The organism is Hominiventricola filiformis (assembly GCF_020686965.1).
GTDB lineage: Bacteria > Bacillota > Clostridia > Lachnospirales > Lachnospiraceae > Hominiventricola > Hominiventricola filiformis.
In genome coordinates this window covers 57,672-110,527 of the sequence record NZ_JAJEPS010000011.1, presented here as the reverse complement: position 1 = coordinate 110,527, position 52,856 = coordinate 57,672, and the positions used below count along the sequence as shown (strand labels likewise).

The 52,856-nt window shown below is 45.9% G+C and carries 49 protein-coding genes (1 of these 49 only partly in view); 7 read left to right on the top strand and 42 right to left on the bottom strand.

Going from position 1 to position 52,856, the window contains the following annotated elements; genetic code table 11:
- Positions 1-403 precede the first annotated feature (403 nt).
- The 24 genes from LKD36_RS11795 to hemZ all read right to left on the bottom strand — a co-directional run bounded on the left by LKD36_RS11795 (position 404) and on the right by hemZ (position 26,728).
- Positions 404-1,576: an amidohydrolase family protein gene (locus tag LKD36_RS11795; RefSeq protein WP_308459712.1), complete on the bottom strand. Its 1,173-nt coding sequence runs from the start codon at positions 1,574-1,576 to the stop codon at positions 404-406.
- Positions 1,573-3,060 carry a tripartite tricarboxylate transporter permease gene (locus LKD36_RS11790; RefSeq protein WP_308459711.1) on the bottom strand — a complete coding sequence of 496 codons (1,488 nt, stop codon included), beginning with the start codon at positions 3,058-3,060 and terminating at the stop codon, positions 1,573-1,575. Before LKD36_RS11790 ends, LKD36_RS11795 begins: the two co-directional genes overlap by 4 nt.
- 13 nt (positions 3,061-3,073) lie before the next feature.
- A complete protein-coding gene (locus LKD36_RS11785; RefSeq protein ID WP_308459710.1) occupies positions 3,074-3,520 on the bottom strand; it encodes a tripartite tricarboxylate transporter TctB family protein in 447 nt (148 codons plus the stop codon).
- A 66-nt stretch (positions 3,521-3,586) separates the two neighbouring features.
- A complete protein-coding gene (locus LKD36_RS11780; protein ID WP_308459709.1) occupies positions 3,587-4,645 on the bottom strand; it encodes a tripartite tricarboxylate transporter substrate binding protein in 1,059 nt (352 codons plus the stop codon).
- A 44-nt stretch (positions 4,646-4,689) separates the two neighbouring features.
- Entirely contained in the window at positions 4,690-6,057 is a 1,368-nt protein-coding gene (locus LKD36_RS11775) for a homoserine dehydrogenase (protein WP_308459708.1), read from the bottom strand.
- Between the two features lie 225 nt (positions 6,058-6,282).
- Positions 6,283-7,113, bottom strand: coding sequence for a DUF4392 domain-containing protein (locus LKD36_RS11770; RefSeq protein ID WP_308459707.1), 831 nt, complete (start codon positions 7,111-7,113; stop codon positions 6,283-6,285).
- Entirely contained in the window at positions 7,113-7,892 is a 780-nt protein-coding gene (locus LKD36_RS11765; protein WP_308459706.1) for a LamB/YcsF family protein, read from the bottom strand. Before LKD36_RS11765 ends, LKD36_RS11770 begins: the two co-directional genes overlap by 1 nt.
- 16 nt (positions 7,893-7,908) lie before the next feature.
- Positions 7,909-8,694, bottom strand: coding sequence for a putative hydro-lyase (locus LKD36_RS11760; protein WP_308459705.1), 786 nt, complete (start codon positions 8,692-8,694; stop codon positions 7,909-7,911).
- A complete protein-coding gene (locus LKD36_RS11755) occupies positions 8,694-9,617 on the bottom strand; it encodes a 5-oxoprolinase subunit C family protein (RefSeq protein WP_308459704.1) in 924 nt (307 codons plus the stop codon). The genes LKD36_RS11760 and LKD36_RS11755 overlap by 1 nt, the downstream gene beginning before the upstream one ends.
- A gap of 14 nt (positions 9,618-9,631) precedes the next feature.
- Positions 9,632-10,345: a 5-oxoprolinase subunit PxpB gene (gene pxpB, locus LKD36_RS11750; RefSeq protein WP_118770782.1), complete on the bottom strand. Its 714-nt coding sequence runs from the start codon at positions 10,343-10,345 to the stop codon at positions 9,632-9,634.
- Positions 10,346-10,375: 30 nt separating this feature from the next.
- On the bottom strand, positions 10,376-11,218 hold the full coding sequence (locus LKD36_RS11745; RefSeq protein WP_308459703.1) for an aminotransferase class IV: 843 nt from the start codon (positions 11,216-11,218) through the stop codon (positions 10,376-10,378).
- 146 nt (positions 11,219-11,364) lie between these two features.
- Positions 11,365-12,858, bottom strand: a complete 1,494-nt coding sequence (gene malQ / locus LKD36_RS11740; RefSeq protein WP_308459702.1) for a 4-alpha-glucanotransferase — start codon at positions 12,856-12,858, stop codon at positions 11,365-11,367.
- Between the two features lie 28 nt (positions 12,859-12,886).
- Entirely contained in the window at positions 12,887-13,984 is a 1,098-nt protein-coding gene (locus LKD36_RS11735; protein ID WP_118770784.1) for an ABC transporter ATP-binding protein, read from the bottom strand.
- A gap of 22 nt (positions 13,985-14,006) precedes the next feature.
- Positions 14,007-15,023, bottom strand: coding sequence for a LacI family DNA-binding transcriptional regulator (locus tag LKD36_RS11730; protein WP_118770785.1), 1,017 nt, complete (start codon positions 15,021-15,023; stop codon positions 14,007-14,009).
- A 10-nt stretch (positions 15,024-15,033) separates the two neighbouring features.
- Positions 15,034-15,876, bottom strand: coding sequence for a carbohydrate ABC transporter permease (locus LKD36_RS11725; protein ID WP_118770786.1), 843 nt, complete (start codon positions 15,874-15,876; stop codon positions 15,034-15,036).
- Position 15,877: 1 nt separating this feature from the next.
- Positions 15,878-16,729, bottom strand: coding sequence for a carbohydrate ABC transporter permease (locus tag LKD36_RS11720; protein ID WP_308459701.1), 852 nt, complete (start codon positions 16,727-16,729; stop codon positions 15,878-15,880).
- 77 nt (positions 16,730-16,806) lie between these two features.
- Positions 16,807-18,177: an ABC transporter substrate-binding protein gene (locus tag LKD36_RS11715; RefSeq protein ID WP_308459700.1), complete on the bottom strand. Its 1,371-nt coding sequence runs from the start codon at positions 18,175-18,177 to the stop codon at positions 16,807-16,809.
- Positions 18,178-18,494: 317 nt separating this feature from the next.
- On the bottom strand, positions 18,495-19,532 hold the full coding sequence (locus LKD36_RS11710; RefSeq protein WP_118770788.1) for a zinc-dependent alcohol dehydrogenase: 1,038 nt from the start codon (positions 19,530-19,532) through the stop codon (positions 18,495-18,497).
- Between the two features lie 19 nt (positions 19,533-19,551).
- Positions 19,552-19,956, bottom strand: coding sequence for a hypothetical protein (locus LKD36_RS11705; RefSeq protein ID WP_118770789.1), 405 nt, complete (start codon positions 19,954-19,956; stop codon positions 19,552-19,554).
- On the bottom strand, positions 19,946-20,722 hold the full coding sequence (locus tag LKD36_RS11700) for a hypothetical protein (protein ID WP_118770790.1): 777 nt from the start codon (positions 20,720-20,722) through the stop codon (positions 19,946-19,948). Before LKD36_RS11700 ends, LKD36_RS11705 begins: the two co-directional genes overlap by 11 nt.
- Positions 20,712-21,518, bottom strand: coding sequence for a zinc ribbon domain-containing protein (locus LKD36_RS11695; RefSeq protein ID WP_118770791.1), 807 nt, complete (start codon positions 21,516-21,518; stop codon positions 20,712-20,714). The genes LKD36_RS11700 and LKD36_RS11695 overlap by 11 nt, the downstream gene beginning before the upstream one ends.
- 116 nt (positions 21,519-21,634) lie before the next feature.
- Positions 21,635-23,407 (bottom strand): aspartate--tRNA ligase, encoded by a 1,773-nt coding sequence (gene aspS, locus LKD36_RS11690; protein ID WP_118770792.1) that lies wholly within the window; start codon positions 23,405-23,407, stop codon positions 21,635-21,637.
- A 30-nt stretch (positions 23,408-23,437) separates the two neighbouring features.
- A complete protein-coding gene (gene hisS, locus LKD36_RS11685; protein WP_118770793.1) occupies positions 23,438-24,688 on the bottom strand; it encodes a histidine--tRNA ligase in 1,251 nt (416 codons plus the stop codon).
- A gap of 564 nt (positions 24,689-25,252) precedes the next feature.
- Positions 25,253-26,728 carry a coproporphyrinogen dehydrogenase HemZ gene (gene hemZ, locus LKD36_RS11680; protein WP_118770794.1) on the bottom strand — a complete coding sequence of 492 codons (1,476 nt, stop codon included), beginning with the start codon at positions 26,726-26,728 and terminating at the stop codon, positions 25,253-25,255.
- A 162-nt stretch (positions 26,729-26,890) separates the two neighbouring features.
- On the opposite strand from hemZ, the gene LKD36_RS11675 reads away from it, so the two are divergent.
- Positions 26,891-27,835 (top strand): TIM barrel protein, encoded by a 945-nt coding sequence (locus LKD36_RS11675; protein ID WP_118770795.1) that lies wholly within the window; start codon positions 26,891-26,893, stop codon positions 27,833-27,835.
- Between the two features lie 174 nt (positions 27,836-28,009).
- Here the strand turns inward: LKD36_RS11675 and LKD36_RS11670 are convergent, their stop codons facing one another.
- The 13 genes from LKD36_RS11670 to LKD36_RS11610 form a co-directional block, all read right to left on the bottom strand.
- Positions 28,010-28,642, bottom strand: a complete 633-nt coding sequence (locus LKD36_RS11670; RefSeq protein WP_118770796.1) for an MBL fold metallo-hydrolase — start codon at positions 28,640-28,642, stop codon at positions 28,010-28,012.
- A gap of 12 nt (positions 28,643-28,654) precedes the next feature.
- Positions 28,655-30,952: a RelA/SpoT family protein gene (locus LKD36_RS11665; RefSeq protein WP_118770797.1), complete on the bottom strand. Its 2,298-nt coding sequence runs from the start codon at positions 30,950-30,952 to the stop codon at positions 28,655-28,657.
- A 50-nt stretch (positions 30,953-31,002) separates the two neighbouring features.
- Positions 31,003-31,527 carry an adenine phosphoribosyltransferase gene (locus LKD36_RS11660; protein WP_118770798.1) on the bottom strand — a complete coding sequence of 175 codons (525 nt, stop codon included), beginning with the start codon at positions 31,525-31,527 and terminating at the stop codon, positions 31,003-31,005.
- 74 nt (positions 31,528-31,601) lie between these two features.
- Positions 31,602-33,293: a single-stranded-DNA-specific exonuclease RecJ gene (recJ, locus tag LKD36_RS11655; protein WP_308459699.1), complete on the bottom strand. Its 1,692-nt coding sequence runs from the start codon at positions 33,291-33,293 to the stop codon at positions 31,602-31,604.
- A complete protein-coding gene (locus tag LKD36_RS11650) occupies positions 33,196-35,271 on the bottom strand; it encodes an SUV3 family DEAD/DEAH box RNA helicase (RefSeq protein ID WP_308459698.1) in 2,076 nt (691 codons plus the stop codon). The genes recJ and LKD36_RS11650 overlap by 98 nt, the downstream gene beginning before the upstream one ends.
- Positions 35,268-36,329 (bottom strand): tryptophan--tRNA ligase, encoded by a 1,062-nt coding sequence (gene trpS, locus LKD36_RS11645; RefSeq protein ID WP_118770801.1) that lies wholly within the window; start codon positions 36,327-36,329, stop codon positions 35,268-35,270. The genes LKD36_RS11650 and trpS overlap by 4 nt, the downstream gene beginning before the upstream one ends.
- A 59-nt stretch (positions 36,330-36,388) precedes the next feature.
- Positions 36,389-36,829, bottom strand: a complete 441-nt coding sequence (locus tag LKD36_RS11640; RefSeq protein WP_308459697.1) for a DUF1934 domain-containing protein — start codon at positions 36,827-36,829, stop codon at positions 36,389-36,391.
- Positions 36,830-36,879: 50 nt separating this feature from the next.
- Positions 36,880-37,065: a hypothetical protein gene (locus tag LKD36_RS11635; protein ID WP_118770803.1), complete on the bottom strand. Its 186-nt coding sequence runs from the start codon at positions 37,063-37,065 to the stop codon at positions 36,880-36,882.
- A gap of 17 nt (positions 37,066-37,082) precedes the next feature.
- Positions 37,083-38,555, bottom strand: a complete 1,473-nt coding sequence (locus LKD36_RS11630) for a GerAB/ArcD/ProY family transporter (protein WP_308459696.1) — start codon at positions 38,553-38,555, stop codon at positions 37,083-37,085.
- The gene (locus tag LKD36_RS11625; RefSeq protein ID WP_308459695.1) at positions 38,548-39,963 is read right to left on the bottom strand and encodes a spore germination protein; all 1,416 of its coding nucleotides are present in this window, start codon (positions 39,961-39,963) and stop codon (positions 38,548-38,550) included. The genes LKD36_RS11630 and LKD36_RS11625 overlap by 8 nt, the downstream gene beginning before the upstream one ends.
- Before the next feature lie 92 nt (positions 39,964-40,055).
- Entirely contained in the window at positions 40,056-40,937 is an 882-nt protein-coding gene (gene ispE, locus LKD36_RS11620; protein WP_118770806.1) for a 4-(cytidine 5'-diphospho)-2-C-methyl-D-erythritol kinase, read from the bottom strand.
- Between the two features lie 89 nt (positions 40,938-41,026).
- Positions 41,027-42,607, bottom strand: coding sequence for a DUF3794 and LysM peptidoglycan-binding domain-containing protein (locus LKD36_RS11615; RefSeq protein WP_308459694.1), 1,581 nt, complete (start codon positions 42,605-42,607; stop codon positions 41,027-41,029).
- A gap of 15 nt (positions 42,608-42,622) precedes the next feature.
- Complete coding sequence (locus LKD36_RS11610) at positions 42,623-43,021, bottom strand: protease complex subunit PrcB family protein (RefSeq protein WP_118770808.1); 399 nt, start codon at positions 43,019-43,021, stop codon at positions 42,623-42,625.
- 149 nt (positions 43,022-43,170) lie between these two features.
- On the opposite strand from LKD36_RS11610, the gene malQ (LKD36_RS11605) reads away from it, so the two are divergent.
- The 4 genes from malQ (LKD36_RS11605) to LKD36_RS11590 are packed head-to-tail and all read left to right on the top strand — an operon-like array spanning position 43,171 to position 47,877.
- On the top strand, positions 43,171-44,697 hold the full coding sequence (gene malQ, locus LKD36_RS11605) for a 4-alpha-glucanotransferase (RefSeq protein ID WP_308459693.1): 1,527 nt from the start codon (positions 43,171-43,173) through the stop codon (positions 44,695-44,697).
- 25 nt (positions 44,698-44,722) lie between these two features.
- Complete coding sequence (locus LKD36_RS11600; RefSeq protein WP_308459692.1) at positions 44,723-45,454, top strand: lysophospholipid acyltransferase family protein; 732 nt, start codon at positions 44,723-44,725, stop codon at positions 45,452-45,454.
- A 2-nt stretch (positions 45,455-45,456) separates the two neighbouring features.
- Complete coding sequence (locus LKD36_RS11595) at positions 45,457-46,518, top strand: D-alanine--D-alanine ligase family protein (protein ID WP_308459691.1); 1,062 nt, start codon at positions 45,457-45,459, stop codon at positions 46,516-46,518.
- A gap of 3 nt (positions 46,519-46,521) precedes the next feature.
- On the top strand, positions 46,522-47,877 hold the full coding sequence (locus LKD36_RS11590; protein WP_308459690.1) for a UDP-N-acetylmuramoyl-tripeptide--D-alanyl-D-alanine ligase: 1,356 nt from the start codon (positions 46,522-46,524) through the stop codon (positions 47,875-47,877).
- Positions 47,878-48,255: 378 nt separating this feature from the next.
- On the opposite strand, the gene LKD36_RS11585 is transcribed toward LKD36_RS11590, so the two are convergent.
- The gene (locus LKD36_RS11585) at positions 48,256-48,765 is read right to left on the bottom strand and encodes a CarD family transcriptional regulator (RefSeq protein ID WP_308459689.1); all 510 of its coding nucleotides are present in this window, start codon (positions 48,763-48,765) and stop codon (positions 48,256-48,258) included.
- A 147-nt stretch (positions 48,766-48,912) separates the two neighbouring features.
- Positions 48,913-49,821, bottom strand: a complete 909-nt coding sequence (gene trxB, locus LKD36_RS11580) for a thioredoxin-disulfide reductase (RefSeq protein WP_308459688.1) — start codon at positions 49,819-49,821, stop codon at positions 48,913-48,915.
- Here trxB and trxA point away from each other — a divergent pair.
- Positions 49,708-50,274: a thioredoxin gene (trxA, locus tag LKD36_RS17740; protein ID WP_308459715.1), complete on the top strand. Its 567-nt coding sequence runs from the start codon at positions 49,708-49,710 to the stop codon at positions 50,272-50,274. The genes trxB and trxA overlap by 114 nt on opposite strands.
- A gap of 98 nt (positions 50,275-50,372) precedes the next feature.
- Here trxA and LKD36_RS11570 read toward each other — a convergent pair whose 3' ends face one another.
- A complete protein-coding gene (locus LKD36_RS11570) occupies positions 50,373-51,047 on the bottom strand; it encodes a Crp/Fnr family transcriptional regulator (protein WP_118770817.1) in 675 nt (224 codons plus the stop codon).
- Between the two features lie 309 nt (positions 51,048-51,356).
- Here LKD36_RS11570 and LKD36_RS11565 point away from each other — a divergent pair, with 309 nt between their 5' ends.
- A complete protein-coding gene (locus tag LKD36_RS11565) occupies positions 51,357-51,839 on the top strand; it encodes a DUF2798 domain-containing protein (protein WP_308459687.1) in 483 nt (160 codons plus the stop codon).
- Positions 51,840-51,902: 63 nt separating this feature from the next.
- On the opposite strand, the gene LKD36_RS11560 is transcribed toward LKD36_RS11565, so the two are convergent.
- A complete protein-coding gene (locus tag LKD36_RS11560; RefSeq protein ID WP_308459686.1) occupies positions 51,903-52,496 on the bottom strand; it encodes a 50S ribosomal protein L25 in 594 nt (197 codons plus the stop codon).
- A 190-nt stretch (positions 52,497-52,686) separates the two neighbouring features.
- A protein-coding gene (gene pduB, locus LKD36_RS11555) for a microcompartment protein PduB (RefSeq protein ID WP_308459714.1) crosses the window boundary here: on the bottom strand, positions 52,687-52,856 show its 3' portion. Its footprint extends 562 nt past the window's final position; 170 of the gene's 732 nt are visible here — the last part of the coding sequence; its start codon lies off the right edge, out of view; its stop codon occupies positions 52,687-52,689.

The following is a 52,856-nucleotide window of genomic DNA, read 5'->3' as shown; positions in this document are numbered from 1 at the left end:
TTTTTCTCTTCAAATGCCATTCGAAAGACACTGTCCTTGTACTTTGCATTAATAAATTGTCTCTTCGTTTCTTTCCTCTGTTCTGCTGCAAGTTTTTCCAATGTAACTCCTTCCTCTCACATATGGATTCTGCGCAGAAAAGAGTCCTTTTCAGGCATCATGCCTTGTACTCCCTATTTCCGGAACTTCCATCCCCGCGGTTTCCATATCCAGTTGTGTTCATCGTCGGGAATGTTGCTCGAACTGAGCTTCCGAAAATGTGATTTGATAGATTTATATTTACTGTATGTTTATAATAACATATAGTTTTTTAGATTACAACATGTTTTTGTTATACAACGGAAAAAAGAACTGCTGTCACAGGAACTTTCATTCCTGTGACAGCAGCTCACAATTCTATTTTCTATCTTTTATAAATCTTTCCAGCTTTCATTACCAGCGATACATCCTTCAGAACGGTTACATCTTCCAGCGGATTTCCATCTACGGCAATTACATCGGCATTCAATCCGACTGCCAACTGTCCTTTCTTCTTCTCAACTCCGCACATCTGAGCAGCATTTACGGTCACTGCTTTCAGTGTTTCCAGAACTGTTGCGCCGCCTTCCTGCGCATATACCAGTTCTCTCCAGAGCAGACTGTGGTTTGCGTCTGTTCCGATCGTAAAACGAATCTTATGGCTCTGATAAATCTGGTTCATACACTGTCTGGAATACTCTCTTGCATTTCGCATTTTCTGAATCTGTGCATCCGGAAGATAGGGTTCTCTTTCCGGGTCAAGAACGATTCCCGATGTCATATCAATCCAGCCTTTATGTTCTTCTTCCACCAGTTTTACCTGCTCCGGTGTGATACTGTATACATGCTCGATGGAATCGATTCCTGCTTTTACACAATAATCAAGACCTTTTCCGCCAATACAATGTGCAGCGGTACGGATACCCATTCCCTTTGCCTCTTCTACAACCGTTTTAATCTCATCATAGGTGATGAAGCAGGGAACAAAATCTCCGGCTGCCGGAACCGGTGCTCCTGGAGTGACAAATATTTTCAGTACATCGACTCCATGGAACATATTTTCACGAGCAGTTCTTCTGAATTCTTCCACACCCGAATGAGGCATTCCGACAAATCCATGTCCATGACGGCTTCTCATTCCAATTCCGCACACAAGAAGATCCGGGCCTTCTACATTTCCCTGACGCACCTGTTCTCTTAATGTCACATCGATATAGTTTCTGTCGCCAAGGCATCTTGCAGTAGTAACACCTGCCATGAGATCGTCTTTCATATTCTTGATTGCCATTACCGTATGCTCGCAGGGTCCAAGCTCCATCATGCCTAAATGTCCTGCTACTCTGGCATCCATAGCCAGATGATTATGACATTCAAACAGACCCGGCATCAGTGTTTTTCCGGGAAGATCAATTTCTTCGGCATCCGGATACTGTTTTTTGGCATCATCTTTTTGTCCTACATAGACAATCTTCTCATCTTCTGTTACAACTGCTCCATTTTTGATTTCTTTCAGTTCCTGTCCTTCCAGAACCCGGTCTGCAGTTAAAAGATATCTCATGAAGTTTTACCCTCTTTCTTTTCCATACGCTTCTTAATAAATGGCCATGCAAATGATATTACTACCAGAAGTGCAAACACTATGGTATACGGTCTGGTGAACATCTGTAAAATATTATGCGGATACATTACCATTGTCTGACTAATTGCAGTTTCCAGCATACTTCCCAGAAGAAGTGCCAGCGCTACCGGCGACAACGGGTAATCATTCTTCACCATAATGTAACCGGCAATTCCTGCAATATAACACTGCAGCACATCAAACATACTTTTATTCGTTGCATAAGCACCTACAGTAGCCAGAATAACGATCATCGTTGCAAGGATACTCTTCGGGATAACCAATACAAAATTTGCAATTTTGCAGAAAAGAAGTCCTGCTATAACCATTAATACATTAATCACAACAAAACCAACCATTAATGTATACACCGTACCCGCATCTCTTGTGAATAGCTGTGAGCCTGGCTGCAGTCCATGGATATACATAGCACTTAAAAATAATGCTGCAGGAGCACTTCCTGGAATTCCAAGAGACAAAAGTGGAATCAAAGAACCACCAGTTACTGCATTATTAGCTGCCTCAGACGCAATAATTCCTTCTACTGATCCATTTCCAAATTCCTCTGGTTTCTTAGATGCTTTTTTCGCTTCATTATAAGATAAGAAAGCTGCAATATCCGGGCCCGCTGCGGGAATAATTCCAATTACAACACCAATAATAGTAGATCTGATCAGTGTCAGTTTATTTTTCAGGAAATCATTTGCCTTCAGGTACAGTTTTCCCGCTTCATTTACTTCTGAAAATCCTTCTCCGTCCGTCTCCAGCATCTGAAGAACTTCAGGGAATGAAAACAGTCCTATCAAAATCGGTACAAGTGAAATACCTGCATACAGATGAAGATTTCCAAATGTAAATCTCTGATATCCGACCTGTGGGTCCTGTCCGATAGTTGCCAGAAGTAATGCAAAGAATCCAACTAGTAGACCTTTTGCTGCATTACCTTCTACCAGAAGGCAAACAACGCTAAGACCAAACACTGCAATCATAATCTGTTCTGGCGGTCCTACTTTTAATGCGATTACCGTTAACACCGGAGCCATGAATAAAAGTGCCAATGCACTAAAAGCTCCACCAAAGGAAGAAGCAACCGTACAAAGAGCAAGCGCATGTCCACTCTCTCCTTTTCTGGTCAATGCTCTTCCTTCCATTGCTGTCGGAGCAGATGCAGGAGTTCCCGGAATTCCAAGTAAAATTGCCGGTATTGATCCTCCATATACCCCTCCGCAATACAGTCCTGATAATAATAGCATCGCACTAGCTGGTTCCAATACATATGAAAATGGTATAAATACTGCCACTGCCATTGTTGCTGAAAATCCGGGTAATGCTCCAAATATAATTCCTGCAAACAATCCTCCAATACACAGAAGCAGATTAAACGGCTGAAATACTGTGCTTAAGCCTAATAAAATTTCACTCATATAATCCCCTCCTCTACATTAGAATTCCTGCCGGAAGCCTGACAAACAGAAACTTAGAAAACAGGAAATACAGCAAAAATGCTGCCACTACAGGTAACACAGCAGTCACTACCTTATTGCGGTTCTTCAGATAAATCAAAGAATAAATTCCAAAGATTACTGTAGATACCACATATCCAAGTTTATCAATCAACATGATATAAGCAAAAATTGCTGCACAGTAAATTGCAATGTACAGAAAACGTTTTCCACTCATGCCCCCAACACTTTCTGCCAGTATTTGTTTTCTGTTAATAATCCACCGGATTGCAATAATTGCAATAAAGAAATAGCTGGCAATCACCATCACCATTGGATAGGTTCTTGCTGCCGGATTTGTATTACCAAGATCTACTGCAAAAATGGAAAGAATTAAAGCCAATCCTATGCAGATCAGAAGGTCCCATTTTTTTAGTCTCACATTTACACCTCTTCTTAAAATTATCGGCGGCTGTTGTTACAGCCGCCGGTATGACTAATTCACTGCTTACTGTGCCTGTGCTGCTGCGATAATCGCATCTTTATTTGCATTGAAATCGTCTTCCATGAACTGTGTGCAATCTTCATGACCAACTACATTTACAAAGTTGAAACCACCATCAGCAAGTTCTTTCTGGAAATCCTCATCTGCCATAACCTGTGCAAATACATCGTCATAGTATGCAATTACATCATCAGATGCACCTGCCGGGAGTACATAACTTCTCCACTGGGAGAATGTTGCGTCTACGCCCTGCTCTTTCATGGTCGGAACATCCGGCATAGATTCCATTCTTTCCGGACCTGTAGTTGCAAGTACAACCAGATCAGCATTATCAGCCATAGCCATGTACTCGGACGGGAATACACTTGTTACATCACAGTTTCCACCTGCTACTGCAACCAAGGAAGCATTTCCACCATCAAAAATCATCTTTCCAAACTGAGCACCTGTTGCATTCTCGACATTGATTCTTGGATAGGTCTGTGCAGTGAATTCCGGGCCACCCCATGTAACTTCACCCGGTTTGGATTTTGCAAGCTCTATCAGTTCATCCATTGTGGATACGCCAAGTTTCTTGTTTGCTACAATAACGGTTGCATCCTGCGAGAAAATTGCCAACTGTGTAAAGGAATCTTCCGTATAGGTAACACCTTCTACCAGGAACTGGTCATACAAATTTACATTACAGAACATACCAAGCGTGTAGCCATCCGGATCTGCCATAGAAATTGCAGTGTTTCCAATAGTTCCGGAACCTCCGGTCTGGTTATCTACTACAAAGTTTACTCCTGCATATTTCTCTGCATATTTTGCGAACAATCTGGCTGCGATATCCTGTCCACCACCTGCACCATACGGACAGATAACCGTTACCGGCTGCGTCGGTTTCCAGGCTGACTCACTTGCTGCCTCTGTACTGGTATCTTCTGTTTTCTCATCAGCTGTCTCTGTTTTTGCAGTATCAGTACTTGAAGCTGCACCAGTGTTTGATGAACCGCATCCCGCCAGAAGTGTTGCTCCCATTGCCGTTGCTAACAGTAACCCAAGCATTTTCTTTTTCATTGTAAAACCCTCCATTTTATAATGTTTTTAGTACTTTATAGTAGTTACAGGTTCAATCCCTGTACATAAAGTTTATAGATATCCAATCCGGACAGATCCACGTCATCCATGGTGATTGGCTGTCCTTTCTTTACTTCTCTTGTCAGTTCCGTACCGCTCAGCAGATAGTACGGTGCCAGATTCTGTACCTCTTTGCTTTCCAAGAGTTCCGGTGCCAGACCATCAATTTCATGATGATGTCCGTGTACTGTAAATTTCGTTCCTGCTTTCAGGTCCTCCTTTGCCACACCGGAGAGGACAGATACCTGACGGCAGTCTGTACGGGTTCCGATTCCAAGGAGATCACCCAGAAGAATGGTGATCGGACTTTCCAGTCCCATCATGTGGTACGGCCAGTAGATACATGCATATTTCTTATTTCTTCCTACTACATGACCTTTTGCTTCCAGCAGCTCCCACATCTTTGCATTGTCGCATTTTACGATAAGGTATTCGCCGCCTGCGAAGCTTGCTTCATCCACACCCCTTAAGTTATGGAAGACATCCACAACGCCTGTCTTCTTCAGAATTCCTCCATCTTCCTCTGGAATCAGGATGTCTGCCAGCTCACTTGGCTTTGCAATCGGATAATCCATGGTAGGTGTTGCCGGAACCAGACCTGTGATGTTGGATACCAGATTCATCTCGCAGAGATCTGCACAAATGACTTCTGTATATTTTCCAAGAAGCTTCTTTCTTTCTTCCAGTGTTTTGGTTCCTTCATATCTCCAGCAGTCCAGCATCTGAGGCATATCTTCCTCGATACCGCTGCCATCAGTATACGTAAGCTTTCCAGTCTCTCTGTCCCAGACGAAATCATACTCACTGGATTTTCCTGCTGCAATGATCTCCAATCCAAGTGTCTTTCCCCAGGAGATCAGGTCTACCAGATTTCTCGGCTGGTCTCCATTTACCAGTGCATAAACTGCCTGATTCTTTGCTGCCAGCTGGTGAAGTGCCGGTCCGCTGACACTGTCCGTTTCCTTTGAAACCATATAGACATTGATACCTTTATTGAGTGCTATCACTGCCGCATCGGAGCTTACTGTTGTATTTCCGGTACACTCTACAATACCGGTCACACCACATTCCATAACCATACGATAATCTGCCACAATGATGATGGCATCTTCCGGTGCTTTCTTAATTTCTTCCTCATCCTTGCATACAACGATTTTATTTTCGTCATAACCAATCTCTTTTAATACTGCCAGACACTCTTCCGGATGGCGGGAGCATACTGCCCGCAGTTCCATCAGATCCACATGAAGAATCTGAGCAAGTAATGTATATCCGTATCCACGGGTCGCGCCAATGATTCCGACTTTTGACTTTTTGCCGCCAGTTCCCGCAAACAGATTTGTATAATCCATAAGTGAAATACCTCTCCTTCTCTTATCTGCTTATGCCATAGTATTAAGCAAGAGCTGTGCCAAATTAAATTTTCGCTAATTTCTCGTCAAAATCCTGTTAATTTCTACACATCTTTCATAAATTCATTGCCGATCCATACGCAATGCAATGCAACTGCATTGCATTTAGGTTTAAAAAAAGAGACTGCCTGTTCAGCAGTCTCAAATCACGATTCTATCGCACTTTTATGCAATAGCTTCAGCCAGGGAATCCAGAATTTCTTTCTCCACCGTCATGTCAAATCCGTCCACCCCCATCTTCTTCTCTTTAAGAACGCCGTCCACACTGCCAATCTCCAGTGTAGCTGCCAGATAAGGCTCTGCTTCTTCATAGGTAAAGAGTACTTCTTCCCCGGACAGTTTCTGAAGCCATGCAGTCAGTGCATAAGCACCCCAGTTGGAAGTGGTTGCAATGATCAGGTCATCCACCGGTACTACGCAGGGATTCAGCTCCAGTTTCTCGGAAATAATATCTTTTACATTGCCCATGCCGATCTCATTACCACCGTCTCCCACACCAATGGTCGGAATGTGTTTTTCCGGTGCCAGTTCAAAGAGATGGTCAATTGCTGCTGTCTCGCTGGTAATGCTAACACCACGCATATTGGCATATTCATGCTCAGCGTTCTCACCGCAGCGTTCAATAGAGATCATATACACTGGATTATATTTATCCAGAATATCTTCATAGACCTGCTCATCTGCCGCAATGTCCACATACTCTACATCCAGCTGTTTCAGTTCAAAAAATCCCTTGCAATATTTATCCGTGACAACGACCGAATGAAATCCCAGATGGTTAAGGGCCTCCGCTACGGCAACGGTGCCAAGAGGGCCATCCGTTTCTGCATAACCAGCCACATAGAATCCGGTAGTCAGAAGAACGGTTCCACGCTCTGCGTGAAGAAGCTTTTCTGCTGCGGTCCTGCAATAGCCATCTCTCAGATACTTTTTCAGAATATTCATTCCTCTTTTAGAATAACGAAGCACTACGTCTTCCGGTGTTAATTTACTCATCATGACTCTCCCACAATAACTTCTTTCATCGGTACAATCACTACACCTGCTTTTTCCAGTTCCGAACGGATCTTCTGAACAAACAGGAGTGCCTTCTGTCCGTCGCCGTGAACACAGATGGAATCTGCCTGTACCTCTATCTTTTTACCGGTAATCGCGGTAACCGTTCCCTTTTGTACCATCTCCAGTACTCTTGCTACCGCTTCCTCTTCATCGGTAATCATGGCACCTTCCTGAGATCTTGGTACTAAGGTTCCATCTTCCATGTAAGCACGGTCTGCAAATACCTCACCGGCAGTCTTCAGCCCCAGTGCCTTTGCAGCTTTTACCATTTTGCCGCTTCCTGGTCCCAGAAGAATGAGATCCGGATTCACAGCCTTGATTCCTCTGCAGATGGCCTCTGCCAGTTTATCATCCTTCTCCGCCATATTATACATGGCTCCATGGGGTTTTACATGCTGCATGGCAATTCCATTCGCCCGGCAGAATGCTTCCAGTGCACCGATCTGATACATAACAATGTCTGTCACTTCTGCCGGCGCAACATTCATATTTCTTCGTCCGAATCCCACCAGATCCTGATAACCCGGATGAGCGCCTGCTGCCACACCACTCTCTGCTGCCATCTTCACCGTTCTGCTCATGACCACCGGATCAGATGCGTGGAATCCGCAGGCAATATTTGCCGATGTAATGAGCGGAAGAATCTGCTCATCCATCCCCAGTTTATAATTTCCAAAGCTTTCACCAAGATCACAGTTTAAATCTACTTTTTTCATTCTGCTCACTTCCTGCTCAGTATTTCAAATTGATATTTTTCACATCGGTCACCAGCATATGACCCGGTGCATGGGTAATACAAAAATCCGGTTTGGAATCCATAATCACATTTTGCGGCGTCACTCCACAGGGCCAGAATACGGGAACCTCCCCTTCATGAATCGTCACCATGTCACCGAAATCAGGATGCAGCAGATCGGTAATTCCGATCACTTCCGGTGCTCCGATATGAATCGGTGCTCCGTGAACCTTCGGCATATCTCCGGTGATCAGTACCGCTTTCGGAATCAGATCATAAGGAATCGGACGCATGCTCACCACCATATTTCCATGGAAAACACCTGCCGGTGCGCATGGGATATTGGTCTTATACATGGGAACGTTGCAGCCCTCCTCAATATGGCGGACCGGAACTCCTGCTTCCAGAAGATCAGCTTCAAAAGAGAAGCTGCAGCCGATCAGAAAGCTGACCAGATCCTCTCGCCAAAGGTCCGACACATCCTGAAATTCTCCTTTCAGCTCGCCATGTTCATAGAGCCGGTATTTCGGAATTTCTTTTGCAATATCACATCCCGGAGCAATGGTTTTCAGATAGCGGTCTCCCACATCTCCTACTTCCAGAATCGGGCAGGATCTGGGATTTCTCTGGGTAAAGAGTAAAAAATCATAAGCATATTTTTTCGGAATAATAACCAGATTCGCCTGTGCATATCCGCCGCTCATGCCTGCCGTGGGTCCGGTAATTTTTCCTTCTGAGATCAGCTTCCGGATCTCCTGTGGTTTCATATGATAATAATCCATTAAAAGCACTCCTTTTCCCGTTCTTTTCTGCTGATCTCCTGGACTTCCTCCACCGACACTTTCCGAAATCGGATCCGATCTCCCGGCTTACACTGGGCCACTTTCGAAAGATCTGCCTGGGTGACAGTTCCGATTTTGGCATATCCACCGGTAGTCTGATGGTCTGCCATCAGGATAATCGGTTTTCCGCTGGATGGAATCTGAATAGAGCCAAAGACAATACCGTCTGATACAATATCCGTTCCGTTTTTACTTTCCACTTCCGGTCCTTCCAGCCGATACCCCATCCGGTCGCAGGACTCCGTCACTTCATAGCTTTCCGAATAAAAATGATGAATTCCTGCTTCTGTAAAATATTCTTCCTGTGGTCCCGGCACAACAGATACCAACACTTCCTTCGGGTAATCCGGCACCGATACTTTCCGGTCTTTCACTTCATCCCAGCTATGTAATGCTTCTCCAATGGGAAGTTCGTCTCCCATCTGCAGTGCACGTCCTTCATGCCCTCCGATACCGCATTTCAGGTTCGTAGAATAACTGCCCATCACTTTCGGCACTTCAAATCCGCCTGCCACAGCCAGATAGGTACGGCATCCGGTCTTTGCCATGCCAAGGTTCAGCACCCCGCCTGCAGGTACCTTCACCGCCTGGTTCATGGCAATTGGTTTCTGATTCACCGTCGGCTGCATATCTGCACCGGTCAGCGCGATAACCGTATCCTCTTCAAATCTACAGCTTCCGCCATAAAGGGTCATCTCCAGCACCGCTGCTCCCCCTTCATTTCCGACCAGATAGTTTGCTTTACGATAAGCCGCCGTATCCATCACTCCGGAACAGGTCATGCCGGATTTCTGGTACCCGAAACGTCCCAGATCCTGCACGGTGGTCAGCACACCCGGAATCACAACTTTCATTGTCTTCATAGTGCTTTCCTCCTTTACTCCTCTGTGACTTCTATCTGATACTTGCCGTCCAGCACTGCCCGACGGATATCGTAGTAATCCATAATTGTAATGGGTACAAAACGAATATAATCTCCCGCCTGTACCAGAATTGGCTGTTCCCGGTTCGGGTCATACATGTCAATCGGGGTCTCTCCCATAAGCCGCCAGCCGCCCGGTGAATCCATAGGATAAATGCCTGTCTGGCTTCCGCCAATCCCTACAGCTCCCCTGCTGATCTTCAGTCTCGGCGACTTCAGACGCGGCACATGAATTCTCTCATCCAGTCCTCCAAGATAAGCAAATCCCGGAAGAAATCCAAGCATATAGACTTTATAATCCACAGAACTGTGAATGTCAATCATCTCTTTCCGATCCAGCCCTGTCAACTGTTCCATGTCTGCCAGATCCGGACCAAACCGCGCCCCATAACAGCATGGAATTTTCAAAATCCGCTTTTTCGTCTTCTGTTCTGTCTTCAGATTCCGGGCCAGTTCCTCGATTTTATCTGCAGCTTCCCGATACGACAGCTGATAAGAATCATAATAGATCAGAAGCGACCGGAAGGTAGGAACCACCTCTCCAATTCCCGGAATCTGCTGTTCTTCTATTTTTGCAGCCAACGCATGTACCTGATCATTGACTGCCTCATCAATCCGGTCACCAAACTCCGCTACCAGAACCTGATCACCTGCTGCCATAAGTTTCATGATGAAAGAACTCCTTTCCACGTCCTGCTTTTATATTGCTGTAGCCTCTGTAAATTCGTCGATCAGTGCGGCCCGGATCTTTTCCAGAAGTTCCGGTGCCTTTCCGCCTACCGGTCTGCCGTCCAGTTCATTTGCATGGAGACACAGGTTACTGGAACTGGTCACCAGAACCTCATCTGCATTGTACATTTCATCCAGCGTGTATGGAGTTTCACTTACCGGAATCTCCAGTTTCTTACACATCCGGATCAGATGAGCTCTTGCAATACCCGGAAGAATCAGATTATCGGTCGGTGCGGTAATCAACTTGCCATCTTTTATAATATGGCAGTTGCTGTGGGCGCATTCTGTAACCCTTCCGCCCGGTCTGTAGAATACCGTCTCATCTGCTCCGGCTTTCTTAGCCTTCTCGGCTGCCATAACAGATGGGATCAGATTCAGAGTTTTAATATTACAGTGGAAAAATCGGGTATCTTCCGTGCTGATCAGTTTGATGGGTTTCATTCCATCGGAAATCTCAGCCGGTTTCAGCATGATCCAGAGATTTCCAGGACCTTCTGTAAATACATGATTCCGGATTCCGGTTCCTCTGGTCAGCTGATAATATACAAACAAATTGCCCGTATCCATCTTATTTACCATTTCCTGAAGGAGATCTTTTAATTCCTGCTTGGTTACCGGCATCTTCATATCCAGAAGTCTGGCACTGTTAAAGAATCGGTCGATATGCTCATCAATGGCAAAAATTTTATAATTTCGTGCAGGACCTGCATCATACACACCATCACCGAACCAGCATACTCTGTCATTCATCGGGACTGTCATCTCATCCAGTTCACCAAATTTTCCATTGTAATAACCCAGTGTTTTCATAGCTATCTCCTCCATCGTTTCCGAACAAACAAAAAACGATGGCAATTTCCTCTTCAGGAAAACACCATCGTTTTTCGCTTGTTCTTATATTGATGGGACTAATTATACGACCTTTCATTCAAAAGTCAATGTAAAATTTATGGCATTTACCTGCATCTTCCGTAAATTTTAATCTCATTTCGGATTTTTTCCGACAATTCCGACGTGAAACTGCCTTTCAATGCCCTCCATTTCCAGTTCTTTCCTACTGTAGATGGAGTATTCATCCGTGACCAGCTTCCCAGTCCCAGAAGATCCTGGGCCTGCACAATGGTAAGTCCGGCAGCGCTCTCCCAGATGGCCCGCATCATCTTCCAGTTGATATCTTCCGCGGTGTCTGTATGCAGGTAACGAAACGCTTGTTTCACATCTTCCGGTTCTGCGGAAGTCACCCAGCCTACGGATGTATCATTATCATGGGTTCCTGTATAAGCCACGCAGTTTTCCGGGTAATTTTCCGGCAGGTACATATCTCCGCCGCCATCCCGGCTGTCAAATGCGAACTGAAGCAGCTTGATGCCCGGGAAACCGCTGTCTGACAATAATTTTTTTACCGAATCTGTCATATAGCCGAGATCTTCTGCCATAATGTTCTGCTTGCCGATCTTCTGCTCCACGGTAGAAAACAAATCCATTCCGGGTCCCTGTTTCCAATGTCCTCTCTGGGCGTTGGCATCGCCATAAGGAATAGCAAAATAGGAATCAAATCCACGGAAATGATCAATCCGCAGCATATCGTAAACATTGCACAGATACTGAATTCTGGCTACCCACCAGCTGTATCCGTCTTTTTCCATATAGTCCCAGTCGAAGAGTGGATTGCCCCACAACTGTCCGTCTGCGGAAAATCCATCCGGCGGACATCCTGCCACTTCTCTTGGCACTTTATCTCCGTCCAGCTGAAACAGTTCCGGATGTGCCCACACATCTACGCTGTCCAATGACACATAGATGGGAAGGTCTCCAATGATCTTCACACCATGCTCATTCGCATAAGTTCTGAGGGCTTTCCACTGCTCAAAAAACAGATACTGCATGATCTTCCAGAACTGTATCTTTTTCATACACTTCAGGAGCACCAGATCCAGCACGTTTTTATCTCTGTTTCTCAGTTCCGGCTCCCATTCCTGCCATGGTTTACCGTCATGCGCTTCCTTCAGCGCCATAAACAGAGCATAGTCATCAAGCCAGTATGCGTTATTCCGGCAGAATGTCTCATAGCTTTCCGGTATCTGCTCAGCAAATCGTTCTGCCGCTTTTCGGAGCACCGGATACCGGCTCTCATAAATCTTTCCATAATCCACCTGCTTCGGATCATTTCCCCAGTCCCGCTCCTTATATTCTTCCGGGAGCAGCAGTCCCTGCTCACACAGCAGATCAAGATCAATAAAATACAGATTTCCTGCGTAAGTAGAGAAAGACTGATAAGGGGAATCTCCGTAACTGGTGGGGCAGATGGGCAGCATCTGCCAGTAACTCTGACCGGCAGCTTCCAGAAAGTCCACAAACTTTCTGGCTTCCACGCCCATCGTACCAATTCCATATTCTGAAGGCAGTGAAGAAAGATGCATCAGGACTCCGCTGCATTTCGACTTCATCATGATTTTCTCCTCTGAATCCTTATTTTTCTTAATGACAGATGATCTCTTCTGTCTCTGCATCAAATACATGAATCTTATTCGTATCCAATGCCAGTTTTACATGATCCTCTGCTTTGATGCCCGTGCGGGACGGCACTCTTGCCACCAGATTCTGTCCGGCGCAGGTCAAATAAAGATAAATCTCAGAACCCATCATCTCTGCCAGATCTACATTGGCCTCAATGTTGGATGCCTCGGAAATGCTTAAGAAGGATTCTTCTGCATGAATATCTTCCGGCCGGATACCAAGAATTACTTCTTTGCCTACGTAAGTTTCCAGCTCCGGCTTCTGAACCGGAATCCGGTACTCACCAAAAGCAAGTGCATAGTTATCGCCGTTTTTCTCCACTTTTGCGTTCAGGAAGTTCATCTGCGGAGAGCCGATAAATCCTGCTACAAACTTATTGCACGGATAGTTATAAAGTGCCTGCGGTGTATCTACCTGCTGGATAATTCCGCCTTTCATAACCACAATGCGGTCGCCCATAGTCATAGCTTCCGTCTGGTCATGGGTAACATAGACAAAGGTCGTCTGGAGACGTTTGTGAAGCGCTGCGATCTGGCTTCTCATCTCAGTACGGAGCTTCGCATCCAGGTTGGACAGCGGCTCGTCGAGAAGGAATACGGAAGGATTTCTTACCATGGCACGTCCCAGTGCCACACGCTGTCTCTGTCCACCGGAGAGTGCTTTCGGTTTCCGGTCCAGATACTCTTCCAGTCCAAGAATCTTTGCTGCTTCATGTACCTTTTTATCGATTTCATCCTTCGGCGTTTTTCTTAATTCCAGTGCAAACGCCATATTTTTATACACGGTCATATGCGGATACAGAGCATAGCTCTGGAATACCATGGCAATGTCCCTGTCCTTGGGTGCCACATTATTTACCAGACGGTCGCCAATGTAAAGCTCTCCATCGGATACTTCCTCCAGACCGGCAATCATACGAAGCGTGGTAGATTTTCCACATCCGGACGGTCCTACCAGTACAATAAACTCTTTATCTTTAATTTCCAGATTGAGATCCGGAACTACCACATTACCTTTATCATATACTTTCTTTACATGCTTAAATGTAATATCTGCCATCTTTTTTTCCTCCTTATTCTGCTCAAACCTTTACTGCACTTTCTCCCATCACAAGATCAAATGGGAGCAGTTCATGCACTGCAACCAGTTCTTCCTCCTGCTCCTCGTCCATGCAGGAGAGCAGAATCTCCATGCTCCTGTCTGCGATCCGTTCTCTGTCCTGACGAATCGTGGTCAGCCTGGGAGTGAGATAATTTCCAAGTTCAATTCCATCAAATCCTATGACTGAAATGTCTTCCGGCACTTTCAGGCCTCTGTCACAAATTGCCCGGATTGCTCCCATAGCCAGTACATCCGCCATGGCAAATACCGCTGTCAAATCCGGCATCCGATCAAGCAGTGCATTCATGGCGCGGTACCCTTCTTCCATGGAAAAGAGTGCTGGTTCATACTGTTTTTTCCGGTCAAATGCCATTTTGTGCTTCTGGAATGCATCCGCACATCCTACACATCTGGTGTAAGCGGCATGGGATTTTTCCATACGGCCTCCTAAGATGCCGATATTCTTATGGCCCAGGTTCATCAGATACTCCACCGCTGCTTCGGCTCCCTTTGCATCATCCGTACTGACACTGGAGAGATTCCGAAAATGAAGCTGCTCCGCTGAGTTGGTAACCAGAACGCAGGGAACGTCAATTCGTGCAAACCGCTCCTGAAAGAACTTCAGATTACTTCCCAGAAACAGAATCCCTTTCGGATGCCGTTCCAGGCAGACACTTTCCGCCTGTTCGACCTCATTTTCTTCCTCACCAATGTAATAGATGAAGCAGGCAAAATCTTTTTCCTCAATCAGTCCCTGCAGTTGCTCCACAATGGAAGCAAACAGCATATTCTGGGAACCTTTGACAATAATGGCAATTCCGCTGCTGGCCTGCTGCTTCAGATGCTTGGCATTGTTATTCAGTTTGAAGTGGTGTCTCTCCACCACCTCCATAATGGTCTTCCGTGCTTTTTCTGACACATCCGGATGATTGTTAAGTACACGGGATACGGTTCCCACCGCGTATCCGGATTCTTTTGCAATATCTTTGATTGTCATAGGTACTTGTTTAGCCTTTTACAGCTCCTGCAGCTACTCCTTTAATAATATGTTTCTGACCAACCAGATAAACAATAACGATCGGTATGACAGTTAACATAATGCTGGCCATCATCGGTCCCATCTCAACCTTTCCGTAGCTTCCACGGAAATACTGGATCAACATCGGGATGGTCTTATAACTCTTAATATCCAGTACCAGCGTCGGCAGGAGGTAATCATTCCATACCCACATAGCCTCCAGAATTCCTACAGAAACCATGGTCGGCTTCAGAATCGGAAGCACAATCAGGAAGAAGGTCTGGATCGGATTGCAGCCGTCAATCATGGCTGCCTCTTCAATTTCCAACGGAATGGATTTCATGAATCCAGCAAACATGAAGACCGCAAGTCCTGCACCAAATCCCAGATAGATGACCCAGATGTTCCACGGCGTATTGAGCTTCAATCGGTCTGCCGTCTGGGAAAGGGTAAACATAACCATCTGGAAGGGTACAACCATGGAAAATACAAACAGGAAGTAAAGTCCCTGGGAAATCACACCCTTCACCCTTGTGATATACCAGGCACACATGGAGCAGCAAATGAGAATTGCCACAACAGATGTAAGGGTAATCAGAAGGCTGTATCCAAGGCTCTGTAAAAATCCTTTGGATGCAATGGCATTTACATAGTTTTCAAGTCCTGCAAACCCATCCGCCGTCGGCAAGGTAAATGCACCTGCCGTAGTGATGGTCGTCTCTTTTTTCAGCGAGTTAAAAAGGATCATAATGATCGGATATACATACAGAAGCGCCAGGATGGTTAATACAACAGTCCAGATGCGGTCTGCAATTTTTTTCTTTTTTCCCATCTTACTGCTGCACCTCCCTTGAACGCGTTGCTTTCAGCTGAATCATGGAAATGACAATGACCAGCAGGCAGAACAATACTGCCTTTGACTGTCCAAGTCCCTTCCACTGGGCTCCGGCCCTTGCATAAAACGTCTGATAAATATTCAACGCCATCATCTCCGTCATGTGGTTCGGATCACCACCGGTCAACGCCAGGTTCTGGTCAAAGAGTTTGAAGGAGTTGGTCAGTGTCAGGAATACACAGATCGTGATAGACGGCATAACCATAGGAAGTTTTACCTTCCATAAGGTCTCCCATGGCGTCGCTCCGTCGATGGCTGCTGCCTCGATGAGATCATCGGATACATTCTGAAGACCGGCGATATAAATGATCATCATATAACCGATCTGCTGCCAGCACATAAGGATAATCAGTCCCCAGTATCCCGCGGAACTGTTCAGTGCCAGAAGCGGCTGTCCTACGATGGACAGAATACAGTTAATCAGAATCTGCCAGATATAGCCCAGCACGATTCCACCGATCAGATTCGGCATAAAGAAAATAGTACGGAACACATTGGTTCCTTTCAACTGTCTGGTCAGAAGCAATGCCAGAGCAAATGCAATCACATTGATAAGTACAATGGATGCCACCGCAAACATTACGGTAAATTTAAAAGATGAAAGAAAAGAACTGTCTGCCAGCGCGCTCTGATAGTTTGACAAACCAGTAAAGGTTGCATTATTTACTGTCGTGAACTGACAGAAGGACAGGTACAGTCCCTGAATAAACGGAATGATAAATCCGATCGTAAATGCCAGCAGTGTGGGCAATACGAAGACCGGCGAATACCGTTTGATTGCTTTTTCCATAAAGCCACTCCCTCCCCTTTCAAGGCGTAAAAAGGGCAGGCAAGTCTCTTGCCCGCCCCTCATCATCATACTATCAATTACTGTCCGTTTGCCAGCTGATACTCTGTTGCCCATCCATCTACGAATGCAGATACAACAGCGTCCCAGTTTGCATCAGTTTCATCTGCTGCATAAGCGGTAAGTGCCTGGCCTAAGCCGTTCTTCCACTCTTCAGACGGCATGGTAGTGAAGTTCCATGATACCGGAGTCTTGCCTGCTGCAGTGTACTCTGTATCCTGTTTTACGAACAGGTTCTGAGATTCCTGAGCACCCTTGAACGGAATTACAAATCCCATATCCTCTGCCATGGTCTTGGTTCCAAGATCAGAGGTTACACACCAGTTCATGAAGTCCAGAGTTGCCTGAATGTCAGCCTCGTCTGCCTGATTGTTTACACACCAGTAATTCTCAGTACCGGTACACAGTCCCTGATTAGCCTCATCGCCAGCTCCGATATAGATCGGGATCATAGCGAGATCATCATCTGTAAGAGCTCCATCTGCTGTCAGGTTTCCATACTCCCAGGAACCATTCTGGAAGAATACTGCCTCGCCTGCAAGGAATTCGTTTCTGGAGTCATCACCGGTCTTTGCAGAAAGCTCGGACGGATCACAGGTGCTGTTGTTGATGTACAGATCCCAGATATTGCGGTAGTTATCAAGATAGGTTCCTTTGATTGCATCTGTACTGTCAATGCCATCTGCCTGATACTCAAAGTAGATCGGCAGGTTTGCCAGATGGGTCTTGAATCTCCAGTCAGAAGATCCATCCATACCAGCGGAAGTAAATGCTGCGAAGCCAAGCTCAGAAGATCTTGCGGTGATATCCTCTGCTACTTTCTTCAGATCATCGAAGGACTGAATGTCGTCGATGGTGTAGCCTGCAGTCTGAAGCAAGGTTTTATTTACGATCAGTCCGTAGGACTCGATTACATATGCGATTCCGTATACGGTGTCGCCTTCTTTTAATGCGTAGCTGTCGCTGGTCAGCTGGCTGTAAATATCAGATCCTGCCAGATCGTAGCAGTAATCTTTCCAGTTTGCCAGTCCAACAGGTCCGTTTACCTGGAACAGAGTCGGAGCACCGCTCTTGCCCATCTCACTCATCAGGGTTGTCTCATAGTTTCCGGAAGCTGCTGTTACAACGGTTACCGGTACGCCGGTCTCTTCGGTGTAAGCTTTTGCCAGATCCTGCCACTGCTGATCCTGCTCCGGTTTGAAGTTCAGGTAATAAACAGAGCCTTCTGCATCAGATGCTGTGGTCTCAGCTGCAGTGCTCTCAGCTGCTGCACTGTCAGTCTTGGTGTCTGCTGCGCTGCTGCTTCCTCCGTTTGAGGAACCGCCGCATCCAGTCAGTGCGGTAGCTGCCAATGTGCATGCCATGGTCATTGCTACTAATTTTCTCTTCATATTGAAATCCTCCCGTTTATTATCTGGAAACGTTTCCAGTTCTTATGCATCTATCATAGAGCTTTTTCACAACAAATGCAAGCGAATTCTGTCGTTCATTGTTATTTTCGTCATAAGTACAAATTTCATCCTCTCATTTTTGTGTAATATTACTCCATTTTCTTGTTATTCCCACGGTTTTGTAGTATCTTGGATAGAGAAAGAGAGGACTTGTTATGAATACCATCGCAACAAAAAAATCCGCCTGTTCTTAGACGGATTTTTTTATGGAAGCCGGGAACTGCTTCCTTCTTTCCTGAAATTCTGACAGATGAGTTTTAGAAACGAATGGCAATTTTTCCTTTATTTTTCTTTGCTTTGAAATATTCAATTGCCTCTACGCTGTCTTTAAAGTCAAACACATCAGATATATAATTGGAGCCTTTCAGTACGCCCTGCTTCATAAGCTCTATAATCTCATCATGCACCGATGCTTCTTCTGCCTTTGACGGCCACTGAGCAAAGCGCAGATTGAAGCAGAACGGTGCCTCTTCCCAGTTGATCAGATGCTCACTCTTTGCAGTTTCCCCGTAAACACATACATCACCAAAATTCTTTACCAGCTTCAGATTCTGATTGATCAATGAGGGAATGCCGGCTGCATCCAAAATCATATCTGCTTTGTCCGGAAGGATTTTCAGTACCTCTTCCATTACATTGCACTGATCAAAATTCAGCGTATAATCCGCACCACATGTTCTGGCTGATTCCAGTTTTTTCTCTGTATGATCCACACTGATGATCGGAGAAAGTCCCATATATTTGGCCAGAGTAATAAATACCAGGCCCACCGGTCCTGCACCATAGATTACCAGGCTTTTTCCTTTCCGGAATCCCAGACGTTTCATGGTAGAATATACTTCCCGATAAGTCACGATCATGGCTGCTTCCACATCATCAAATTCCTGCGGGATTTTCTTTTGTGCCAGATTGCCTTCTGTCAGGACGCCGTCACCAACCGTATGTCCATCTTCCATCATAGCCTCAGCGTCACCAATAACTGCGTATTCTGCAAAAGCTCCCCAGGTGGAATAGAAGTCTTCTCCATCATCCAGAAATGGAAGAACGATTTTATCGCCCACGGCAAAATTTTTCACTTTGCTTCCAACTGCCTCTACACGGCCCACACCTTCATGGCCAAGCACCGTGGGATAATTGTGAAATCCCTTCAGGACATCATATATGATTTCCTTGTCGGTACCACATAAAGCTCCCGCTGTCACCCGGACCAGTGCCTGGTATTCACTAATTTCCGGCTTCTTCATTTCCTCCAGACTTGCATGTCCATCCTTCCAGATTACTAAACCCTTCATCATTGCAACCCTCCTGATTTTATTAATGATTAAAATAGTTTACAAAATAAGAATCAATCTCTGCCGCACAATATTCCAGCTCACCCATGGCGGACTGTGCAGTTTTCATATCGGCCTGTGCTTTCCGGCTCTTTTCCGCATCACCATTCTGCAGGTACATATAGTATATAGATGCCGCCTCATAATAATCTGCCACTGCATAGCACTCCTGAAGCTGCGCATCTGCTTTTACGTGTTCCATCTCATTCCTGCGCTTCTTCTCCGGCAGTTCTGAATACCTGCCATCCTGGATCGTATAGAGGAAGGTATCTTCATCATAACTGTAATGATATACATCGCTATGAATCTGAAGTGCCAGATTCAGAAGCTGTCCTACAATCAGCACCGCCAGTACTACGGTAATCACCCGAAATAGTTTACGATTCATCCTTGTTATAGCTCCTTTCCAGTAGTACCACCAGCTTAGTCCTGGACATCTCACGGATCTGTCCGGACTCGATCACTTCACTGTCTACACCTGCATAAGCCTGTACTAATTCCTCCGCCTCTGTAAGGATAGGATCACACCAGTCCCGATGGGCCTGATAAACTTCATAATAGGTGGAATATTCATCTTTTTTCACAAAGTCATACATATGTTTCAGGCTGTCTGCAATCTGTTCCAGGGAATAATCCGGTGTATAGTAATAATATTCATCTTCATCCAGGTTTTCATAATCCACCAGATGCATGCAGGATTCATAAATGTAATTATAATCGTCTGCCAGCTGTCGGAAATACCGATAATCTTCCAGTTCATCGATGCCGGAATAATACAGCTGATTCATGTCGATATAATCGGTGAAGGAAGCCCAGTCCTCTTCCGCAAGATACTGGTCAAGCTTCGCAAGATGGGTGGAAATATTATTTCGGATTTTATGACGCTGAATCATTCGCTCCACAGTCCAGATATTGGTATTCAGCACAACTGTCCCAAGGAAAAGCCCTCCCAGCACTGCCAGAATCGCAATCTGTGTCGCTTTCCGGCTGGTCTTTCCCGCTGTCTCATAGACGTCACTCTTGGTCTCCTGATAATCCTGCTCATACCGGTGCATGTCTTCCCGGTGCTTTACATAATACGGATTCGGATTATGACAAAAAGGACATACCTCATCTTCCATCGTCAAATCCGCCCCACAGTAATTACATTTCACTCTTATTTTCCTCCACGTACTGATAGATTACTTTATAATTCAGAAATCCGTCTTTCTCTGCTTTTGCTTTCAGATCCTGAATTTCCTGCTCATCCATGTCATATACCTCTTTTACAAATGCATCCGCATCTGCGATCCAGGCATCTGCCTGCTCACAATCCTTCTCGTCCTTCAGCGGAAAAAGTGCCCGGTCATAGCTCATGGTCAATGCATCATAAAGGGCACTCTGGAACTCATAGGAATAGGTCTCTCCTCCATTTTTCACCCGGTTCCACAGGTCCATGCACTCTCTCCATGGATCGTAAAAGGCCATAAGTCCCCAGTGTTCCCAGTTGGAATAATTGTACTGAATTCCATCTGCCGCCTCATCCGTTTCATTGAAGAAATTCTGAATTGCCTCATAATTTTCTTCTTCATACCAGGCATCCAGCTGCGGGAAATGTTTCCGTTCCCACTGCATCTGTTCCCTCGCATCCGCAGATCTCGTATGGGTAATCACCTCATGTGCTTTCCAGATCAGATCCCCTGAAAACCGTAAGAAAAGGAAAATTCCCACCAACAACAGCACAATCAGTACAATCAACCCAAATGCTTTTCCGGTAAATTTTGCATGGATTTTTACTTCGTCAGAAATCTCCTCCTGAGGCATATCCCCCAGATCCTCAAGGTCATCCTTCAGTTTATATAAATCCTGCATGTATTTATGCTCTGCACCCGGTTCATTCATGGCCCCGCAGTAGGGGCAGCGCGGCACCAGTTCTTCGATATCAGCGCCACAGTTCTGACATTTAATCACCTTTTGTATCCTCCCCCAATTTATGTCATTACGATAGTTTTATTATACGTTACAACAAGTAGGAACACAATAAAAATCCGCAGCCCCGGATGTCCGGTTCTGCGGATTTTTTAGGATTACTCTTCTGTTTTTTCTTTTTCTTCTTTGACAATCTGGATATGCACGTCGCGAAGCTGTCTTTCCTCAACTTCTGCCGGTGCTCCCATCATAACATCCTGTGCATTCTTGTTCATCGGGAACGGAATGATCTCACGGATACTTTCCTCTCCTGCAATGAGCATCACCATACGGTCTACACCCGGAGCGATACCAGCGTGGGGCGGTGCTCCGTAACAGAATGCATTGTACATAGCCGGGAATTTTGCTTTCACATCCTCCTCGCCAAGACCGACGATGTTGAATGCTTTGACCATGATCTCCGGATCGTGGTTACGAACAGCACCGGAAGAAAGCTCAACACCGTTACATACTAGGTCATACTGATATGCCAGAATGTCCAGCGGATTCTGGTTTTCCAGAGCGTCAAGTCCACCCTGCGGCATAGAGAACGGATTATGACAGAACTCCAGCTCGCCGGACTCCTCACCGATCTCGTACATCGGGAAGTCTACGATCCAGCAGAACTCATAGCAGTCCTTCTTCATGTAAGCATCGGAAGATGCACCCAGCATCTTTCTGAGCACGCCGGCGGTCTTCTGAGCAGTCTTTAAGTCGCCTGCAGTCAGACCTACGAAATCTCCTGCCTTCAGTCCGAGAGCTGCTACTACTGCATCTTTCTTATCCTGCAGGAACTTGGAGATGCCGCCTACCAGTTCCATCTTTTCATCCAGTCGGAACCAGTATGCTTTCTGTCCGCTCTGTACTTCTACATCTGCACACAGTTTATCAATGACTTTTCTCGTACCCTTGAACTCAGGAGCTATGATTGCTTTTACCGTCTTTCCTTCAAAAGGTCCGAATCCACAGTCAGCCAGTACCTCGGTTGCATCCTGCACTAACAGGCTGATACGAAGGTCCGGTTTATCGGAACCGTATTTATCCATTGCTTCCAGATACGGAATTCTCTTGAATGGCGGTTTGGAAGCTTCTTTGTAAATGCCATATTTGGAGAAGATCGGCGGCAATACATCCTCAAGGACCGCAAATACGTCCTCCTGGCTTGCGAATGCCATCTCCATATCCAGCTGATAGAACTCTCCCGGAGAACGGTCTGCTCTGGCATCCTCATCACGGAAACACGGAGCAATCTGGAAATAACGGTCAAATCCGGAAGCCATCAGAAGCTGTTTGAACTGCTGTGGAGCCTGGGGCAGTGCATAGAACTTGCCCGGATGATTTCTGGAGGGTACCAGATAATCTCTTGCTCCCTCCGGAGAAGAACAGGTCAGGATCGGGGTGGTGATCTCCATGAAATCATGAGCAGTCATACTCTGACGAAGGTCAGCTACAATCTTGCTTCTCAGAACGATTTTGCCTTTTACCTCCGGATTGCGGAGATCCAGATAACGATATTTCAGACGAATATTCTCGTCAGCCTCTTTGGAATGGTTGATCTGGAAGGGCAGTTCGTTGTAACGGCATTTACCCAGCACTTCAATCTTCGTCGGCACTACTTCAATGTCTCCGGTGGGAAGCTTTGCATTCTTGCTGCTTCTCTCACGAACGACACCATCTACCTGAATGGTAGACTCATAATTCAGCTCAGACAGCTGATCCATGATCTCCTCAGTCTCTACTACGATCTGAGTCGTTCCGTAGAAATCTCTTAAAATGAGGAATCCTAAATTCTTACTTACTTTACGGATGTTCTCGTACCAGCCTACCAGACGTACTTCCTGTCCGGCATTCTCAAGCCGCAGTTCTCCGCAGTTATGGGTTCTTCCCTGCATGTTTTTTACCTCTCTCTTCCTCGCTGCAGATTATCTGCAGAAAAATTCCTTGAATTCCGTGTAGCCTTCTTTGGAAAGCTGTTCCTTCTGGAATTTTTTATTCTTATTCATCAGAGCTACAAGTACCTGAGCACCTGCTTCACGCTCTGCCTTTGCCTCTTTTAATACCTCACAGAGTTTCTCCGCAGGCATATTTTTCTCGATCAGGAATGCTTTCTTTCCAGAGGTACCCGGTACCTGGAAATTCTGCTCCATAAGAATCGTGATAATTCTCTCAAATCCAATAGAGAAACCGCAGGCCGGAGTATCCTTTCCGGTGAATTTTCCGATCATCTTGTCATAGCGGCCGCCGCCTGCTACGGAGCTTCCAAACTCTGCCATCTCGATCTCAAAGATGGTTCCGGTGTAGTAGGACATGCCACGTACCAGAGTCGGGTCAAATACCAGCTGGAACTTGGAAGCAGCGGTTGCCTCTACACTGGTGCGGATGGTACGGAGATTCTCAATCACATCCTCTTCCAGAACGCCGGAAAGCTTCTCTGACAGGTACGCAAGTGCATCTTCTGCCTTCTCCATCTCATCGAACATGGTGACATATTTCTCTACGTTTGCTTCTGGATAGCCGGACTCAATAAGTTCTGCTTTCACGCCATCCCAGCCGATCTTATCCATCTTGTCAAGGATGATGAATACCTGATCGTACTGATCCTCAGTAAATCCACTGTAGGATGCCATTGCTTTTAAGATACGGCGCTCATTGATGCGTACTTTGAAATCTTTAAAATTCAGTTTTCCAAGCAGTGTGGTGGTAGCCAGGATCAGCTCGATCTCTGCCAGGCAGGTCGGCTCACCAAGGATATCGATATCACACTGAACGAACTGACGGAAACGTCCTCTCTGGGGACGGTCAGCTCTCCATACGCTGCCCATCTGCAGAGCTTTAAACGGAGTCGGCAGATCGTTGGCATTGTTGGAATAAAATCTGGAAAGCGGCACCGTCAGGTCATACCGAAGTCCGCTGTCGGTCAGATCTGCCTCACTCTGGGCAGTCTCCAGATTCAGTTTCTCGCCTCTCTTCATGATCTTGAAGATCAGCTTCTCGTTGTCTCCGCCCTGTTTGCTGCACAGGTTCTCGATATGCTCCACACACGGAGTCTCAATCGGAGAAAATCCAAAACTTTTATAGGTTTCTTTAATCAGTCCGGTAACATAATCTCTGACCTGCATCTCTGCGGGCAGAATGTCTTTCATACCGGTAACCGGTTTCTTCTTTAAAGGCATAAATCTTGTTCCTCTCTGTATTACGTATTGTGAAAACAGCTGTATTTTGCTGATTTTTCTCACACCTACCGACTATTATACGTTTCGGTTTTGCCACTGTCAAGAACGTATCCGACTGTCATCGAGCCTTATTCCAGCAAAATTTTCTTTTCCTCATTTTTATTTTTTGTATTATTACACCCGAACTATTTCACATTCTTGTCAATTAAGTCTATTACAAATGGACCTGATTGTTTAATACCCAAAGAAGATATCAGAAATCTTGAAAATTCATTTTAACAGCCATATACAAAGAGCATTTGTACATATAGACTATCATGCTTTTCGACTGCCCAAATATTAGTACTTTCGTGGGTAGAGAATACTGCACTTCCTTTATATATCCAAATCGAACACTAGAATATGCTATTTATATAGAGTTTCAGATACTATGATTGATTCATCGGGCAGAATAGAAATTTTCGCTTTTATCTGCCCAGCAGAACATAAACTGACTGTCAGAACCGAAAAAAGGCCTGTCATAGAATAGATGACACCATCTATTCTGCAACAGTCCCTTTTCTTTTAAATTCCATTTTTACAGAAAAATTGTTCTTTCCGTTCGATCATCTCATCGATTCGCTCAATGTATTGGCTGACGTCTTTTACATTTTCGCATCGTTCAATCCGGCTTTCCATGACTTCCGGCTGATCTGATGGAAGGACTACTTTCGTAGATGCCCCCGCACCTGCTGCCAGAATAGTCTGTTTTTCTTCCATAATCAGAATGTTGTAGATGCCTGCCTTATCTACTTTCGCATAACCAACATTTTCAAAATTACCTGCCATATTTTTCTGACGGTAGAGATAATAGGGGGATAATTCCATCTCGGCACAGTATCTGGCGGTCATATCCATGATCTGCATGTTATTTTCCAGACCCATCTCTTCATATTTATCTTTGAAAAGACTAAGCCTTGCTGCTCGCTTGATGGCAAGAGAATGAACCGTCACACTGTCCGGCGCCATCCTCTGTACTTCCTGCATGGTCCGTTCCACATCCTCATACGTCTCGCTCGGAAGTCCTACGATGAGATCCATATTAATATGAGAAAATCCCATCTCTCGGGCCAGCGCAAATGCTTCCTGCACCTGCACCACCGTATGTCTTCTGCCAATAATGTCCAGCGTCTTCTGATTCATGGTCTGGGGATTAATGGAAATCCGATCAATACCGTGATCAAGAAGTACCTGTAATTTTTCTCTGGTAATGCTGTCCGGACGGCCTGCCTCTACAGTAAATTCCTGCAGATGTTCTGTATCAAAGCAACTCTGAATCTTCGTCAACAGACGATCCAGCTGATAAGGCTCCAGTGTGGTCGGTGTTCCGCCGCCAATATAAACTGTATTTAATTTTTTATAGCGGAACCGGCTGGATAAATAGTCCAGTTCCTTGCATAATGCATCCAGATACTCATCTACCCGTTTCCGCCACCGTTCCAATGGATAAGATGAGAAAGAGCAATACAGGCAGATACTCGGACAGAAAGGAATTCCCACATACAGACTGTAACCGTCCTTGTAGTCAATATTTCTTAAGACATACTGTTCCCTGTTGGCAATCATAACACTTAAAGCCACTTTTTCTTTGCTGGCTAAGTACGTATTTCTCATATATTCCGCAATTTCCACATTGCGTTTGCCCTGCTCCAGAAGTCCCATGGCAATCTTAGTAGGGCGGATACCGGTCAGCGTTCCCCAGGGAAGCTCCTGTCCTGTATAATTTGAAAGTTTCCGGTAGATCAGACGCTTCAGATGATTTTTTGTTTCTTTCCGGTCACTGTAGTCAATGGCCTGCTCGCCATTTTCTTTCAGACATCCGTCTTCTGTCACGGAAAATGACACCTGGTCGTCCGTGAAATGCACTGTCATCCGGATCTTGGTATCATCCGTAAATGTATCCTGTACTCTGACTTGCACGTCCTCCCGTGGAAAGAAAGCTTTCACCAGGGAATGAATATCATATTCAAAGCTTGGCCTATTTACAATTACTTCTATCATCTATCGTTCTATCCTCTCATTTTTCGCTCTTATGAAAAAAGTGTAACTCAAATATCTCCCGGTGGCAACCTTATTTGTCTGCCATCTTCCTGGAATATTTAAAATTCATTGACGTCAGACGTGTGCAATGCTACCATTTTTTTAGAAAAGGAGAATACAATTATGACCAATTTTCAATCTCGTATTTGTTTTGGATTTGCTCCTGCAATGTTATTTCCAAAATCATTTGAAGATCCTTATCAACATTTTGCAGCAATTCAGACATGCTGCCACAATACACCATATGAAAGTTTTGAAACATTTCTTCCAGAAGATGAAAGCATGAGAAAATTGTGCATTCAAAGTATGCAAAAAAATGAAATCAAACTCCATTACAATGCTCCTGGAATATTTCAGATAGATGGTGAATTTAATCCATGTAGTGAAAATCCAGAATATCGAAAAAACGCTTTAAACCTTGCAAAAAAACATATTTGTTATGCAGCAGAGGCAGAATCTCCTATTATTGTATTTGCTGCATGTCCAGACAAGGGCATTAAAAAGCGTCCCGAATTATTGAAACGTTTTATGGAGTATTTTCTGGAACTAGCTGAATTATGTCGTACTTATCATATGGAAATTACAATCGAACCAATCGAAAGACATCGTTTCAAAAAACTGATTCTTGGACCATTTAAGGACTGCGCTGATTTTATGTTAGAGGCCCAAAAAAATGGAGCTGCCAATGCACATTTGATGATTGATACTGCACATCTACCCTTGATGGAAGAATCATTAGAAACAGCAATCAAAGAAACTCAACGTGCAGGACTAATCCATGTACATCTTGGTGATGCTGTATTAGATCCAAACAGCAATTTTTATGGCCATACACATCCACCTATCGGAGTGCATGGCGGCACTTTTGACCTGAAAGAATTAACTGATCAGTTTGTACAACTGTTTGAATGTGGATATATCCCGCGAACTCCTGGAACACAAAGGGCAAAAATTTCTCTTGAAGTACGCCCATATCCTGGATGTGATGAACTGACTTCTATACAGCTGATGTATGAAAAGGTAAAAACAGCATGTGATCTTGCTGCTGAAAAATTAGAAATTTACTAAGCTGTTTCAATTTTCTTCTAATTTTCCTTTTCCACTATCTGGGCATATGAAAGAATAAATTCAATCTCTGCCCGAAGACTTGATAAACCACCTGGGAATTGCACTTCCCCACGCATAAAAAAGCCACCGTCTCACAGATGATTACCTATCTATGAAACAGTGGCCCCTTCACGCTTAAACAAACGGATTATATTTTTTCTCATACCCGATACTGGTCTCATCCCCATGTCCGGGGCAGACTCTTGTGTCATCCGGCAGGAGAAACAGTTTCTCTTTCACAGAACGGACAATGGCTGACATGCTGCCACCCGGAAAATCGGTTCTTCCCACAGAGCCCTGAAACAGGGTGTCTCCGGAAAATACACAGCCTGCTTCCGCACAGTAGTAAGATGCGCCGCCCGGCGTATGTCCCGGTGTGTGGAAGACTTCCAGCTTCACCCCTGCAAGTTCCAGTTCCTGTCCGTCATGCACGAACTCATCCGGTGCAAACGTCACCACTTTTCTGGCAATGTAGACCGACAGATTCTGCTTGGCATCCAGAAGAAGGTCTTCTTCCTCCCGAAGTGCATATACTTTTGCACCTGTCAGGTTTCGAAGGGCATCCGCACCACCCATGTGATCAATATGTCCATGGGTCAGGAGTGCCGCTGTAATCTTGACGCCCTGCTCAGATGCATACTGAACAATTTTATCCGCCTGATCCCCTGGATCAAATACCAGCGCTTCTTTTGTATCTTCATTGATCAGAAACCAACAGTTGACTGCAAGCTGTCCTACTGTAACGCTGGAAACACGTACTCTCGACATAAAAAATCCTCCTTAGCTGGCGGAACGCTCGATATCCAGAACGCTCTCAATCTGACGCAGCTTGTCGATGATCCGGTTCAGTTCTTCCACGCTGGAAATATCAAAACTGATGGTAATCGTCGCCGTACCCTGCTTGCTGGTGCGGACATTCATGGCCGTCACATCAATATTACGCTCCGTGAGAGTTCTGGAAATATCCACCAGAAGACCGGTACGGTTGTTTCCGTAGATCTTGATCTCCGTCGTATATTTTTCACCTGCAGGTGCTTTCAGGCCGGACTGCCATTCCGCATCAATCAGACGTTCACGCTCTGATTCTGCCAGATGCAGCATATTGACACAGTCTGTTCTGTGAATGGTCACGCCGCGTCCACGAGTAACAAAACCAACAATCTCGTCTCCCGGCACCGGATTGCAGCACTTGGAAAAACGGACGGCCACATCATCAATACCTTTAACGACAATACCACTCTTTGACTTACTGATCTTGATCTTCTGCTCTTTTGCTTCGCTGACGCTCTCCATGATTTTAGCGTCCGTGACAGCTTTCTTCTTGGCTTTTTCATACTGCTCCAGCATCTTGTTGACAACCTGGCCCTCTTTGAGACCGCCGTGTCCGACAGCTGCCAATACAGAATCCCAGTCCCGGAATCCGTATTTCCGCAAAACACCTTCCTGATATTCCGAACGCACTACCTGCGCCTGTGGAATTCCCTTCATCTTGCAGTACTGGGCAATCAGTTCCTTACCTTTGACAATATTTCCCTCTTTGAATTCTGTCTTGAACCACTGATTGATCTTGTTCTTCGCCTGGGTACTCTTAACCGTATTCAGCCAGTCGCGGCTGGGACCTCTGGAGTTCTGAGATGTAATGATCTCAATTCGGTCACCATTTTTAATTACATATTCAATAGGCACCAGTTTTCCATTGACTCTGGCTCCGATCATTTTATTTCCTACTGCACTGTGAATGCTGTAGGCAAAATCAATCGTATTGGAACCGTTCGGCAATGTCTTTACATCACCGCCGGGTGTAAAGCAGTATACACTCTCAGAGAACAGGTCAAGGTCACTCTTTAAGAGACTCATAAACTCCCGGTTATCGGACATATCCCGCTGCCACTCAAGAATCTGTCTTAACCATGTAAGCTTCGCTTCTGCACTGTTCTTTCCTTCGATATTCTGCTCATTACTTCCGCCGCTCTCCTTATATTTCCAGTGAGCAGCGATACCATACTCTGCTGTTCTGTGCATCTCATACGTACGAATCTGAATCTCAAAGGGCTGACCCTTAGGACCAATCAATGTCGTATGAAGAGACTGGTACATATTGGCTTTCGGCATGGCAATATAATCTTTAAAACGACCTGGTATCGGTTTATACATTTCATGAATAACGCCAAGTGCAGCATAACAGTCTTTCACGGAATCCACAAGAATACGCACTGCAAACAGGTCATAGATCTGATCCAGTGTCTTATCCTGATTAACCATCTTCTTATAAATACTGAAGAAATGTTTCACACGTCCCTGTACATCTGCTTCGATATGCGCATTTTCCATGTGCTGTTTTACTTCCGCTACAATGGATTTCACATATTTTTCCCGGACACTTTTCTTATCAGCAATCTGTGCTACCAGATCATAGTAGACCTCCGGCTGAAGATATTTCAATGCAAGGTCATCCAGTTCGATCTTCACCTTGGAAATACCAAGACGCTGTGCGATCGGCGCATAGATATCCATGGTCTCACGTGCTTTTTCCTTCTGTTTCTCCGGACGCATGTATTTCAGAGTCCGCATATTATGCAGTCGGTCAGCAAGTTTGATCAGGATAACACGGATATCCTTCGCCATGGCCAGGAACATTTTTCGAAGATTCTCCGCCTGCTCATCTACCTTGTCCGCAGAATAACTCAACTGGCCCAGCTTGGTAACACCGTCTACCAGAAGCGCTACCTCATCTCCGAATTCTGCTGCCACATCCTCGGTCGTCATCGGCGTATCTTCCACTACATCATGCAGAAGACCTGCCGCAATACTTTCCTTATCAAGCTCCAGATCTGCCAGAATAATACCTACACACAACGGATGAATGATATATGGTTCTCCGGATTTACGGACCTGATCCTTATGCGCGGCCTTAGCCACCTGATATGCTTTTTCAATCATGGAAAGATCCGTAGAAGGATGGTATCTCATCACACTCTTTACCAGCTCCTGATAAAGTTCATCAGGGCTTGTAAAATCTTCCATCTTCTTGATACTTCTGTCGTCCTCCTGGACTTCCCGTGCCTGTTCTTCCGTCATATACCAATCACCGCTTTTCTATCTAATCTCTGTCTCTGCTCGTAACGATATTAGTTACCCTCGTAACGGATAACACTTCTTACATCGTAGTTTTTCAGTTTTTCTCTTCCCTTCAGACCAGCAAGTTCCATCAGGAAAATAATTCTGACCACTTCACCTCCGAGAGATTCCACCAACTTTGCAGCTGCTTCAATGGTACCTCCGGTTGCAATCAGATCATCAATCAGTACTACTTTCTGTCCCGGTTTGATGGAATCTTTATGCATTTCAATCTCTGCACTTCCGTACTCCAGATCGTAACTTGCAGATACGGTCTCTCTTGGAAGTTTTCCCTTTTTACGAACCAGCACAAATGGTTTATGGAGATTATATGCAATCGGCATACCAAAGATAAATCCTCTGGACTCGGTTCCTGCAATCACATCAAAATCCAGACCGTCAAGTTCTGCCTGCAGACTATCAATGGCAAGCTTCAGTCCTTCCGCATCCTGCAGAATACTGGTGACATCCCTGAATATAATTCCCGGTTCCGGATAATCCGGAATACTTACCACATAATCCTCTAACTTTTTCATGTGTATCTCTCCTTTTCACACCCTTTGAGTAAAGTTTACCCACAATAAAACAAATATAGCACACTTTTTCTGGTTTAACAATATCCCTGCACTCTCAGCTGCAGAGTTCTTTTTCCCCGGAATTCATTGATTTCAGGGTAATACAGAATATGAAATGTCGGCTTCTTCTGTAGGTCTGCAATTACTTCCTGCATACAGTTATTAAAATAAATACCTTCCAATGTCATTCCGCTTTCATCCATCAGCTTCATGCGGAGAACGTTCTGATTTTTTCCGAGCACCCTTGATTCCAGCACCCGGACATTACGGGCGGCAAAGACCGGTTTCGTGTTTGCTTTTCCGAAAGGTTCCAGAAGCGAAAGTTCTTTTACTACCTGCTCTGACACACAGGAGAACGGTAATGCCATATCAATATGTACGACTTCTGTCAGGTCTTCTTTGCTGAGCGTACACAGTTCATTGAGTCTTCTCCTGAACAGTTCTACATGTTCTTCCGGCATGGAGACACCTGCTGCCATGGGATGCCCTCCATATCTGGTATACAGCTCTTTGCATTTACTCATTTCTTCAAACATGGAGTAGGTTTCAATCGAACGTCCAGAGCCTTTCACACCGTCTTCTGCCCTGGTCAACACAAAAACCGGACGGTAATACCTCTCCCGGATTCGTCCTGCAATGATTCCGGCCAGACTTTCATGGCAGTCCGGCAGATAGACTACCAGCACCCGGTCTTCCATCAGATCACTGTGTTCGATCAGATCTACTGCCTGGGCAAGTCCCTGCTCCGTCAGTTCTTTTCGCTCGTCATTCAGTTCTTTTAATTCCGCCGCCCGCTCTATGGCAAGCGCCTGATCTTTTGTGTCCAGAAGTGCCAGCGCCCTCTTTGCCGTCGCAAGACGTCCACTTGCATTGATACAGGGTCCTAAAACAAATCCAATATGAAATGCCGAGAGTGTATCTCTTGCCAGTTCATTGGCTTCGATAAGAGCTGACATTCCCGGATGTGTTGTCTTCTGCAGGCGTTTCAGTCCTTCCCTCACAAGAATCCGGTTCTCACCAGTCAGATCCATCACATCTCCCACCGTTGCAAATCCTGCGAACATCAGGAGTTCATCATAAAGATCGTCGAGAGGAAGTCCCATCTGCTGCCAGAACGCACCTACCAGCTTCCAGGCAACCGCTGCCCCGCACAGTTTTTTGAACGGATACGGACAATCTGCCTGACGAGGATTTACAATCACCTGCGCAGACGGCAGTTCCTCCTGCACTTCATGATGATCCGTCACAATAACCGTCATACCCAGTTCTCTGGCATAGGCAATCTCCTGCACAGCGGCTATTCCGTTATCACAGGTGACGATCGTATCCACGCCTGCATCATAAGCTCTCTTTACCAGCTCCCGGTTCAGTCCGTAGCCGTCCTTCATTCGGTCCGGGATATCTGTATCCACCCGCGCTCCGGCCGCACGGAATCCTCTGAGTAAAATATAAGTAGCGCACACACCATCAATGTCATAGTCTCCGATAATACGGATATATGCATTTTCTCCAATCTTCTGCTCAAGCAGATCCACCGCTTCCGGAATACCTTTCATCAGAGAAGCAGGATGAAGATCCTCAAGTGTTCCATGAAGATATTCTTCAATCTCCTGATCGCCGACGATATCTTTATTTCGAATCAGCCGTGCCGTGAACGGACTGATGCCGTACTTTTCTCCGATGGCCCGAAAGTCCGCGCCTTTTCTTATCTCCACCCACTTTGCCATCTGTGGTTCCTCCATTTTTGTCTTTCCGTCCGTATTTCGCACGCACTTCCTGGCGGAAACAGTCATCGCACACAGGAAAAGTCGATCCCAACGGAAGCAGCTTTCCGCAGTATCTGCATCTGGCAATATAACTCTGCTTGCCCTTCGTGAGATAACTCATGATCCGCATCTCTGTCTTCTCACGTTCTCTGCGAAGCCAGTCTTCCTCTATCACTTTCTGCATGCGATGTGAAAACTGATAATACAGATCCAGCTGTTTATAGTATGTCTCATACTGCTGGATACCTCCTTTTTTCTCCCGGTACAGTACCGGCCGCTCCAGAGATACGTCCGCTGTATAGGTACAACAGTAGTGATTCCACAGATCCACTACCTTCTTATCTTTAATATCAATAGGACAGGTAATCATCTTGTACAGCACATACTTGTCGTCAAATCCGTCAATCATCTTCCGGTTCTGCTTTGCCTGCTCATAAAGGAACAGTGCTTCATCGATATTCTCTTTTACGAACGGATCCGTCGGTGTCACGGAATGCCAGATCTTCAGAATTTCATCCAAAGGTGCATCAATGTCCAGAAGCATCTGCGGGAAGCCTAAATTTACTTCCGTCAGAGATTCCTCCGGTGCCGCATAGTGATCTCTGATATAGGAAAGCTCTTCCTCTCCCATGGCAGTAACATAACCTTTGTCATAGAGACCAAATCTTCCGGCCCGGCCTGCAATCTGCCGCACCTCTGCAGTCGTTAGTTTCCGTCTGGACACGCCATCAAATTTCTCGGCCTGCAGAAAAATAATTCTGCGGACCGGAAGATTCAGCCCCATCCCGATAGCGTCTGTCGCCACAACAACTTTTGTTTTTCCCTTATGAAACAGATGCATCTGTCTCCGACGGATTTCCGGCGGCAGACTTCCATAGATCACACTGGCATTGATGCCCGTCTCCTCCAGGCGCCCCGCCACATCCAGCACTGATTTCTTGGAAAATGCGATCAGCGCATCTCCAGGCTGTATATCATCCGGAAAATGAAATGGCTGTTCCTCACAGATCAGTGCTGTCTTCCGTTCATAGCGATCCACTTCATAGTCATCGCCACACAGTTCTATAAGATGACAGATCACCTGCTCCGCAGCAGGACTCATGCAGATATGAATTTCTTTTGCACGCAGTCCCAGGATTGCCTTTGTCCAGGAATGTCCCCTGTCTACATCAGCCACCAACTGTGCTTCATCAATAACGGCAATGTCATAGTTCTCATCATAATCTGCCATCTCAATGGTACATGCCGTCACACGGCTCCCGGCTTCTTCAATGCACTCCTGTCCGGTTCTCATGGTACAGGGGACATGATATTTCTGCATCTGCTCAAATACTTCCAGCGCGAGCAGACGTAATGGTCCCAGATAGACGCCGTTTCCTGCCAGCTTCAGCCGTTCCAGTGACCGGAACGTCTTTCCGCTGTTGGTTGGTCCGATGTGCAGAATAAAATGCCGGTGCAACTCCCGTACTTCCGGGAACTCCATCTCCGGACGCACCGGTACCAGATCCATGATCTGATCTTTCACTACATGCTGCCGGAACGCAGGATACAGGGTAAACAAAGTTTCCTGGCAGACCGCACAGGGACGTTCTTTGCGCAGCCATACCAGGAAATCTTCAGTCATTCCTTTTTTCTGTTCATCCAAAAGAAGACCCAGGTCCAGCTCAGCCAGCCTGGGTAATATCACCGTATTCAGTTTTTCAAGGATATCATCCCTGTTTTTTCTTCTGGCAAACATCACCACATTTTTCAACTGCCGGTGATATTCCTCCAGAGACCGGATATTGACCCTGGAGGATTTTGTATTTTCCAGCAGACGGAACAGCTTTTCCGTCTTATAAAGCATCTCATTGGTCCCCGGCATTTTCCGGGGCCGTTTTTTCGATGCCTTTGTATACTGTTCCACATAGAATGCGGTCAGTCTTTTCTTCTGTATCATTTAATCAGACTCTCATCCTCAAAATAATTGATTTTCATAGCTGCTTTTACATCACGAAGGGTCTCTGCTGCTTTTGCCTCTGCTGCTTTGCTTCCTTCACGCAGAATCTCGTATACTTCCGGAATTCTCTGCTCCCACATCTTTCTTCTCTCACGAATCGGAGTCAGCTCTGCCTGCATGACATTATTCAGGAATTTCTTTACTTTCACATCACCCAGTCCACCGCGGGTATAGTGATCTTTCAGTTCGTCCAGATTCTTATAATCCGGAAGAAACTCTTCGAAATGCTCCGGACGGCTGAATGCATCCAGATACAGGAATACCGGGTTGCCTTCCACACGTCCCGGATCTTCCACTCTCAGATGATTCGGATCTGTGAACATGGACATGATCTTCTTTCTCACATCCTCTGCCTCATCAGACAGGTAGATACAGTTTCCGAGAGACTTGCTCATCTTTGCTTTTCCGTCGATACCCGGCAGACGTAAGCATGCTTTGTTGGACGGAAGCACGATCTCCGGTTCGGTCAGAGTCTCGCCATATACACTGTTAAACTTATGTACAATCTCCTTACACTGCTCAAGCATTGGGAGCTGATCCTCACCTACCGGCACTGCTGTTGCACGAAATGCGGTAATATCTGCCGCCTGACTGATCGGATAGCAGAAGAAACCAACCGGAATGCTGGCCTCGAAATTTCTCATCTGAATCTCTGCCTTTACAGTTGGATTCCGCTGTACACGGGATACCGTAACCAGATTCATATAATAAAAAGTCAGCTCTGTCAGTTCCGGGACCATGGACTGGATAAAGATCGTGGATTTCTCCGGATCAATTCCACATGCCAGATAGTCGAGCGCCACATTCATGATGTTCTGGCGTACCTTCTCCGGATGCTCCGCATTATCAGTCAGCGCCTGTGCGTCTGCGATCATAATATAAATTTCATCATAATCTCCGGAATTCTGGAGTTTTACTCTTTCTTTTAGAGAACCTACATAATGTCCTACATGAAGGCGTCCGGTAGGACGGTCTCCTGTCAGAATAACTTTTTTCATCTTCACACCTCTAATGTATACTTCTTTCTTATTTATTTTATCTCACAACACAGACAGCGTCAACAAAGCTTAAACGTTTCTTTTGCCTGTACTGTCACCTGGATATCACAGTCCGAGCAGTGTTCTCCATTGATGCTGAGTCTGTAGGAAGCTTTTGATTCGATCTTTTCTTCCTCCACATTCAGGCGGACACTGGATGTGTGGACAGAAACCATAAATGCTCCAAAGGGCATATTATAGGCGCTTTCACTGGTACTGCCTTCCTCAAAAGAAAGTTCCGATGATACCGGACCTCTTTTTCTGACTGCTACACTCCGTTCGCCAAGCTTGATCATATTCCGTACCGGCTGATCATGGCCTTCCAGAATCTCATCAAAGAAAACGTAGTGAACTCCGTCCTTCTCATGATATTCCCCCATATGAACCGTCTCTATGGTATCCTGATCACCGTCCGAGAGCTGAAGCCCGGATATGGTCACCACTACTTCTTTTGTCATCATACACCTCCGCTTTATCCTCTTGTTTATTCTATCTTCTTTCCGGGAACACTTCAACCCCCATTTCTCCACCAGAAATCTACTTTTACCGGAAGATGTTCCGGATTCGGCTGCTCATAGAGCAGTGTCCACCATGCCACCGTGGATGTCTGTCTTACCTGATTCGCCTCGTTCACACATTCCATGGCGCCGAGCCCTATCAGGCAGGCCAGCAGTAAAATTACCATATCTCTTTTCATCGGCTACGCCTCTCCTGTCATTTCTTCTGACTGGAGTATGGCCGAAAAGATTCCCTGTTATACCATGCATTCAACATCCGGTGGACAGGCGTCCCTTCCTCCGGCTGTTCTTTCATCTCCACTGCTTTCGCAGGATCAGCGTCCGTTACCCATACGCTGATTCCACGCGAATACGTTCCATCCGTCTGAATCTCCATCAGGAGATTTCCGAAGACTTTTTCTTCCATCAGATTTTCAGAAAAATAAAAATTCCTCAGATGATTGAAATCCAGATTTTTTTCATGACCACTGTCATACATATTCCTTGCTTCCTCCAGCGAATCCGCCTCCGTCTGGTAAGTTTCTGCTGCTCCGTCCAACATGTAAAACCCAAATGTGACCGTATAGGCTTTCTCCGTTCCCACATCCACGCAGATGCTTTCTGTCAGATTTTCTTTTTCCAGCTCCTGATGCCCACAGCCAGTCAGTAACATACAGAGAAATCCAAGTCCTGTCAGTAACATTTTCTTTCCATTTCCCGCCAAAAACTGCCAGATGAACAAAACCATCTGCACCGGCGTAGAGATCCAATACAGCCATCCAGACAACAATTCCTGTGATTTTTCCTGGCAGGCAAATGCCAGTGATGCAGTGAGGAGTACTCCAAACAGATATTTTTTCCTCCGATCCGGCTCTTCTGCCTGCAAAGGTGCAAACAGGGTACTGCAGGCTGTAAAAAGCCCGATCACCCAGACAAATACAAATATTGAATCCAGTCTGCCGATCACATTTCCCGGCAAATGTGCCAGCGTCATGGCCGAAGCAAGCGGAAAGACAAGTCCTGTATGCCCTGCATCTCCGTAAATAAAAAATGTAAACAGTGCCCAGAACACCACTCCGGCCGTTCCGAGCAGCCAGACTCTGCCAACAGCCGTCTTCTTTTCCGTCATATAATAATTTTGAAGAGACCAGAGTCCCTGAACTGCAGTCAGCCAGCAGAACAGTTCATAGCCTTTCCAAATCCCGTTTTTATCCAGTATCCATGTAAATTCCCGGATTCTCATCACTTCTGCTTCTCCATGCATGGCAATAGCAAGTCCTGCCAGTAGAAGAAGAAACGGCAGAAACAAAATTTCTCCCACGCGCATCCGGCATTCCAGTCCCTTGTACAAATTGTAATAGCACATGGCATAAAACAATATCAGAATTCCCCACAGCGGCACCCCGTTCAGCAGAAATTTCTGCACCAGAAGTCCTGTCATCCGTGCTGTCAATGTCCCCAGTATCCAGCCATGGACATATGATGCAGTCTGGAATATTCTATTTTTCGGTGCTGCAGCCGCAGCCATTCCTGTAAGATAGACTCCCAGCAGCCCTGCTGCCAGCAATACAGACGACATGGCAGTATGATTCATAGCAACCGGTATCACCAGCGCGCTGATGCTGATAACCATCATCCCATAATTTCTGACCGCCTGCCGGACAGAGATTCTGTTATTCTCACTAAACATCTTCATCCTTCTTTCGGAGTTTTATTTTTTCCGCCCTTCTGGCAAATACCGGACGATACTTCAGCTGTCGGAAAGGATAACGGATCAGTGAATCCTTCTTCTCCTCCTGTCCACTTCCGACACATGCCGCATAAGGATACAGATATGGGATTCCAAGACTATTCAAATGAGAGAGATGAATCAGCACCCACAGGCAGGAAAGCAGAATACCGTATAGCCCAAACCATGCCCCCATAAAAATACATCCGTATTTTAAGAGCCGGAATGCCGATGCAAATTCTTCATTGGGAATAGCAAAAGAACATAGTGCTGTGAAAGCCACAACGATCACGACAACCGGACTTACCAGATTTGCATCCACTGCAGCCTGTCCAATAATAAGACCTCCTACAATCCCAATGGTGTTTCCCATGGGACCTGGCAGACGGATTCCTGCTTCTCTTAAAAGTTCAAATGAAATTTCCATCAGAAGAATTTCTCCCAACGACGGAAATGGTACTCCTGCCCTGGCCTCTGCCATGGAGAGAACCAGTTTCGTCGGAAGGAGGCTTGTATGCCATGTCGTCGCTGCCACGTATACTGCCGGGAAGCACATCGCCATGATCGCTGCCAGAAATCGAATCATTCTCGCGAATGATGCTGTTTCAAACCGGTTATACCAGTCATCACTGGTCTGAAAAAAACTGTTATAATTGGACGGAAATAAAAGCACCGTCGGAGAGTGATCTGTTACCAGTATCAATCTGCCTTCCAACACCGCTGATGCCGCCCTGTCAGGCCGCTCTGTCGTCTGAAACTGTGGAAACGGTGACATCCAGTGTTCTTCCAGAAGCTGTTCCAGCATGCCGCTGTCCATAATTCCATCTATTTCATACTGTTCCATCCGGTCTTTGATCATGCGCAGAATTTGCGGTTCTATCAGGTCTTCCATATAGACCAGCGCTGTCATCGTATGAGACCTTACCCCGATTCGTTGTTCCTCTACTTTCATTCTGACATCCCTGATTCTTTTTCGGATCAATGCCACATTGATTTTCTCGCTCTCTGTAAATCCTTCCCGCGAACCCCGCATGACCTTTTCACTTTCTGCCGGGGATACCCCGATGCCCGGATATCCTTTACTGGATATTTTATACAGACAGGTATCTCCCTGTACAAAAAGAATCCCGTTTCCTGCAAGAAGTGCTGCCTCGCCTTCTTCGTAAGTAGTAAGTGGCTGCACATCAGAAAGCCCGATGACATGCTCCTCCAGCATCAGATTACTGACCGCCACTTCCACATAGACCAGAATTCCTTCGTCCTTTCCATTATTTAGAAACACCTGCCGGTGAAGAATATCATCGCAGTTCTGAAATGTCTCTTCGACCCATTGCCTGTTTTTCTCAAGATCCGGTGAAATCCTGTCCATCTTTTCCCTCCTGTTCACGAAAAAAGGATGAGCGTATCACACTCATCCTTTTTCTGAAGTCCAGTATTTCCCGTCTTCCTTATTTTATGCAATTATCGTTTCACATTATAAGGTGTTGTCAGATACAGCTGTTTTGCAAGTCCATTTACCTTCAGATCTTTCATAGCCGCTTTTGCCTGCACCGGTGAATGGAAAATTCCAAAAACAGTCGGACCGCTTCCGCTCATCATAGCTCCCGCAGCACCGCATGCCATCATATGCTCCTTGATCTCCTGAATGACCGGATAAGCCGGAATCGTCACAGTCTCCAGTACATTTCCCATTCTCTCACAGAGCAGATCCAGATTTTTCTCCTTCATCGCCTCAATCATACGATCCACATCCGGATGCTGTTCCGGCTTTAAGTCATTGGCATGAAGATTCTCATAGACAAATTTTGTAGATACACTGATACCCGGTTTTGCAATAAGAATGGTACATTTGGGCATGGACGGAAGCACACTTAAGCGTTCCCCGATGCCTTCTGCCAATGCCGTTCCCCTCTGCACACAGTATGGCACATCTGCTCCCAGCTTCACGCCGCGTTCCATCAACTCCTGTCTGGAAAGTCCCAGTCCGTACATCTGATTCATTCCCCACAACACTGCTGCACCATCCGTACTGCCGCCTGCCATGCCTGCTGCAACCGGAATCCGTTTCTTCAGCTGGATTGCCACTCCTTCCTTGATACCAAATTCGTCCATCAGAAGTTTTGCTGCCTTATAGACCAGATTGTTCTCATTGGTCGGCAGATAATAAAGATTCGTTTTCACCTGGATCTCCGGTGTCTTGATTCTCCGGATCTCCAGATCATCATGAAGGCTGATGGTCTGCATAATCATCTTTACTTCATGATATCCGTCTTCCCTTCTCCTTAATACATCCAGCCCAAGATTAATCTTGGCAAGTGCTTTCAGCTGTATCCTGTCTTTCATCATTATCTCCTTGTTCCAATCAAACTATTTATTCTTATTTTAATCTATTTGCGGCATGGATACAATTCTTTTCTTTCATACCGCTGCTTTCAGTCTGTTCTGTTCCTGTGAGCGGCAATTTCTTTCACGATCAAAAGCCTGCTTCCTGGATGCAGAGTCTCCTCTTTCAGGTCATTTAATTCCATCACAGACTTGCAGGAGGTGCCGTGGGTTTTGGCTATGCTCCAGAGATCTTCACCTGGCTGTACTATATGAATGGCAATACCCGGAAGACTCCGCATCTTTGCCATGTCTACCGGCTGTTCGGTAAGCTCTTCTATGACAGTCAGTGTCCGGGGACATCTTACCTCAACCTGAATCTGCAGCACTGCCTTCATCTCCAGCTCCCGCGCATCCAGCATACTGACCATCAGCTGATCGAGATCTGCAGTGATCTGCCATGCGGCATCCGGCTCTGTTTTCTGAATCTCTGCCGTATGTTCAAATGGAAATGTCTCCTTTACACAGGCAAAAGGCATCGCATCATCCGTGGATGCATACAGTACCCACACCTCCACATTTCCCTGAATCAGAATCCCATGCTCCGTCCGCTCACTGTAGTCCGTATGAATTCCGATTCCCGCGCAGAGAATCTGCATCATCTCCGGACTCTGCTCCGGGATTTTCATTCTTCCCGATACCCGCGCCCGGGAATCTGTCATCTGGCAAATATCATCCCATGCATACTCTTTCTTACCGGGAATCATCTCACAGGAAAGGCTGTAAGCATCCTCAAGCACCTCGCAGACCCTCTCTTCATAATATCGGATCTTCAGTTCCAGCACGGCATCCACCCGAATCATCCGAGGCTCGCCGTCGTAATCAGCCTGCAGTTCCATATCTGCTCTCAAAAGAGTCACTTCCGTCCTGCCAGTGAGATCTCCTCTGCTCATCTCGCATTCTGTCTCATTGCGGAATGGAATCATCTTTTCTTCCCACTGTACCGGTATCTCCGTCCCGTCGCTCTCATAGAGAAAGAAGACTGCCAGTTCTCCCTTGACCAGAATTTTCCCGTCTTCCTGTCTTGCTTCGGCTCCCTGAAGCCTTACCTCCCGCCATAGAATCCGCCGAATGTTTGGCTTGCCCGGAGATATCGTCACATCTTCCCTCACCCGCACGGTATCTTTTTTATGCAGCATCTCCTGCTTCAGACTCACCGGGCTGGTTTTCAGGTACAGATCTTCCGCTGCTTCCGGCTGCTCAAGCAGCGGCACCGGTTGCTCACGGTAAGCCTCCGCCGAAAATGACAGCACGCATTTCATATTGGCCTTTCTGGAATGTACTGCTGATACCCGGAAATCTTCCTGTTTCCAGCTCACATCCAGCATATCACCCTCTTCCAGCCCGTTCAGAAAAACAGTCTCATCAACAGGCACGCTTCCTTCCAACATCTCCGGCATCCGGTCCACATTTTCACTGATATAAAGAATGCGGTACAGAAAGATTCCACGCACCTTGATCTTACCGGTCTCCCCCTTGATCTCATCCGGCCGGAATTCTCCCTGTCCGTGAATGATCTTATAAATATCCGGTTTCTGGTCCGGCACATTCAGATCTTCCTCCATGGTCATCTGACTGAATGCCTCTCCCTTTCGGTGATTCAGATTTACATATCTTCGCTCCAGTTCCATTCTTTTCCTCCCCTTTTACTCAAATACGACAGAAAGTCCCGGATCTTCCAGTTTCAGCACAATATACGGGCAGGTAACAAGACTTTCCGTCTTCTCCGCATTTCCCGGTCCCAGCAATTCCGTATCCACATACACTGCATTTTCCGTCAGATACAGATCCTTTACCGCAATGCTGTATCCGCTGCTTTTCTGTTCTCCATATCCCTCACAAATATACAGATATCCTTCATCCTTATAGGTTACCTTGAAAGGTGATGTTTTCTTCTCCTCCAGCACATTCAGCAGTTCTTCCGGCATTTCTTCCGGTGCAAGCACTGTGAAATCAAGACTTTTCAGTTTCTTCGGACTCTGCTTTTCAATTCCACACCCACAGAACAGGAGCGCTGTCAGAAGCAACAGACATATTTTTCGCATAGAACCGTTTCTCTCTTTCTTATTTGCTCTAGTCTATGAAGAAAAAAAGCATTTAAGACCAGTCTTCTTCCTTGTATTCCGGTTGCCAGTAAAGTATAATATTACGGATAGGATATTCACAAAAAAGTATAAAAGGGAGTACATAAACGATGCATTTTAAAATAGCTGCTGAGGACAAAACCAATCACCGCTACAGCGGAGTCCTCGCTCATCCGACTTCCTTCCCATCTCCTTATGGGGTCGGTGATATGGGGAAGGAAGCATACAACTTCATTGACTTTCTGCACATGGCAGGTCAGCATCTCTGGCAGGTTCTGCCCCTTGGCCCTTGTGGCAATGGAAACTCTCCTTATCAGAGTTTTTCGGTCTTTGCAGGACAACCCCTTCTCATCAGTCCGGATCTTCTGATTGAAAAAAAACTTCTTACCAGAGAGGATCTGGAACCGATTCCGGAATTCAATCCGGACAAAGTAGAATACACAAAAGTCACTGAGTATAAGACCGGACTGTTTCGGAAAGCCTATCAGAACTTCCGCCACACCTCAGATAAGGATCTGCTGGAGGAATATGATTCCTTCCAGAAAAATAATGAATTCTGGTTGGAAGACTACTGCCTCTACATGGCAGGAAAAGACTATCATGAGAATCTGCCCTGGTATGAGTGGGAAGACAGTCTCCTGGATCCGACACCTGCCGAGCGCGCTGCCTGGCTTAAGCTTCTGGAAAAAGAAGTCGACTATTACTGCTTCGTACAGTTCTGCTTCTTCAGTCAGTGGTATGCACTGAAGGATTATGCAAATGAAAAAGGAATTGCCATCATCGGTGATATTCCGATCTTCACCTCCCCGGACAGTGCTGATGTCTGGGCAAATAAAAGTATGTTCTGCCTGGATACCAAGGGACATCCGCTGGAAGTAGCCGGAGTTCCGCCAGATTATTTTGCTGCTGAGGGACAGCTGTGGGGTAACCCCCTCTATGACTGGAAAGCACATAAAAAGGACAGTTATCGCTGGTGGATTGAACGCGTCCGCCACCAGCTGGATCAGGTAGATTATGTCCGCATCGACCATTTCCGCGGATTTGAAGCTTACTGGGCAGTTCCGGCAGGCGAAAAGACTGCTATGAACGGTAAATGGAAGAAAGGTCCTGGCGAGGAACTGTTCCGTGCCATTGAAAAAGCATTAGGCGAAGAACTTCCGATCTTTGCAGAGGATCTTGGCATTATTACACCGGAAGTAGAAAAGCTGCGAGATTCTCTCGGTTATCCGGGCATGAAAGTCCTGCAGTTTGGTTTTGATGGACTTGGAGAGAGTTCTTTCCTTCCCCATCAGCTTGACACCCGGAACTGTATCTGCTATACCGGAACCCATGACAATGATACAACCCTTGGCTGGTATCAGCATACAGCCCATCAAAATCAGGACAAAGTGCGCCGTTATATGAATACGGACGCTTCCAGCATCAGCTGGGATTTCATCCGCATCTGCCTGGGTACCATTGCAAGATATGCCATTTTCCCGGTACAGGATCTTTTGAATCAGGGAAGTGAACACCGCATGAACACCCCTGGTACCGCAGCCGGCAACTGGGAGTACCGCTTCCGCGCCGGACTTCTGAACGAAGGCATGGCAAAAGGACTTCGCCAGATGACCGAACTGTTCGGCCGTTTCGGTTGATACATACCGTTTTAAGGAGTTTTATATGATACGTTTAATTTTAATAGCAACGATTCTGATCCTTTACCTGATCATCGGCATTCCGGTTCTTCTGATCGAATGGGTGATTGGTAAATTCAATCCCCGCACAAGAGATATCAGCAGTCTTCGTATGGTACAGGCAGCCTTCAAACTCATGCTGTGGATCACCGGTTCCGATATTACCTATATCGGTCATGAAAATGTGCCAAAAGATCAGGCTGTTCTCTATGTCGGAAATCACTGCAGCTATTTTGATATTCTGCTCACCTATTCCATGTGTCCGGATCTGACCGGATATGTGGCGAAGGCAGAGATGCTCAAAGTACCACTCCTGCGCGACTGGATGAAACGGCTTTATTGTCTTTTCCTGGATCGTTCCAACGTCAAGGAAGGATTAAAAACCATTCTGACTGGTATTGAATATATTAAGAAGGGAATCTCTATCTGTATTTTCCCGGAAGGCACCAGAAGTAAGGACGGAAACATGATTCCGTTCAAGGAAGGCAGCATGAAGATAGCGTCCAAAACCGGATGTCCCATCATTCCTATTGCCATCACCAATTCCGCGCAGATCTGGGAAGCACATCTTCCTTATATCAGACCTGCCCATGTCATCGTAGAATACGGTGCACCCATTTACCCGAAGGAACTTTCCAAAGAAGACCAGAAGTTTCTTGGGTCCTATGCCCAGCATAAAATTCAGGAAATGCTGGATCAGCATAAACAGGAGGATTGATTATGAAAATCGTAGTTCTTGCAGGAGGCATCAGTACCGAACGTGATGTATCTCTCTGCAGTGGAAGAAATATTTATGAAGCATTAAAAGGAAACGGACACGATGTGGTTCTGGTGGACTTATTTCTGGGTCTGCCGGAAGAAAAAGAACCATTAGATCATCTGTTCACAGATGATCGCGACTGGTCTGCTTCTGTTGGTACCATTGCAGAGGATGCCCCGGATATCGCCCATGTAAAAGCGCTCCGTCCTAATTACAGAAGTCTTCTGGGCCCAAATGTCCTGAAACTCTGTGAACTGAGTGATATGGTATTTCTGGCTCTTCACGGAGAGAACGGAGAGGACGGCAAGATTCAGGCCCTCTTCGATCTGATGGGCATCCGCTATACCGGAACCGGACACACCAGCAGCGCCCTCTGCATGGATAAAAATATTACCAAACAGATGTTCCGGGGACGGAATGTTCCGACACCTCCCGGTATCACCGTTCAGAAAGGAAAACCATTCCGTCTTCCGGAAAGCGTCGGTTATCCCTGCATGGTCAAAACCTGCTGCGGCGGTTCTTCCGTAGGTGTTTACCGTGTAAATGATGCCTCCGAACTGGAGAAAGCACTGGATGAAGCCTTTACCTTTGAAGATCAGGCCATTATCGAGCGCTGCATTATCGGCCGTGAATTTTCCATTGCCGTTATCGAAGGGGAAGCACTCCCGATCATTGAGATCGCACCGATCAGCGGCTTTTATGATTATAAAAATAAATACCAGCCCGGCAGCACCATCGAGACCTGCCCGGCGAAACTTCCGGAAGAGACCGCTGTCCGCATGCAGCGTCACGCAGAAGCAGCCTGTGCTTCCGTAGGAATCGAAGGATATGCCCGTGTGGACTTCATGCTGGATGACCGTACCGGTGAAGACTATGCACTGGAGGTCAATACCCTTCCCGGCATGACCCCTACCAGTCTGATGCCCCAGGAAGCACAGGCGATTGGTTACTCTTTCCCGCAACTCTGTGAGTGGATTCTGAATGTTTCCATGAAGAAATACGCGAATACGGAAAGGAACTAACCCATGAAACATTTTACTGTCAGACAGTTTAAAGATGCATGTCATGCACGTTATTTTGGACCGGAAGAAGCGCTCGACCAGGAACTTTCCGGTGTGGAGACCGACAGCCGCGGGGTCACGAAAGGCACTCTCTTTGTCGCCATTCCCGGAGAACGTGTTGATGGCCACAAATTCATTCCGGACGTCTATGCCAAAGGGGCTGCCTGTGCCTTAAGCCAGCAGGAACTGACCGATCCAGCAGGCCCTTATCTTCTGGTGGAAGATACCCAGCAGGCCCTGAAAGAGGCCGCTGAAAGCTATCGCCAGACACTTGGCATTCCGGTTATCGGTATTACCGGAAGTGTAGGAAAGACCAGCACCAAGGAGATGGTAGCTTCCATTTTGAGCCAGAAATATAATGTTCTGAAAACCCAGGGAAATTTTAACAATGAACTTGGTGTGCCACTGACCATTTTTCGTATCGGAGAAGAACATGAGGTGGCAGTCGTCGAGATGGGCATGAACCATTACGGCGAGATGCATCGCCTAAGCAAAATGGTGCGCCCGACCCACTGTCTCTTCACCAACATCGGCGTTGCCCATCTGGAATTTCTTGGTTCCAGAGACGGTATTTTAAAAGCGAAATGTGAGATGTTTGATTATGCTGCTGACGATGTAAAAGCATTCGTCAACGGGGACGATGATAAACTGATTACGTTAAAAGACATTGCCCGTACTTTCGGTATGGACCCGTCCCGCGATGTGTGGGCGGATTCTGTGGAGAAGTTGGGATTCGACGGTGTCCGCTGCCGGATTCACACAGACACAAAAAACTCCTTTGAAACAGTCATTCCCCTTCCCGGCACCCACATGGTCTACAATGCCATGGCAGGTACCTGCATCGGATTGGCCTTAGGACTTTCCATCGACGAAATCCGTGCCGGCATCGAAAGTTTAAAGCCGCTGCCCGGCCGCAGCAATATTCTTCATACCGAACATTACACATTGCTTGATGATTGCTACAACGCAAACCCGACTTCTATGATGGAATCCCTGAACGTGCTGGATGACACCCACTCCCGAAAAGTAGCCATCCTTGGTGACATGGGAGAACTCGGTCCCCAGTCCGACTCACTTCATGCTTCCGTGGGCAAGCATCTGAAGAATCTGCATGTGGATATTCTTGTGACTATCGGAACTTTGAGCGCCGCTCTTCACGAAGCAGCAAAGAAATCTGCTCCGCAGACCAGATGCCTGCACTTTGCAGATGTGGACAGTTTCTTAAAAGAAACCGATCAGATCTTAAAATCCGGCGATGCCGTTCTCGTAAAAGCGTCCCATTCCATGGGATTTACAAAGATCGTGGAAGCACTGCAGTAAGCAAAAAAGTGCCATCCTGTGAGGAGGAACCGCTAACGTTCTTTTCACAGGATGGCACTTTCTCTATCATGAAGATGCCGGGGATCTTAAAGATGTTGGGCATATGGCGTTTTCATCCCGTCCTTCGTCCAAAATTTATGATAAAAATCTCATTTTCTATCATATTACTGCATATTGCGAGTTAATTTGGCAGATAGAAAAATCTGCATCGTCTCCACCCAAATATCTCCGTTTTTCTGGGTGTAATGACCTGTGGATTTTCCATATCGCCAAACTGACTTCCAAATCCGCTTTTTCCCGGAAATTTCAGCTATTAGGACAGACTCTTTGGGTGGGAATAAAGCTTGTTTTTCTATCTGCCCGACGCCTGTTTTCTTTTCAGACAATCGCACACGGAATCTGGGATATAAGCATCTCTTTCAACTCCTGCTTGGTCTTTCCCAGCACAAAAGCCAGTTCCCCACACAGTGCCTCTTCTACCATTTTCTGATAACGCTCGTCCACTGATGCAATTCTCTTACCCGTTTTCAATCGATCCTGTTTGCGTTCATACAATGTTTTCAAAAGTGATGCCCATATTTTCTGGTTGCCGGAATAAAGAGCTTTCTTATAGGTATCTTCCCGCAATTTTTCGATTCCAATCTGTATCTTCTCAATTGTAGGAAATTCTTCCAGAAGGCATAACGCTTCCTCCTTTGTCAACAGATATCTGGCATTCCTATTTTCACGATCCGCCGGATAATAGATTCTGCTTCCCCTTGTCCCTACAGGCACCAACACATAGTACAGTTTCTTCTCATCTGCTTCTGACATATTAAGATGGGTAATATCCTCTACCAGACAAATTCCATGCTGTCCATAGACAATATATTCCCCTTTCTGAAACATCAGCCTTCCTCCTTTCCATTTTTCACCAATATACATTAATATTACCAATTTTTTCGCAAATTAGTAAGTATTTTTTTGAAAAAGAGAAAATTTCAGCATTTTTACCTACCGAGAAGATGCATTTTTTATTACTTTTTCCTATAAAAATTACTGTTGATTCAGATACGCACAGGCTGCAAGTGCCGCTACTGCACCATCTGCAGCAGCTGTTGCCAGCTGACGTACTTCCTTTGTACGGCAGTCCCCTGCCACAAAAATTCCTTTCACATTTGTGTGACAATTTTCTCCAGCTTCTACATATCCATGTGCATCCAGATCCACCATTCCGGCAAATTTTTCATTCTGCGGCATCTGGCCGATAGCCACAAAGACGCCGGATACCGGGATGGTCTGTTCCTTTTTTGTCTCTACATTTTGTACGATAAGAGACTCCAAAGAATCGGTTCCATTTAATGCCTTCACTTTACTGTCCAGGACAAATTCTACATTTTTCTTTTGTTTCAGGGACTGCACAAGCTTCTCTTCCCCACGGAATTCTGATCTCCGGTGGATGATATACACTTTGCTGCAGTAATTAGCGAGAAATGCAGCATCTTCCAATGCGGTGTTGCCACCGCCAACCACTGCTACCTCTCTTCCCCGGAAAAACATGCCGTCGCAGGTAGCGCAGTAAGACACTCCCGCTCCGATGAGTTCCTGTTCACGTGGCAGGGAAAGAGGGCGATTCTTTGCTCCCGTCGCCAGAATCACACTGCGGCATTCATAGGAATCTTTCGTTGTCTTTACCAGTTTCCTGGATTCTGCCGTTTCAATAGCGGTGACCTGTTCAAAGCGGATCTCCGCTCCCAGATCTTTTGCCTGCTCATACAGATTTTTTGCATATTCAAATCCGGAAATTTCTTTAATTCCCGGATAATTCTCTATCTTCGGTGTATTGATAATCTGGCCGCCATAGGTCTTCGCTTCCAGTACCAGCACACTTTTTCCTGCACGCACTCCGTAAATAGCTGCCGTCAGGCCAGCAGTTCCCGCACCGACAATGATAATATCATACATGATGTATCTTCCTTTCGTTTCTTTTCTATCAGTATACCCCAGGCAAAGGAATACTTATGTGACTTTGTCACAGATAAAACACATTTTTCCGGTATAATAAGGATTATAAGACAAAAGAATTCAAGAGAAAGGGGTACAACCATGAATACAATACAGATAACAAAAGATAATTTTGAACAGGAAGTCCTTTTATCCGACAAGCCGGTACTTCTGGACTTCTGGGCATCCTGGTGCGGACCCTGTGCCGCAGTCAGCCCGATTGTGGAGGAAATTGCAGAAGAAAATGCCAGCACGCTGAAAGTTGGAAAAGTCAATGTAGACGAACAGGTAGAACTGATGCAGCGCTTCCACATTGCCAGCATCCCCATGTTTATCGTCATCAAAGACGGTGAAGTTGCAAAAAAGTCTATTGGACTGCTTAGCAAGGAAGAACTGCTGGATTTATTAAAATAAAGATCATTATTTAGAGCCGGGCATGTACCCGGCTCTGAAATTAAATATTCACTTCACAATATAAACTAATATACTCTTGCAAACTGGCTGCGGCTTCACTATATCTTCCCTCGAAGTTTTTTCATGTCCAGTACACGAAGAGTTCCACGGGATTGTTCTATGATCCCATCTTTCTGAAATTCTTTTAACACTCTGGAAACTGCCTCTCTGGCACTTCCAATATAACGGGCAATCTGTTCCTGGGTAACCTTTAATTCACGGGATTCTCTCCGTTCTGTCTCATCCATCAGGAAAATAGCAATCCGTTCCTCCAGACTCATGAATAAAATCTGTTCCATGACCCACATGACATCCCGGAATTTCTCCACGGTTTTCTCATAGGTAAAGTTCTCTACATAAATATTCTGCTCTTTCAGTCGGCGATAGGCACTGGAAGGAATCAGCCATGCTTCCATGTCTGTCTCCGCATCAATATGTGCTTCAAAGGTCATACCGCCCAGACAGCAGGCCGCAGAAATCACGCAGACTTCTCCAGGGCCCATGCGGTACAGGGTAATTTCCCGCCCATCACGGGACAACATATAGACACGCACCCAGCCACTTTTGATGAGCAACACTCCCGGGCAGTCGCAGTCCATACTGTAAATATTGAACCCCTTCCGGTAGGATACCTCTGCCACATTATCTTCCAGAAACTGATTTTCTTCTTCTGTCAGTTTGTCTACAAATGCAAGTTCCTGCTTTGCTGCTTTCCATCCCTGCTGGTCTTTCATGCCTGTCATCTCCTCTTCTGCCTCATTTCTTTTATTATACACGCGCCTTTGCAAAACTGTCCAGCATCTGCAATCATGAGCCGTCTGCACAAAAGATCCGACATACAGCTTTAAATTTTCTCCTATTCTGCACTATTACGAAGGCCATTATTTTCTGGTACAATAAGCAACTGTATTGAAACTATATCGTAATCGAAAAAACGCAGTGAGATTGCACACGGCAGTGGAGATCGCAACGAGTTTGCCCTCTTCCGCTGCTTTTTTGTTGCCAGTTTTGCTGTTCAAATGAAGAAAAGGAGAATTTACATTATGCCACAGAACAAACGCGAAAGTCTTATTTTTACGATTATCATGTGCTTCACCATGGTCTTATGGATGAGCATGTACAATGTCACCCTGCACATGGGCGGTTTTTCCATGACTGTCCTGAAAGAAGGATGGCTGGGATTCCCCTTCGCCTACATTTACGCCATGTGCTTTGACTGGTTTGTCGTATCACATCTGGCTAAAAGTGTCGCATTCCGTTTTTTTGTTAAACCGGACAGTGCTCCGCTTAAGAAAGCCATTGCTGTTTCCTGCTGTATGGTGATTCCTATGGTCATCGTCATGTCCTTTTACGGAAGTCTGGAAGCCTGTGTAAAATCCGGTATGTGGTCCCTGCTGCTTCCGGTATGGATCACCAACATTCCGAAAAACCTGATTATGGCACTGCCGTTCCAGCTCATTGTTGCCGGACCTTTTGTACGCAAAGTATTCCGCAGCGCATTTCCGGAAGGAAAAGTGCTGGCATAAATTTGTGCAGAAAAAAGCTCCGCAAACCTTTCGGTCTGCGGAGCTTTCCTACATTCTATTCCATTATTTTTCAGCAGCTTCTTCATCTGCATCTTCAGCTTCCGGAATCGGAGCATTATGCGGAACGGTTACCGTTACAACAACTGCGTCCGGATCGGTAGCAAGAACAACATCTTTATCTGCCGCGATAGCAAGATCTTTTACTTTTACCACATCACCCGGTTTTAATCCGCTTAAGTCAACTTCAACGGTCTCAACCAGTGCTTCCGGCAATGCCTTATATGCGATCTCTTCCAGTTTCTGTTCTACAACACCGCCAGCAACTTTCTCATGATTTACAAGAACGACTTCTGCAACGGAGTGAACTTTTTCACCTTTGACCAGTGCCTGAAAATCCATCTCGATCGGCTGTCTCTTCAATGTATCAAAATCAACTTCCTTGATCAACACATCATACTGAGTACCCTCTACATCCAGTATGATCTGGCTTCCTTTTTTCTTTTTCTTCAGGATGTTTTCTGCATCATTTTTTGCAATCTTAACGGGGATAGAACCTTCAATGTCATGTCCGAATACATTACCGGTGACATATCCTTCTCTTCTCAGTCTTTTTGCTTTTGTCTCCATGCTTCTTTTTTCAGCTTTTAAAGTATCCATTTATCTATTCCTCCAAAAAACTGATCTGTTAGCAAGGCATTTTTTAATTTGTGTCTGTTGAGCAGGTCTTTTATTTGTTACAAGTGCATTATAACACTTATGGCAGAAAATACTGCACAAACATGGAAAAAATCGGGCATGGTTTCTTTTAAAAATACTTGTAAAAGGGCAGGAAATGTAACTCAGTCACTTATTTAATATACGACTCTCCCAGTCCTCTTACTTCCCCTTCCATCTCTCCGAGCAAGGAAAGTCCGGCTGCTCTTGCCGTCATGACTGCAGTCTTTACCGCGCTGGTCTCGCCGCTTAATGCCACGATCACTTCATTGGTATGACTGGTACCCTCATCCGGCGTCATAT

Coding starts and splice junctions, on each gene's coding strand:
- LKD36_RS11795 (WP_308459712.1), bottom strand. CDS start 1,576: ATGAGATATCTTTTAACTGCAGACCGGGTTCTGGAAGGACAGGAACTG.
- LKD36_RS11790 (WP_308459711.1), bottom strand. CDS start 3,060: ATGAGTGAAATTTTATTAGGCTTAAGCACAGTATTTCAGCCGTTTAAT.
- LKD36_RS11780 (WP_308459709.1), bottom strand. CDS start 4,645: ATGAAAAAGAAAATGCTTGGGTTACTGTTAGCAACGGCAATGGGAGCA.
- LKD36_RS11775 (WP_308459708.1), bottom strand. CDS start 6,057: ATGGATTATACAAATCTGTTTGCGGGAACTGGCGGCAAAAAGTCAAAA.
- LKD36_RS11770 (WP_308459707.1), bottom strand. CDS start 7,113: ATGAGTAAATTAACACCGGAAGACGTAGTGCTTCGTTATTCTAAAAGA.
- LKD36_RS11765 (WP_308459706.1), bottom strand. CDS start 7,892: ATGAAAAAAGTAGATTTAAACTGTGATCTTGGTGAAAGCTTTGGAAAT.
- LKD36_RS11760 (WP_308459705.1), bottom strand. CDS start 8,694: ATGGATTATTATCATATGAAACCACAGGAGATCCGGAAGCTGATCTCA.
- LKD36_RS11755 (WP_308459704.1), bottom strand. CDS start 9,617: ATGAAGACAATGAAAGTTGTGATTCCGGGTGTGCTGACCACCGTGCAG.
- pxpB (WP_118770782.1), bottom strand. CDS start 10,345: ATGAAACTTATGGCAGCAGGTGATCAGGTTCTGGTAGCGGAGTTTGGT.
- LKD36_RS11745 (WP_308459703.1), bottom strand. CDS start 11,218: ATGAAAACACTGGGTTATTACAATGGAAAATTTGGTGAACTGGATGAG.
- malQ (WP_308459702.1), bottom strand. CDS start 12,858: ATGATGAAGTCGAAATGCAGCGGAGTCCTGATGCATCTTTCTTCACTG.
- LKD36_RS11735 (WP_118770784.1), bottom strand. CDS start 13,984: ATGGCAGATATTACATTTAAGCATGTAAAGAAAGTATATGATAAAGGT.
- LKD36_RS11730 (WP_118770785.1), bottom strand. CDS start 15,023: ATGACAATCAAAGATATTGCAAAAGAATCCGGATACGCGGTGGGAACC.
- LKD36_RS11725 (WP_118770786.1), bottom strand. CDS start 15,876: ATGGGAAAAAAGAAAAAAATTGCAGACCGCATCTGGACTGTTGTATTA.
- LKD36_RS11720 (WP_308459701.1), bottom strand. CDS start 16,729: ATGGAAAAAGCAATCAAACGGTATTCGCCGGTCTTCGTATTGCCCACA.
- LKD36_RS11715 (WP_308459700.1), bottom strand. CDS start 18,177: ATGAAGAGAAAATTAGTAGCAATGACCATGGCATGCACATTGGCAGCT.
- LKD36_RS11710 (WP_118770788.1), bottom strand. CDS start 19,532: ATGATGAAGGGTTTAGTAATCTGGAAGGATGGACATGCAAGTCTGGAG.
- LKD36_RS11705 (WP_118770789.1), bottom strand. CDS start 19,956: ATGAATCGTAAACTATTTCGGGTGATTACCGTAGTACTGGCGGTGCTG.
- aspS (WP_118770792.1), bottom strand. CDS start 23,407: ATGCAGGGAAGAACCCATAACTGCGGAGAACTGCGGCTTGAGAATGCC.
- hisS (WP_118770793.1), bottom strand. CDS start 24,688: ATGCCTTTAAAGAAGAAACCGGTTACCGGTATGAAAGACATTCTGCCC.
- hemZ (WP_118770794.1), bottom strand. CDS start 26,728: ATGATAGAAGTAATTGTAAATAGGCCAAGCTTTGAATATGATATTCAT.
- LKD36_RS11675 (WP_118770795.1), top strand. CDS start 26,891: ATGACCAATTTTCAATCTCGTATTTGTTTTGGATTTGCTCCTGCAATG.
- LKD36_RS11670 (WP_118770796.1), bottom strand. CDS start 28,642: ATGTCGAGAGTACGTGTTTCCAGCGTTACAGTAGGACAGCTTGCAGTC.
- LKD36_RS11665 (WP_118770797.1), bottom strand. CDS start 30,952: ATGACGGAAGAACAGGCACGGGAAGTCCAGGAGGACGACAGAAGTATC.
- LKD36_RS11660 (WP_118770798.1), bottom strand. CDS start 31,527: ATGAAAAAGTTAGAGGATTATGTGGTAAGTATTCCGGATTATCCGGAA.
- recJ (WP_308459699.1), bottom strand. CDS start 33,293: ATGGCAAAGTGGGTGGAGATAAGAAAAGGCGCGGACTTTCGGGCCATC.
- LKD36_RS11650 (WP_308459698.1), bottom strand. CDS start 35,271: ATGATACAGAAGAAAAGACTGACCGCATTCTATGTGGAACAGTATACA.
- trpS (WP_118770801.1), bottom strand. CDS start 36,329: ATGAAAAAAGTTATTCTGACAGGAGACCGTCCTACCGGACGCCTTCAT.
- LKD36_RS11640 (WP_308459697.1), bottom strand. CDS start 36,829: ATGATGACAAAAGAAGTAGTGGTGACCATATCCGGGCTTCAGCTCTCG.
- LKD36_RS11635 (WP_118770803.1), bottom strand. CDS start 37,065: ATGAAAAGAGATATGGTAATTTTACTGCTGGCCTGCCTGATAGGGCTC.
- LKD36_RS11630 (WP_308459696.1), bottom strand. CDS start 38,555: ATGTTTAGTGAGAATAACAGAATCTCTGTCCGGCAGGCGGTCAGAAAT.
- LKD36_RS11625 (WP_308459695.1), bottom strand. CDS start 39,963: ATGGACAGGATTTCACCGGATCTTGAGAAAAACAGGCAATGGGTCGAA.
- ispE (WP_118770806.1), bottom strand. CDS start 40,937: ATGAAAGACAGGATACAGCTGAAAGCACTTGCCAAGATTAATCTTGGG.
- LKD36_RS11615 (WP_308459694.1), bottom strand. CDS start 42,607: ATGGAACTGGAGCGAAGATATGTAAATCTGAATCACCGAAAGGGAGAG.
- LKD36_RS11610 (WP_118770808.1), bottom strand. CDS start 43,021: ATGCGAAAAATATGTCTGTTGCTTCTGACAGCGCTCCTGTTCTGTGGG.
- malQ (WP_308459693.1), top strand. CDS start 43,171: ATGCATTTTAAAATAGCTGCTGAGGACAAAACCAATCACCGCTACAGC.
- LKD36_RS11600 (WP_308459692.1), top strand. CDS start 44,723: ATGATACGTTTAATTTTAATAGCAACGATTCTGATCCTTTACCTGATC.
- LKD36_RS11595 (WP_308459691.1), top strand. CDS start 45,457: ATGAAAATCGTAGTTCTTGCAGGAGGCATCAGTACCGAACGTGATGTA.
- LKD36_RS11590 (WP_308459690.1), top strand. CDS start 46,522: ATGAAACATTTTACTGTCAGACAGTTTAAAGATGCATGTCATGCACGT.
- LKD36_RS11585 (WP_308459689.1), bottom strand. CDS start 48,765: ATGTTTCAGAAAGGGGAATATATTGTCTATGGACAGCATGGAATTTGT.
- trxB (WP_308459688.1), bottom strand. CDS start 49,821: ATGTATGATATTATCATTGTCGGTGCGGGAACTGCTGGCCTGACGGCA.
- LKD36_RS11570 (WP_118770817.1), bottom strand. CDS start 51,047: ATGAAAGACCAGCAGGGATGGAAAGCAGCAAAGCAGGAACTTGCATTT.
- LKD36_RS11565 (WP_308459687.1), top strand. CDS start 51,357: ATGCCACAGAACAAACGCGAAAGTCTTATTTTTACGATTATCATGTGC.
- LKD36_RS11560 (WP_308459686.1), bottom strand. CDS start 52,496: ATGGATACTTTAAAAGCTGAAAAAAGAAGCATGGAGACAAAAGCAAAA.